Below are 45826 nucleotides of genomic sequence, written 5' to 3' on the forward strand. Positions count from 1 at the left end.
TTGTGGTTTGATGCTTCCGTCTTTGAGTTGGGTAGCTAGGGTTAGTAGTTGTTCTATTTCTTGATTAGTTAAATCAGCGATACTCAGTAAGTCTCTACCCCGAAAGTTATCTATTGTTTCCATATTTTTATCTCGATTAGGCTAAATAATGCTTAATTTTAGCATCTAGATTACTTTCTACCTGGTGTCCATTTTAAACCCCAATTAAAGGCTCGATCCATTTCAGGATGACCTGAAAAATATTGCACGACTTTCTGAACACTAAAAGTGTTACCCACGTTTTCTAATAAGGCGATCGCGCACATACTGATATTATTACGATGTTCGTCAAGATTAACGATAATCTCGGGATTACCTGGTTGTTTGAGAGTAAAAACTCCATCGGCTTGAGACCAATTAGCGATACCTTCATAGATGAAAGCATAAATCAAGATACGTTTAATTTGGGCTATTTTTTCCCCATTAATCCGTAGGTTTTCTCCTTCTGACCATGAGCCTGTGCGATCGTCTCCACAATGTAAAATATAGGGAGGTTGATCAAAGTCTCCAAAACAATTACCTAAAGCTTGAATTGCTCCTTTTTCCCCTGTAGTTAGTTCGTACAAGCAACCTAAATCCAGGTCAATTCCTGTTTCATTGTTACCTGTACTAAACATTTTGCTCAGCAAACCTCCTTGCGGTTGTGAGGTAACTTTGGTTTGATGCCAATTAAGGTTAATTAACAATTCTCCCAAACTACCGCCTACTTTAGGTTTAAGTTGGACTGAGTCTCCTTTTTTGTTGAGGACTATTTTGGAAGAGAGTTTGAGGGTATTTGCACCGGGTATTTGATTCTGAAAACTATTTAAATCTAAGACCTGGTTTTCATTAATTAGTTTTGCACCCATAAAACCTGTATTATCAATCTTAGCGATTATAGCTACTGTACCTGGGGTAGTTGAGTCTAGGGGGACTGCTACTGATTCACCGCGATCGTCCACTAGTAAGACATGGGCATCGTATTCAGCGAAGGAATGGGGACGATTGGCGACCGCGTCGGTAAAATTGACGGCACAGATATATACTTGAGCCATGTCATCTAGTTTACTGATGCGGATAATTTCTTGGTTTTCTCCCGCTTGTGCACCTACTCCTGAGTCTTCGCTAAGTTGGATATAGGGGAAACTATTCAGACTCCCCATATTTCCTCCTGCGTAGTTACTAGAAAAAACTGCACCTTGTTTACCGTCTTTGGTTTGGTAAAAAGCCATTAAGTCTAAATCTATTGCAGCTGTCCATTTTAGAGAGACTACTAGTTGTTTGACGGATAAGTAGGCTTCTTCTCCCTTTTTTTTAAGGGTTACTTTTGCTTTAAGTTCTGCCATAATAATTTTTAACCTACAATTACGTGTGAACCTGGTATAGTCGCGGCAAAAGTATCTAGACTAATTATTCTGTTTTCGTTGCTTAATTTTGCCCCAATGGGACTGGTATTGTCTATTTTAGCGATTACTGCTACGTGACCTGGTTCGTCTGAATTGAGGGGAATCGCTATACTATCGCCTTTTTCATCAATAACGATTACTCCTCCGTCGTATTGACTAAAGGATGACTCTTTTTTTTCTATAGCGTCGGTATAGTTAATGGTGCAAATATAAACAGTGGCGAGATCATCAAGACGACTAATTCTGATTACTTCTTCGTTATCTCCTCCTTGGGCCCCTACTCCTTCGTCTCCACTAAGCTGCATATAGGGAAATTCGTTTAAGTTACCTAAAGTGCCCCCAGGGTAATTGTCAGAAATTACTCCACCTGTGCGACCATCTTTAGCTTCATAAAAAGCCATTAAGTCTAAATCTACACTAGCTGTCCAGGTTAATTTAACTAGTAATTGTTTAATGGAGATAAAGGCTTGTTCCCCTTTTTGGTCTAGAGTAATTTTAGCTTTTAGTTCTACCATTTTTAGATCCTTATCTAATAATTCTGTTATTCTTAGTTTAGCTCATTTTTTGCTTTCATATTTTTATGTAAACAAAAGTAAAAAAAATATTAATTTTTAAGAGCTAATCATTCTCGTTACTTTAATCTCAAGATTGGGGAAAGCGATCGGGGAAATTGTTCCTTCAGTAACCCTATACTGGTTTTTATAATCATCTTCTGAAGGTTCTCTAAACACAATGACTATTTTTGTAATTAAATTAATTAGCCAATATTCCTTAATACCTGCATTAGCATAGATTTTTTTCTTTCTCCCTAAATCTTGTTCAAGAGTAGTATTAGCTATTTCTATTAACCAGTAAATATCCTCGGGGTAGGGATGTCGAGTCAAATAATTGCTATTAGGAAGACGAACTATACTTAGGTCAGGTTCAGGTTCAGAGTAATTAAGTGTAATTGTCTGAGCTTCAAAAACTTTGGCTTGACCCCGTAATAATTCTCGCAAATATTCCGCTATTTGATCGTTAATAAACCGATGTAATGGGCTTTCAGGACTCATTTCCCTTATTTCCCCTTCTAGTAATTCTACTCGCCGATTGTTGAAAATTCCACTGTCTATCATCAGGTGATAATCTTGAATCGACCATTTACTTAGATCTTGCATCTTTATCACAAGTTACTGGTTAAGGTAGGGTGTGGGGGATTTTTTCAGTATTTATACTTCTATAGCGATCGCCCTGAGCAACCGCTATTAAATACTATTTAAGTATTTCACTTGGTTCTTGATCACCGAAACGAATAATGTCATCATCACCAAGATATTCACCATTTTGTACCTCAATCATCACCACGGGAATTACTCCAGGATTTTCCACCCGATGGGGTGTATTCATGGGAACATAGGTAGATTGTTTTTGCATTAATAAGGTTTCTTGCTGGTTACAAATAACTTTAGCTGTACCCGCTACAACAATCCAATGTTCACTACGATGATAGTGCATTTGAGTACTAATGTGGTGACCAGGGTTAATAACAATACGATTAATCCGATAATTTGGTCCTTCTTCTAACAGAGTGACTGTTCCCCAAGGAGGAGTTCTCGTCGGGTTTTCTGGGGTTTCGGTTAACTCACTCATAGAGATTCTCTCAACTAGATTTAATTCAATTCTAACTAAAGTTTTTCATGATTATAAGTATAAAATTGTTGCAAAAATCCTACTGTTTGAAAACGATAGCTAGGTAAAGGATCAAAAAGCGAGATATTAGTTTCATAGATACTAAAGAGGAAAAAATTACTTCTTTCGGTTTTAGTAGCGATAAATTCGTCTAGTTGAGGACGAGCTATATCTACTAAAGATTTGCATTGTGTTACTAAAAAGTCTCCCCCTTGACCATTGGCTTTTTGACAAAAATCTTGTTTCAGATAAGTACTTAAGCTAGTAGCTGCATAATCTTCATAGTTTTTTTGTCCAGGATTGGTCACTAGTAACAATCCCCCTAAGATTCCTAGAGTAATCACACCACCTTTAAAAATTAATTGTGAACCTTGCATAATTTTATATTCTGTGCTAATCTAGTTTAATGAATGGCGAGCGTAGCCAAGTGGTTAAGGCAGTGGATTGTGGTTCCACCATTCGTGGGTTCGATTCCCATCGTTCGCCCTAAAACCCATATAGATACATTGTAACTTAGATAAACTATCCTTAGCGAACTAACTCAAGACTGTTGATTTCTCTAATATCAAAGTCAATCTCACAATCATGAGGATCACTAGTAAAATCACAAGTATAAAAAGCTAAACATTTCTGTTGTTGATTGATTAATCTGAGATTATATTGATATTCTCTAGCGATCGCCCCCATATGATTGACTAAACGATAACGATTGATATAGTCTAAAAGCGTCCAGAGTTGACGGTTAATAATTAAATCGATCGAGTTATTCTCGGTATTAATTACCCAACCTTGGATTAGTTGACCATTAAAGGGATCAAATTGTTCCCTACCCCACCATAGCTTAGCAAAACTATACTCTGTTTCTGTAACTGTGGTAAGAGAAGGTAGAGTACAGATATTTTCTGTAGTTTCTGCTATCACAACTTGATTCGGAAAACTAACTATGATAGTGAGTATGAATAATAGTTTTTTGACCATACTTAATTCAATCTTCCCAGAGACGACGACGATTAGGACCATTTAAACGGTTGTGAGTATCTAATAACAGTTTAGGAATATCGAGTTTTTCTGGACAACGAGGGAGACAATCTCCACAACTTGTACAACGATTCCCTTTTTGACCTGGAAACCAGTGACCTGCGTTTTCTAACATAGCATAACGATATTGACCGTAGTCTGTCATGTCATAACCAATAGCCAGATTGCGTAACCGCAGAATTTCTGGGATATTAATTGTTTCTGGACAAGGGAGACATTGATAACATTGAGAACAATAATCTGTAGCTAATTCTTGTCTTAAATGAGTGTCTAGCTTTGCTAATATCTCTTTTTCCCCAGGAGTAAGAGGATAATCCTGATTAGCGACAGTTAAGGGATTATCTAACTCACTAGGGTTAGCAGGTCCTACACTTAAAGTAGTAATAGCAGGATTACTGAGTAAGAAGCGATAACTTAATTCTAGGGGGGTAAATGGTTTACAGAGATTAACGAGAGTTGAAGAGGGTTGATAGAGACGTCCTCCTTTATCCCCTGGTGAAATAATAAATATTCCTAAGTCTTTACTTTTAGCTAGTTCGATGATTGCTTGATTACGTTGCCAAAAATAATAGTAATGTAAATTAACGAATGCAAACAGATTGGTATTGATGGTAGCGGTGATTAACTCTACACTTCCATGGGTAGAAAAACCCAAATGTCTAATTTTACCTGCGGCGATCGCCTGTTGAATCGGTTTTAAACAACCATCCCTAGAAGTTATTAATTCTAGATGTTCTTGAGTATTGACTCCATGAATTGCTAGACAATCTATATAGTCTAACTGCAATCGCTGTAATGACTCTGCGATCGCTGTTGCCATTTCTGGGGCAGGAATCGGAGGTATTTTAGTAGTAATGTATATTTTATCTCTAGGTAAAGTTTTCAGAGTTTTACCTAAATACTCCTCACTTTTACCATAACCTCTAGCGGTTTCAATGTGGTTAATTCCCTTAGCAATTGCTGCGTTAACGGTTTGTTGGAATTGAGTTTCTGAAGCTAAACAACGCATTGTTCCCAGGGAAAACACCGATAAAACCAGATTGGTACGTCCAAAACGTCTATATTTCATTTAACTAGCTATCGTTATTTGGTTCAACCCCCCTATTTTTAATTAAATCTTCGGGACTCAAATTAGAGAGAAACTCTTTAAATGCTTTTCTCTCTTCCTCATCTGCATCTCTATCTACTGGTATAGACGCATCAGCGACAACCTCTTCCATTACCCAAATTGGACTATCTGTACGTAAAGCTATGGCGATCGCATCACTGGGACGACAATCGATTTCTTTTTTAACCTCTCCTTGTTGGAGACAGAGAACCGCGTAAAACGTATTATCTTGTAAAGAATGAATAATAATTTTAGAGAGTTCTAGAGACCAAGCTTCAAAGATATTATTCATTAAATCATGAGTCAAGGGACGTGGTGGTTTTTGTCCCTCTAAAGCAGCGATAATCGCCTTAGCTTGTTCTTGTCCTATATATATAGGTAAAGCGCGACGATCTAAGCTATCTTTTAATAGTACAATGGGACTACGGGTAACAGCATCTAAGGCAATTCCAGCAACTTTCATCTCAATCATAGTTTACTTTCCCACATTTACTAACCTTAGCTGTAGCAAGCAATAGTTTCTTGATTACCTTTAAACTAGTATATTCTAACTATTATATTCTCTCAAAAAATAGCCGTGTTTACAGGATTAGTGGAAAGTTTAGGTCAAATCGTGTTTTTAGACTCGGATCATCTACAAATAACCATAGATAATCATCAAGGAAACATAATCTCTGACCTAGTTTTAGGGGATAGTGTCGCCGTAGATGGTATTTGTTTAACAGCAGAAAAAATCCTTAGTAATGGTTTTATTGCTAGCGTCTCACCAGAAACTACTAAACGCAGTATTTTAGGATATAGAGAAAATAGCGCTAAATATAGTAATTTAGAAACTTCTTTACGTGTAGGTGGTAAACTCGGGGGACATTTTGTTACAGGTCATGTGGATGGTGTAGGTTGTTTAGCAGAGGTTACCAACACATCTAACGCTTGGGAAATGACCTTTACCTCAACCGAGAGTTTACGGGATATGTGGTTAAGTGCGATCGCTCCTTATTTAGTCAGTAAAGGCAGTATAGCGGTCAATGGTATCAGTTTGACTATAGCCGATTGTGATGCTGATGGCAATTGGTTTACTGTAGCGGTGATTCCCCATACATATCAACAAACTAATCTTTATTACCTTCAACCTGGTAATTGGGTAAATCTTGAGAGTGATATTCTTGGTAAATACGTTAATCGTTTTTTACAGCATCGTTTAGCGATAACTCCTACAGTTGATGATCTTGATCTCTCTTTTTTAGCTGAACATGGTTACTTAGCTTAGTAGTCAAAAAAAATCCACTCTTGAGAAAGAGTGGACAACTGAAGACCTAGATATTTTCTAAGACTTTTTCTGAAGAGGGTAGTTTTAGTGCTGAAGCTATACCCATTACTTGCAGCAATCTGATAAATTGATAGGTAGGATCAAAAAGATATTTAATTTGACCATCTTTAACAGTTATACCTTGATTAGCTGACCAGGGTAAAGCGTGATGAAGATTATGCCAACCTTCCCCTAAAGTCAGAACAGCTACCCACCAATTATTCTTACTATAGTCATCAGTTTTAAAAGGTGTTGAACCAAATTTATGACAGACAGAATTAACTAAAGCAACACCATGAAATAAAATGGTTGTACTTAAGAAAAAAGCCCCTAAATACTCTAATCCCCCGATCATAAATGAGATTAACCCTAAACCAAGTAAGGGTAGAAAATGAAGACGATCCATTATTTTTAGCACAGGATCTTGTTCAACATCAGCAGGTAATTTAGAGGGGATAAAATTATTAGATAATAACCAACCCATGTGAGACCAAATAAATCCTTGAACCGATGAATGAGGATCACCAACTTGATCTACGTAATTATGGTGATCTTCATGATGTCCTTTCCACCAACTAGGTCCCATTTGTCCCGCTGATGAAGCTATTAAGCAACCTATCCATTTTACCCAAGCTGGTGTTTTATAGGCTTTATGAGTTAAGAGTCTATGATAGCAAGCTGTAATAGCCAACATCCTAATTAAGTATAAGAAAAAAACCCATAACCATGCTCCTAGTGAAAGTCCAGTAAATATGGGTATAATCGCCCCCAGATGACAAATAATGATGAATACAGGACCCAGCCAATAGCCAATTAAAACTGGTAGAGAATATTGTTGTTTCTGGGTTGATGCAAAATGTAACGTCATTAGAATTATTAGCCGAAAATGGTAATTAACATAAGTATATATTACTATATTAATTAAGATAATTTCCAGCAGCTAAACCAGATAAGACTGCATCTTCTAGGTGAGAACCAAGAAAACCATCTCCTGCTAAAATCAATGTACCTGGTTTAGTAATCTCTAGATAGGGTTCTCCATAGACTTGATCAGCTTGACTATAACGCCAACGGTGTACTTGATAAGTTAGTATCTCAGAGTTTAACCAAGTTGCAGCACTAGCTAACAAGTCTTGCACAATGCTATGATCATCTTTATCCCAATTAGTTTGACTATATTCTGAACTAGCGTAGAGAGTCACTCCATAACCAGAAGGAGAAATTCCCTTTTGATGATTGCAACTAATCCACTTGAGGGGGTTTCCCTCTAACCATAATCCCCCTGGTGAAGGAATCAGGTTAGGTTGGGAAAATAAAGCTAATATAGCGATACAGGGATGATAGCTGACTTGATTTAATTTTTCTCTAATTTCTGGTTCTAGTAAGATTTGAGAATCATCTAATATTGCTAGAGTTTGCGGTACAGGAGGAGTTAATAATAACTTTTGACCTGTAAAGATTTTACCTGTTTCTGTATATACTTGCCAATGAGTATCTCGCCATTCTAGATGGGTAACTCTAGTACTTGTGTGTACGTCTAAATCAAGAGCTAGATATTTAGCGATCGCCCGATTACTTTCTACTCCACAATAATAAGTTTGGTTGTCCATATTAAAACCAGTTGACCAGATTTTAACTAAACCAATTTCTAACCATTCTTGTACTATATTCTGAAAGGTGGCTGATTGAGCAGTAAAATGAGGTGCGCCATAGTCGATTACACCTATCAGGGAATTATCATAATTTAATCTACGTGTAGCTAGACGTCCACCAATACCTCTACCTTTATCGAGGATAGTTACTGTCTTTCCTTGATTGTGTAGGGTTTTAGCTGCTATTAGTCCACTAATTCCACCACCAATAATCAGATAATCTCTGTACATTTATTTTTTATAATTTTGTCAAAGGACAGGGTACAGATTTTTGACCATCCCAATCTGTAAAAGTATGACTATCTTGATAATGACGAGGAGTAGTTAACATCAATCGCCAGACTTCCCCTACGTCGATTACGTTGATTCTATCTGGGTAGTGGGTTTGAATCAACTCTTGCAGCATTGGGTAATAGTCAGAGTTCATGAAGGGGAAAATGTGGTGTTCTGTGTGGTAGGAAAAATTGACGTGTAATAAATCAAAGAACTTGGGCATTTTTAAAGACACACTGTTAATCAGGGGGTCATTGATTTCGGTCATTTGACAAAGCATATGATTGGTGTAGATATAGAACATTTTGATAGTATCACCTAACCAGAGGGGTAAGAAATAGCCCAAAAACAATTTAAGGGGATGAAAATCTAAATAAGTGATAATCGCTCCATGGATTGCTATAACTATCAATAATTCCCAAATGACCTTACGACGTTCCCTAGGAGTCAGAGTAAAAGGAGCAGGAGAGTGAACAGCTGAACCATCTGTATAAAAAAAGGCTGAAATAAAGTTACGTAGATTATGAGCAGTCCACACAAAACCCATACCCAAAATTAACCGTAAACGATTAACTTCAGCAGAAGGGATAAACTGATTTTGGATAAATTTTGCCCAACTAGGAGGTTGAGAAGCTAAATAATTGCGATCAGGATCATTCAAGGAGTTAGTCTTGTTATGATGTTCTCGATTATGTACCGCTTTCCAGAAGGTAGGAGTCACCCACTGCATCGATACGCCTAAAAAAGCGATGATTTGTTTTAATGGGGATTTTTTAATCGTTTTGCTGTGTAAAATTTCGTGTGTAGTAAATGCTATTACTGGTATAGCATTAGCCATGATTAGGATTATAGGTAGATAAAGCCACAGCCAATACCATGACCATTGGTCTAGTTTATCAGCGATTCCCCAACCTAAGAGTAAAATTAGCCCGTTGATCAGTAAAATAATGATGCTATTGTTGCTAGGCTCGAAAGCTTCAGCTGGCATCAAAGGACGTAGTTTTTTGGCGTATTGTGCCCTAGAAATCAGCTTTTGATCGAGAATTGAAACCATAAGAATATTTGGCTAGATAATTAGCAAATTATGTCAATCTTCTTGGTTATTCTAGCCTATATTCAGCATTTATCTTAATTCAGCCACAATTTGATTAGATAAGAGTACCGCTTCGGTGAGTAAATCTTCTACAGTAATCCGTAGATAGCGTTGTTCATCAACCCAGAATAAGACTTTCAGGCGATCGCTGCCTGGATTACCGGGAGGTTCTAAACGTGCGATTGTTTTTGCTCCCTCTTGGTCATTGAGAGGTTGTACCTGAGTTTGACCTGGAGTTAGAGAACGAGTAACCAGGCGATCGCCTTGGAAATATACTTCAGTAGCGCCAATTTCACTCCCTAATTCCCCGATGACCAATTCTACACTAGGTTGATTGTCCCAAGAAGCACCCAGGAGTAATTCTAAGGGTTGATCCATAGGGTAGGGTTGTCCACTATTAATTAAAGCATGCCAATTATGAGCTTGTTTACGACGATCCCAATAACGGATACCATAACTATGATAGAGAAAATCGCGCAATTCTCTGCCTTGGGTTAATTGTAAAGCACCTAGGGCAATAGCTTCTAGAGGGCGATCGCAGCGAATTTGTGCGGGTGTAAAATACTGTGCAATCCAGTTTTGCACTGCGGGTATTTTTACTGTTCCTCCTACCAATAAAACCGCACCAATATTGTCTTTGTCAATACCATTACGTTTTCCCTGTTGTAAAACCTGAGTCAACAACTCATCAAGCTGACTAAAAAATTCTCGTTCTTGCAGAATATGATTAAAAGTACCTTGATCTAAACTCAGTTCATAAGTTGTGAAACTCTGGTCATCAAAATAAACCTCAGTAGCGTTTTCCTGAGTAGAGAGTTGTATCTTTAACCTTTCACAGAGACGATTAACTAGAGAAGAAGAGGTTAATCCTTGTTTTTCGACAAAGTAATCAACCAACCAATTATCTAGGTCGATTCCCCCGAGATTTTTACCAGCTTTTGCCAAAACCTTAGCTAGTTTGGCTTTTTTCGGAGTATTTTGACTAATCAGTTGACTTCCCCATTTAAGTAATAAACCTTGATTAGTTTGGGGATTATCCAACTTAACTAAGGAAAAATCAACAGTTCCCCCCCCAAAGTCAATAACTAAGACCAGATCTTCTGTGGTTGCTCCGTAACCTAAAGCCGCTGCGGTAGGTTCATCAATAATTTTAATTTGTTCTACCGACCAAGTTTGACAAACACCCGACAACCAACGACGGTAACTCTCAAAACTATCCACAGGTACGGTTAATACCAAACAAGAGGGGTTTTCTGGGGTTTGTTGTTGTAAATTAGCGAGAATCCCTTGGAGATACCATTGACCTAACTTTTCAAAGCTAATGGGTATCGAGTCAAGTTCAGGTAAAAACCCCTGGATACTCGCACCAATACCCCGTTTAAAACCAGCAAAATAGCGAGGTGAATGACGCAAGTCCAACCCTTGATCTTTAACCTGTTGTCCTAGGAACAATTGGGGTGTTTGAGCGTCTTGTACATAGACTAGACTAGGAATAATGGGCGGATTATCAGCTAATTTCCCAGACAATCCCGGTAAAGTAATTATTTCTGGTTGCTGGTTAACCGAATTCCAGCGGGAAATAACCGTATTACTAGTACCAAAATCAATAGCGTAAGATAGAGTCAGATTGTCTAATTTATCCATGAATAGGAATATGAAGGATCGTAAGTTTTGGCGTCCAACCAGTAGTCATATAGTAGCCTTAATCGCAGGTTGTGCGATCTCATTGAGTGGGGTCAGAGTTTTAGCATCTCTGGCTGATCCAGTACCTAATTCTACGTTTTTAGTACCTACTGAGTCAACTACTCAAGTGGCGGTAGCGCCTATTTCGGCTAATAGTTTTGTTGCTGATGCAGTTGCTCAAACAGGTCCTGCGGTAGTGCGTATAGATACAGAAAAGCTAGTAACTAGAGGTTTAAATCCTCTATTTGAAGACCCCTTTTTCCGAGATTTTTTCGGTGGACAATTTGCCGCACCTCCCCAACAAGAGAAAATAGTGGGTCAGGGTTCTGGTTTTATTATCAGCAATGATGGTATTATTTTAACCAATGCTCACGTAGTTAGCGATGCCGAAAAAGTTACCGTTACTCTTAAAGATGGTCGAAGCTTTGAAGGAACGGTTAAAGGTACTGATGAGGTTACAGATTTAGCGGTAGTACAAATTGCTCCTGCAGGAGATGATTTACCCATCGCTCCTTTGGGTGATTCTGATCAAGTTAGGGTAGGAGACTGGGCGATCGCCGTTGGTAATCCTGTGGGTTTAAATAACACCGTTACTTTAGGGATTATTAGTACTTTATCTCGTTCTAGTGCTCAAGTAGGTATTCCTGATAAACGTATCGACTTTTTACAAACCGATGCGGCGATTAACCCTGGTAATTCTGGTGGTCCACTGTTAAACGATCAAGGAGAGGTTATCGGTATTAATACAGCGATTCGTGCTGATGCTATGGGTATTGGCTTTGCTATACCTATTAATAAGGCTAAAGAGTTACAAGAGATTTTAGCCACAGGTCAAGAAGTACCTCATCCCTATATCGGTGTACAGATGATTACTCTCACTCCTGAATTAGCTAGAGAAAATAATAATGATCCTAATTCTCCTTTATTTATGCCTGAAGTGCCAGGAGTGTTAGTAGTAAGAGTTCTTCCCTCAACTCCGGCGCAAACTGCAGGTATTCGGATGGGTGATGTGATTACTAAGGTTAATGGTCAACCTGTTACCGATGGTAGTCAATTACAGTCTTTGGTAGAAGCTGCAGGAGTTAATCAAAACCTGAAACTGTCGGTGATTCGAGGCGATCGCACTTTAGAAATAACCGTTAAAACAGCTCAACTAGGTAGTCAAACTTAAGTTATACTGAGACTATCACCCCTAACTATAGCTACGACTAAAGCTAGGAGTAAACAACCGACAAAAGTCGATACCAAGAGAAACAGAGCAAAAATTTCCCCAGCTGATAAAGGACGATCGCTAGGTCCGGTATAGACAGAGTGATTATCCTGATTATAGCTAGGGGGTGCTTGAATCACGTTCAAACGGGAATAACCAATCTGCAGGTCATAGAGAGAGCGTTTGTCAGGGTTGCTTAAGGTTGCGTAAGCTTGATTAAGTTCTTGAAATTTAGTTTTAGCGATCGCTTTAGGTAAGGTGGTGGTATCTGGGTGAAACTGTTTACTTAATTCGCGGTATTGACGACGAACTTCTAGATTAGAAGCAGAGGGATGAAGTCCCAAAATTTGATAATAGTTATTCCCAGGATTAGTCACTTTCTACTCTCCAAACGTAGGAATATTTCTGCTTATTCTAGCAAGACTATCTACCGGGATAACTGGTAAAGAAATTTTTTCTACCCGAGGAGTAAAACCCAACCATTGTTTAGATAACATAGCGAATTGTTTCGGACAACCACTAACACAGAAACGAGTGGGCTCAGGAATGCGATAATTTTTTAAACCCAACATTTTTAATTCTCGCATCGCTGCTGTAACTACATAAGTAGCAGGATCGACTAGTTGAATATGTGGGGGAATAATATCAAGGATCACGTTTTCTAAATGGCGATAATGGGTACAACCATAAATCAGAGTATCGATTTCTGCTGCTAATAAAGGTTGTAGATAATGTTTTACCACTCTGTGGGAATGGGGGTGATAAACTCGGTTTTGTTCGATTAAGGGGACAAAAGGGGGACAACCCACTTCTAATACAGTAGCATGAGGTTTGATTTCTTGTATAGCTTGACTATAAGCACCACTATTAGCTGTAGCAGGAGTAGCGATCACCCCTATTTTTTCTCCTATGTTTACCGCGGCACGAGCACCTGGTAAAATAATCCCGAGAATGGGTATATCAAACTCAGAGCGTACCGTTTCTAAAGCTAAAGCCGAACTGGTATTACAAGCCATGATCACCATTTTGACTCGTTCTGCACTCATCCAAGTGAGAATTTCACGCACAAATTGTAAAATTTCTGCTTGGGAACGATTACCATAGGGAAGTCTCGCTGTATCAGCAAAATAGAGAATAGATTCTTGGGGAAGTTGTTGATAAAGTTGTCTTAAAACAGTCAATCCACCCACACCACTATCAAAAACGCCAATTTTCTGGCTCATCTTTTGTAACATAAATTTATTAACAAAATATTTACTTTTTACTACGAACATAACTTAAAATACCTGCGGCGATGGATTCTGCCATTTGTTGACGATAGGCTGCATTAGCTAATTTAGCTGCATCTTCCTTACCAGTTAAGAAGCCTATTTCCACCAAAACCGCGGGCATTTGAGTATGTCGTAATACATAAAAGCGAGCGCGTCTCACCCCACGATTGCGCACATCGACGTTTTTGAGAATAGTATTATGGATAGACTCAGCCAATCGTAAACCATCCTGTAAATAATAAGTCTCTAATCCATTCACATCAGGACGATTCATCCCCATAGAATTAGCGTGAATACTAATAAACAAGTCAGCGTTAGCACGATTAGCCATTCTCGCTCGATCTTGGAGACTCACGTATTGGTCATTATTGCGAGTCATAATTACTTGTATCCCTTGTTGTTCCAAGATTCTGGCTACTTCCTGAGAAATAGGTAAAATGAGATCTTTTTCTCTAACACCATTAATCCCGATCGCTCCTGGATCTTTCCCACCATGTCCTGGATCGATAACCACTACGATTTTCTCATTAGGTGTCTGACGACCATTATTAACCCTTTCCCAAGCTCTCCCTAAAGGAGGGTCATTACTAGGTGGAGTGGGTACAGGATCAATCGCTCTAGTAACTCTACTAAATTCCCTGAGTCTGAGTATTAACATTTGCTCAGAAGGTTGTTCAATATTACCATCTAGATGCACTCCTAGTGCAGGATGTACTAAAACTACTACTGTATCATCGCTTTCTTGCCAAACTCGTAAACGGGAGATAGGACTATTAGCGGTCATCTGCGGATTAATAAAATCAGAAGCTAATTGAGCATTGCGTAAGCGAACTTCATAGACTCCATTAGCGCGCCAAGTCCCCTGTGCTTCAACTTTTTGGTCGCTATTAATCATCAATTCCGAGTTATTAGCAGCGAGAGTCACTCCTTGGACTATTGCTCTGGTTTGAGTTTGAGTCTGGGTTGGCGTTGGGGGTGTATAATTATTTCTGGTTGGATTAGTTCTCGCGGTAACGACACTTTCTCTAGATCTAGCAGTTCTCGACCTCGGTAACAAGACTAATCCACCTTCTCCTAATCTACTGTAAGAAGCGAGCCAATCTGGACTATCTTCGGAAACCTTGAGAATTAAACGAGCTGTTGTCTCGGAGGTTTGCACAAACTCGATTTGATTAACATCATATTCATTCAGCTCAATTACTCTATTAGCTAAATCTTGGGGTAAAGTAGCTCCAGTTAAGTCTATAGTGATTTCACGGCGATCTCTACTACGATTAACCGTAATTTGACTTCCTTCTCTTTTCTCAAAACGCACAAACAATCCATTTTGCGTAACCTGAAAATCTCTAGACTCAAAATCTACAGGAGCAGGATTTACCGTTAAACTTGTCTCTGTTGTCTCTTCTTGATTAGTTACAGTAGGGGTTGACTCTGTAATTTGCACGGGTTGAGGTACATCGAGAACCCACTGACTAGAGGATAACCCACGTATTTTTACTTCTTCGGGATTAATGGTATAACCTTCCTCCAATTCAATCACCAAACGGGCTATATTGACTTCAAATTGTCCTACCCTAACGGATTTAATCGCTCCTCCTACCATTTGATTAGCTTGGGAGAGATCTGCTACTGTTCCAGGTAAATCGATAACGAGACGAGTTGGATTTTGAATCAATTTAACAACGGGTTGTACTCCTGTATCCGTTTTAATCGTCAATTGATTTTGATTAGTATCAAAACGCCATGAGAGCAATTTAGCTGCATCAGCGGGAGCGTAACCTAAAAAAATACCGAACAAACTCAGTAATAACCAACGAGATTTCACAATTTTTACTCCTCACACCATTAGATTCTTGATTATAAAATTAACTTTATTGAAAATACTATAGTTTAAATTTACCCGAACTTTCCCAAAGGTTATCAAACTTGGGAAAGACGGAGTAGATTAGTTATTAAACTTTACTCATCAGTTGAGGTTGATAAGACTTCTTTGCTTTCGGAACTAGATTTATTAAACACCACTCTTAACAAAGGAGGTGCGACAAAAGTGGTGACAATCACCATGACAATAATCGCTGTATCTACCGCGGGTGAAAGTGCTCCACTCGCTGCTCCTACTCCTGCGAATACTAACCCTACTTCTCCTCTCGGGACCATTCCGACACCAATAGCTAGTTTATTAATTTTCTCTTGACCAAAAATAGCAAACCCTGCGATCACTTTACCGATAATCGCCACAATAATTAAAAAAGCAGCGATAATTAAACCTTCACGGTTACTTGGAATTACTGGATTTAAGACACTGAGATTGGTTTTAGCTCCCACACAAACAAAGAAAATTGGTACAAAAAAATCAGCGATGGGGATGATTTGCTCTTCTAATTCTTCTCGTTTTTCGGTTTCTGCTAAAACTAAACCCGCTGCAAATGCTCCTAGAATCGCTTCTAGTTGAATAACGTTGGCGATATAAGATAGTAAAAACCCAAAAATTAAGCTCGTAATCAGTAATTGACCACGAGTTTTCATTTCACTTACTAAACCCACAAAAAACGGAGTTAACAACCGACCTAGTAAAATTGCTCCTACTAAAAAGGTTGCAGCACTAACAATCAGATAAATGATATTAGTCACTTGTATTTCTCCCGTTTTGGCTAAACTCGCTACTACCGCTAAGACTATAATACCTAGAATATCATCTAGTACCGCAGCACCGATGATTATCTGTCCTTCTTGGGAACTGAGATAACCTATTTCTGCTAGCACTTTGGCTGTAATCCCTATACTAGTAGCTGTTAAAGCAGCACCTGCAAAAATAGCGGGTATCGCTGGTAGATGGAATATATAGATTAATCCTGCAGTACCTGCAGCAAAGGGAGCAACTACCCCGACAACAGCTACTATAGCTGCTTGTGGTCCTACTCTGATTAATTCTTTCAGGTCTGATTCTAATCCTATTTCAAATAGTAGTATAATTACCCCTAGTTCTGAGAGTATGGTAATGGCTTCGCTTTGAGTTGCAAATACTGACTCAGCTGCTTCGGGTGACAAATCTGCTGTTAACGACAGTATGCGCATCAGTACAGATGTTTCAGGGTTACCTCCTGTTTCGGGAAAAACCACCAGGTGTAACAATGATACACCTATTACTACCCCTCCTACTAATTCTCCTAAAACGGGAGGAAGGTTTATTCTGGCGCAGATTTCTCCACCTATTTTACTCGCTAGGTAGATAAATACTAAACTTAACAAGACCGCAGCGATAACTAAAGCACCATTTTCTGATGCTTCTCCTTCTGCTGCTGTTGCTAGTAATGGCGTCTTAGTGAAAAAATCAATTGCAACAATCAAGTTATCCATGTTTGAGTCAGAAATTATTTTATCTTAGTTTACACCTATCCTTTATCAGTTGAGGTAGATAAGCTTTCTTTGTTTTGAGAACTTGATTGATTAAATACCACTCTTAACAAAGGAGGTGCGATAAAAGTTGTGACGATTACCATGATAATAATTGCTGTCTCTACAGTAGGTGAAAGTGCTCCACTCGCTGCTCCTACTCCTGCGAATACTAACCCTACTTCTCCTCTCGGTACAATTCCTACCCCAATAGCTAGTTTATTGAGCTTCTCTTGACCAAAAACGGCAAACCCTGCTACCACTTTACCGATAATCGCTACGATAACTAAAAAAGCAGCCATAATTAAACCTTCACGGTTACTTGGAATCCCTGGATTTAAGACACTGAGATTGGTTTTTGCTCCTACACAAACAAAGAAAATTGGTACGAAAAAATCAGCGATGGGTATGATTTGCTCTTCTAATTCTTCTCGTTTTTCGGTTTCTGCTAAGACTAAACCTGCTGCAAATGCTCCTAGAATCGCTTCTAGTTGAATAACGTTGGCGATATAAGATAGTAAAAACCCAAAAATTAAGCTCGTAATCAGTAGTTGACCACGAGTTTTCATCTCACTTACTAAACCCACAAAAAATGGAGTTAACAACCGACCTAGCAAAATTGCCCCTATTAAAAATACTGCAGCACTAACAATCAGATAGATGATATTGCTTGCTTGTATCTCTCCTGTTTTGGCTAAACTTGCTACTATGGCTAGTAATATTATCCCTAGAATATCATCTAGTACCGCAGCACCAATAATTATTTGTCCTTCTTTAGAATTGAGATAACCTATTTCTGCTAAAACTTTGGCTGTAATGCCTATACTAGTAGCTGTTAAAGCAGTACCTGCAAAAATAGCGGGTATCGCTGGTAAATTAAAGATATACAATAACCCTATAGTACCTAAAGCAAAGGGAGCAACTAAACCGACGATCGCTACTATTATTGCTTGTGGTCCTACTTTGAGTAATTCTTTTAGGTCTGATTCTAATCCTATTTCAAATAGTAGTATAATTACCCCTAGTTCTGAGAGTATAGTAATAGCTTCGCTTTGGGTTGCCAATACTGACTCAGCTGCTTCGGGTGATAAATCTGCCGTTAACGACAGTATGCGCATCAGTACAGATGTTTCAGGGGTAGCACCTGTTTCGGGGAAAACCAGCAAGTTTAAGAGGGAAACACCGATGACTACCCCTCCTGCTAATTCTCCTAAAACAGGAGGAAGATTGATTCTGGCGCAGATTTCTCCACCTATTTTACTCCCTAGGTAGATAAATACTAAACTTAACAAGACCGCAGCGATAACTAAAGCACCATTTTCTGATGCTTCTCCTTCTGCTGCTGTTGCTAGTAATGGCGTCTTAGTGAAAAAATCAATTGCAACAATCAAGTTATCCATGTTTGAGTCAGAAATTATTTTATCTTAGTTTACACCTATCCTTTATCAGTTGAGGTAGATAAGCTTTCTTGGCTTGCGAAACTTGATTAAATCCTACATTCCGCACGTCTAATTGTAATAAGCGAGAAAGTAGTCAGGAGGGGTAGTAATTAATACTTAGTGTGCTTTAATTACACTTTAATTCATTTGGCAATCAATATAGAGTTTAGAAAAAATTTTAAGTACTTCTACTGAAAAAACAGGAAAAAACTATGTATTTAAAAAAATATTCAGCACTTCTGAATTGCTGCAATTCTGACTCCTCTTCATACTACTGCTTGAACTGCGGAAAGTGAGTTAAATAATACTCTTTCCCGAATGGCGATCGCATTGACATACAATCTCTAAAAACTAAAGTTATTTCTATAATATACGTAAATGACAAAGCTAATGGTAATCAAGATGGGTCTTCTTGGCGTCACGCTTTTATAGTAGGGGTATTAACCGAGATAGCTATTTTACCAAGATTACCTACCTTAGAAGTTAGTAATATTTAGATTGTTTAAATATTCTCAAAAGCGCTTAAATCTAATAACTCATAAGACTCAAAAAACCCTTTAAGTTTAGTAGCGATTTTTGCTACTCCTCCAGATACATTGGTTTCAATATTAAGAGGAATTACTGGATCATGAAGAGATAAACGTAATAAAAACCAACCTTGTTCAGAAGGAGATTGACAAGCTACGCGCACACCTTCATAATTATTAGGAACTATTTGCCAATTGGTTTGGTTTTCGGCGAATTCTTGCAGTTTTTCTATAACCATATTCCCATAGTTTTTAAAGTCTTCGGTATTAATTTTAAGACGAAATTCTTCACTTTCTACGGGTTCTTGTAAAGTAGAGATTAAATCCTCTAAAGCTTTATCTTCTAACTTTAATTGAGCGAGTTTAATTAATACTTTGGTCATTAAATAAGCTCCATCATCGAGAAAATAATTCTCGCGCATTGCTCCATGACCTGATGTTTCTATAGCTAACCAAGATTCTTGACCTTGTTGATTTAATCTAATCGCTTCATTGATGACGTTTTTATAACCTCTTTTAAAGCGATGGTGGATACCACCTAAATCGGTAATAAACTGAGTCAACCCATCAGAGCTGATAGAATCTGTAACGATAGTAGAGTTAGGATGTTCCCTTAAAACGATCGCCCCTATCAAAGCTATTAAACGGTTTCTATTGATTTCTTTCCCCTGAGAATCTACAGCACCTGCTCTATCTACATCGGTATCAAAAATAATGCCCAAATCTGCTTGATTGTTAGTTACTGCAGCACAAATAGAAGCCATGGCTTCTTTATCTTCGGGATTAGGGATATGGTTAGGGAAATTCCCGTCAGGTTCGAGAAATTGACTTCCTGTGGTATCAGCTCCTAAAGGTTGTAAAACTTTATCTACATAAAAACCACCTGCACCATTACCCGCATCTACGATAATTTTTAATCCTGTGAGAGGTTGGTTATAGTTGGTGGGATGGTTAACTGAGGCGCGAATTTTGTCAACAAATTGTTGAGCATAAACGGAGATAAAGTCTTTTACTGTCACAACTCCTGGGGTATCAGAGTTATTAAATTGATTAGTAGCAGCCAAAGACAGAATAGCGGTGATATCGGCTTTGTCTAATCCTCCTGAAGAGGTAAAGAATTTTAAGCCGTTACGGTTAAAGGGTAGATGACTAGCGGTGAGCATGATTGCTCCATCACAGTTAAAACCTGCGGTAATGGTGCTCATAAACATCGCGGGAGTAGAAGCTATCCCAAAGTCAAGGACATTTGCTCCTGTACTAGTGATACCTTCGGTAACTGCTTCGGTGAGTTGAGGTCCTGACAGACGACTATCTCTACCTAGAGAAATGGTTAAAGCGGTGGTAGGTTGAGATAGGGTTTGACTTAACCAGGTGCTAAAGGCTTGACCTAGGGTTTTGGCTACTGTAGGGGTAAGATTGACTGACTCGTTGGGTATTCCTGGTAAAGCCACACCACGAATATCAGAGCCATTTTGTAGTTTAGTCCAGTTGAAATTTTCCATGGTTTTTTAGTCGTCCATTTGCCAGGGTTCGATGAGATTATTTTCATCGAGGATCTTTTTGGGGCGTAAAATCAAGATAACTTGACCGAGTATGATTAGGTCAGGTTCTGTTTCTGACCATTGTACCTCTACAGTCTCGCCCTTGGAGAGGAGAAAATAACTCTGATTATTCCAGGTGGTGAGATGGCGATCGATAACGATTAAGACGGTTTCTGGTTTAGGGGAAACCACTTGAGGTAATAAGTCGCTTTGCGCAAAAATGCCTACGGGGTCTTTAGCTTTAAGAATGGCTTGCCAACCTGGAATAGGTACTACATAAGTATTTGCGGTAATTTGTACCGAAGCGAAGGTATTCTCAAGAGTGAGAGTGGGTGCTTGAGTTACTGCAGTTGGGGTTAAGGGTAAAGTTCCTGCTAAGGGAATCAGACGGGGTAATTCTTCTTCTGCTTCTAAACGATAGAGAGGTAAAAGGGGAGCAGTGACTCTAGGTGATATCGTAAAATCACTGAGTAGCTGTTCAATAGCGCTTCTAGCACTAGCAGAATGGGCGAATTTTAACCCTAGGGCGATTAGTCTAGAGCGTTCTTGCAGGTCTTTTTTTTGCCGAGCACGCTTCCAATACTGATAGGCGATCGCGTCTCCTGGATGATTAGAGAAACCAGGGGGTAATTCTGATAAGCGAGACATTTCTTGTACAGCTTTGGCTACTTCTTTAGTGCTGTCAGCTGTTAATTTTTTGCTCATTGCCAATTCAGCTACTTCCCGTCTTTGTTTCTGGTTAAGAATACGCAATTCATATAAAACATCGCTGCAAGGTCCTTGACAATACTTAAGTAAATCTTCGGATGCTCCCTCAGTATAAATACTGTCATAAACCTGTGCAGCCACAATAACTAAATTCTGTTGACTACTTTGAAAGCCTGTAGCTTCAAAAATAGTTTGAGAATTATAACCAGCCTTTTGGAGGCGTTGACAGGTTTTACCCCAGTCAACCCAGTTGCCTTCCTTATGTAATAGCGATCGCATTAATTCAGTGGCTACCGCTTCTGATAGTTGTTCTTCGCTCATTCTAACCGTTGAAAGTTAACATTATATAGCAATACGCATTAATGTTAGTACATTTTTAAGTTGTGAAACCCATATAAAGAGTTCGGGGTTCTGGGTTTGCTTTTAGGTATTAGGTGTTAGGTGCTAGGAGGTATTATTTATATATAAAATACTACTCTTGCCTCTTGCCTGAATGCCTGAGTGCCTATTCCCTATTCCCTATTCCCTATTCCCTTGTCAAGTAGCGCTATAGAGCTTGAGCCCGTAACCAAGAGATAGGTAAATAGAGCATCTTTTGGGGTGTAGGCACAAAAGCTCGTTTATTAAATACATCATAACCATTAGCCTCGATCACGTCTAAGATTCCCTGATAAAGCATCAGTGCTGACCAAACCGGCCAACGAGAATCCCGAGATAGGGCGCGGATACCTCTTTCTGCTTGTTGATAATATTGACGTGCTCGGTCAATTTCAAAGCTCATTAAGGCTTGCCAGCGCTCATCAATAACGTGATTATAGAGGTCTTCTTCAGTATAATTAAATAATTCCAAGTCTTCTAGAGGTAAATAAATCCTTCCCCTAGAGATATCCTCACCCACATCCCGCAGAATGTTAGTCAACTGGTTAGCGATTCCTAAAGCTAGGGCTTCTTCTTTGGGGATGTAATTAAGCTCATTGGTTGTCCAGGGGGTTTGAGAGTCTTGTTTTTCTACACCGAGTACAGAGCTAGACATCAAACCTACTGTTCCGGCGACGCGATAACAATAGAGATACAGTTCATCAAAAGTCTCGTAACGACTGCGATAGAGGTCCATTCTTTGTCCTGCGATCATATCCCGAAAGGGGGCTATATCTATTTCAGGAAAACGGGCGATCGCATCTACTAGGGCTACATCGGGGTCAGCTAAGGGATGACCTGCGAAAATAGACTCTAAATTATGTTCCCAGACTTCTAGGGTTTCTAAAGTAGTTTGACTAGCTTCAGGACCATCCACTAATTCATCGGTTCTTCTACACCAGACGTATATCGCCCAGATTGCTTCTCGTTTGTGTTTGGGCATTAAGAGAGTGCCCAAGTAAAAGGTTTTGGAATACTTCGCGGTAATTTGACGACAGTATTCGTAGGCTTCTGTAACAGAAGCTAGGTTTTTAGGGGTTTTTTGTTTAGGTTTAGGTAATTGCAGCATTCATCGGCAGGAGAAAAACTGTCATTCAATTCAATTCAATTCAGACTAAATTTTAATCTTAGTCTAGTAAGCATTTTCCCATTGTCTGAGCTAATTTTAAACACCAACTTTAACAGATTCTGGGTTAGTTTCTGGTTGGGGACTAGTTTTAGGGACGGGAAAGTCGGCGGCGATCGCGTTTGCTGTTAGTTTGCCAGAAAGTACCGCGCCTTCCATGCTTCCTAGATATTGTTGCATAGTATAGTCTCCCGCCAGATAAAAGTTACTAATAGCTGTTTTCTGAGAGGGGCGATAGGCTTGACGTCCTGGTGTTGCTTTATAAACAGAGCGAGGCGTTTTGACTACGTGATATTTTAGCAGTTGTGCTGGTGTTTCTCCCTGGAAATGTTGGGGGAATAACTGCACTAGTTCCGCCATAGTAGCGTCGATAATCTCTTGATCTGATTTAGTAATCCATTCCTGAGCAGGAGCTAAGACTAACTCTAACATCGATTTATCGGGGTTAGCGTATTCTTTACAGGTATTACTCATATCTGCATAGACACTGAGTAAATCCGAACGCGAGAATAATAAATGGTCAATGTCGGTTAGTTTGCGATCGAACCATAGATGTAGATTAATTACGGGGACTCCTTCTAAACCTTCTAGTTTTTTAAAGCAGTCGTATTCTCGCCAAGGTTGGGGTAACATTACTTTAAGAGGATCAACTGGCATTGCTGAAACGTATAAATCAGCGGTAAATACCTCGTCAGGATTGCCATTTAAGCCTCTGAGTAGAAATCCTCTGACGCTATTATCTTCGTTGAGTAAAATTTCTTTGAGGGGAGCGTTTAATCTTACTTCTCCTCCTCTAGAGGTAATATACTCTACCAAGGGTTGACAAAGTCTCTCTGTGGGTGAGCCGTCTAAAAATGCCATTTTTGAGCCGTTTTTCTCTTGTAAAAAGCGATTTAAAGCTGTTAACAAGATTGTCGCTGAGATTTCATTAGGATTAATGAAGTTTAAGGCTTTTGACATGGCGATAAAGACTTCTTTTTCTACTCTTGGGGGGATGTTTTGTTTTTCCATCCATTCTGACCAAGAATATTGATCCATTTTTTCTACGTATTTTTGTCCTCGCAACATCGCCGGAATTAAACCGAGACCGAAGCGGATTTTTTCTCCCCAAGTTAAGAGGTCATTATTACGTAAAATCGCGATGACTCCGTTGATGGGTGCGGGAAGATCGGGAAAGTCAAACCGAGAGTATGTCCCTGGTTTCTCGGGTTGATTAAAAATCATGGTGTGTTCTTTCCATTGCAGTCTGTCTTCTATATCTAATTCTTTGAACAACTGCAACATATTGGGATATGCTCCAAAGAAGATGTGTAACCCTGTTTCGTACCAGTCTCCATCTTCATCTTTCCACGCTGCTATTTTCCCTCCTAGTACGTCTCTTCTTTCTAAGACTATGGGGGTATGTCCCGCATCTACTAGATATTTAGCACAAGATAGTCCTGCTAGACCTGCTCCGGCGATTGCTACTCGCATTGGTTTTCTTAGTTTTCTGTATTTACTAATTTTTTTTCATTATACTTTGCATTTCGTTACATTTCTCATTATTTAGTAAAATTTGTGGAAGTCACTACACGTTTGCGCAAAGATTCTACACGACGTTTGGCTATTTTGTTTTCTGGATCATATTGCAATGTCTGTTCATAGGTTGCTAATGCTTGTGCGGTGAGTTGTTTTTTCTCATAAGCGTTACCTAGATTATTGAGGGCGATCGTGTACTCGGGATACAATTTAATAGCGTCTTTGTAATTGCGGATAGCTATATCATATTGTTCCTGAGCAAAATAAGCATAACCCATGGCGTTATAAATCAGGGCTAGGTTTTCTGATTCTATTTGACTCCCTTTAATGGCTTTTTGAAATAGGTTAATTGACTGTACATAAAGTTTTTTGTCTAGATATAGACTCCCTAGTTCATAGTATTCTTGGGGTGTTCCTTTGCCTTCTTTGAGTTTTTGCTGTAGTTTGCTAAAGGTGCTTTCTACTCTTCTGGTTCGCCAAATCTGAGTTAATAAAAAATAAGCGATCGCTCCTAAAATAGCGAGTAACACTCCTAGGTAAATCACTGGTAAAATTTCTGCTGAGTTTTCCATCTTTATCAATCTTGAGTTAATGTTAAGTTTAGGGTAATCCCCAATAATTAGCTCTTTCTCTCAACCAACCCGAGTCTCGCCACTTGGCGATCGCCTTGTTGATTTGATTGTGCAAGCTAACATATTGTAAGCCTTTGGGTATGGCTATGGCTAGAGGTTCTCCTGAGAGACTTTGTGCTATTAGTCTATATTCTGGGTATTCTTGTACCCATCCCGTTAAAATACTTTGATCTGCTCCGAAGGCGATCGCTTCTGAAGCTTCTAGTAACTCATATGCTTCTTGATAGGAATCTACCCCCACTAATTCTGCTGTAGGTAATCTACTCCTAATGATCTCAATACTATCAGAGCCTGATAAAACTGCTATTCTAGCTGTGCTTAAATCCTGTATGCTATTGATTGAGGGGTCTTTCGTAATTACTCCTGTTCCGTCTAGATAATAATATGTACTAAAGTTGACTAATTGGGAACGTGCCGCATTGGCTGTTAATCGAGCTATTACTATATCTACTTGATTATTCAGTAATGCGTCTAAACGTTCTTGATTAGTAACTGGTACAAAAGTGACAGCTGTTTCGTCTTGCAGTAATTCTTTAGCCAGGTTTTTGGCGATATCAATTTCTAGTCCTTGTAATTCTCCTGACTCATCTAAAAAAGCTAGAGGTCGGGAGTTGTTTTTGACCCCTACTCTGATTTCTCCTTTAATTACGGGAGTAGAAGCATTAAGAGGTATTGTACTAACTCTGAGCAATATTATAACCAACAAGATGAGCAAAAATAATTTGGCTAGTTTCATATAATAAAAACTTTAAATCATGAAAGAAAATCTACAGATGAGTACTACTCATCGAGTTAAACCATTTTTAAAATGGGCAGGGGGAAAAAAACAATTATTGGGTATTTTTAATCAATTATACCCAGAATCTCTTAAAAAAGGTGAATGTACTTGTTATCTAGAACCTTTTCTAGGTGGAGGTGCTGTTTATTTTGATCTAGTGCAAAAATATCCTCTCAAATCTGCTTATTTAGCGGATATTAATCCAGAAATTATCATAGCTTATAAAGTAATTCAGAAATCAGTAGAATCTCTCATAGAACAACTTGCTGATTTAGCTATTAAATATCAGTCTCTACCTCTAGAGAAACGCCAAGAATTATATTATCAAATCCGAGAAAATTACAACCAACAGAGAATAGACTTTAATTACTTAGACTTTTCTGAGTCTTGGGTTAAACGTTCAGCTATGTTAATCTTTCTGAATAAAACTTGTTTTAATGGTTTATTTAGACTCAACAAAAGTGGAGAGTTTAATGTACCTTATGGACGATATAAAAATCCAACTATTCTCAATCAAGACAACCTGATTGCTATCTCAATTATTTTACAAAATGTTGATATTGAATTAGCCAACTTTACAGAAAGTATCAAATTTATTAAAGATAAATCTTTTATGTATTTAGATCCGCCTTATCGTCCTTTAAATAAGACGTCTAACTTTACTTCTTACTCAAAATTTGTGTTTGATGATACTCAGCAAATACGCTTAGCTAATTTTTATAAGCAGCTTAACGCTGAGTATAATATTAATTTGATGCTTAGTAATTCAGATCCTCATAATGAAGATCCTTGGGATAATTTTTTCGATGAACTTTACCAAGAATTTAATATTCACAGGATACCAGCTACTAGAATGATTAACAGTAAAGCCCATAAACGTGGTACTGTGACTGAATTAGTTATTACGAATTATTAGTATCTAATGGAACGTTTAGAAGCAAAAAAACTGATTGAGAAATTAATCGGACAGGATTTAAGGTTATTAGCTGACCAATTAGGAGTTACAGTAAGAGCCAAAAATGGCAATATCAACAAGGGTTGGGTAGGTCATGTAATTGAAACTTATTTAGGACTTGCTGCTAACTCTTCTCAGTCACCTGATTTTGGTTCATGGGAATTAAAAGTATGTTCTCTTAAATATCTCAAAAACGGTTTATTAACTGTCAAAGAAACAATGGCTATTACCATGATTGAACCAGAAAATATAAAAAATAATCCTTTTGAAAATAGTCATTTATTAAATAAAATGAGCAGAATATTAATACCCGCACGTATTTGGTTCAGTCAAGATGAAAAACAGTCAATACTTGATTCTGTTACAGAGTTTGATCTTGATGACCCTGTTATATACAATCAAATAAAAGCAGACTATGAATTAGTCAGAGAAATAATAATTAATCAAGGGTTTTCTAGTCTGAGTGGAACTATAGGAAAATATGTACAACCTAGAACAAAAGGTAAAGGACATGGTTCAACTTCTAGGGCTTTTTATGTGAGAAAAGATTTACTAAATAAAATGATTAATAAGAGAGTTAGTCACGGGAATTAGGTACAATTTAGCTGCTACCAATGATTATCGGGTTAAGGTATCAAGTTTAGCTAAAATTTTCAATCCTTCTTCGGGATTTCCCTGAGCTTTCATGGTTAAAAACCGATTTGGAGTATCAAATTCAGCTAAAGCAATTGTTGAAAGTTCTTCCCTAAGCTTATTAACACTAATTCGGCTTTAGCTAGTTACTTTGGTAAAGGAATAGTTAAAGTTGCCATTTTTAGATTAACTCCTGATTATTTGTTCTGGTTTGATAAGCAATAAGAGACGTATTGACGGGGATTAAGGAGAATTTAACTGCAACAATAATCACCCGTTACTATCTCTGATTAAAAGCTCCCTAATTGGTTAAGCTTGTTTAGCTATTTCGACAATTTTAGTAAAAGCTTCGGGATTAAGTACAGCGAGTTGAGCTAACATTTTACGATTAATTTCGATATTAGCTTTTTTCAATTTACCAGTTAATTGACTATAGCTGATATCATGTTGTCTAGCTGCTGCGTTAATGCGGACAATCCACAGACGACGAAAGTCGCGTTTACGTTTACGACGATCGCGATAGGAATTGCGCAAAGCTTTCATTACTTGCTGATTAGCTGTGCGAAATAGCTTAGAATGAGATCCTCTAAACCCTTTAGCGAGTTTGAGGATTTTTTTACGACGTTTACGGGCTACATTGCCTCTTTTGACTCTAGTCATGGTACTTACTTTAGCAAAAACTACAAATTTTAGGAAGAATATGGAAGCATTAGACGAACGTTTTCTTCGTCATTTTCGTGTACTTGGGTTAATTTCCATAAACGACGTTTCCGCTCTGCACTTTTATGCTGTAATAAGTGATTACGGTTAGCGCTACGGCGAAGTATCTTACCCGTGGCTGTCATCCGAAATCTTTTCGCTGCTGCTTTACGAGTTTTTAGTTTAGGCATTTTAACTGTTTAGTTTTACACAATTGACTAGTATAACATTTTTTAAGGATAATAAACAAGTTATGCAATTAATTACAGGAAAAACGAAGTTATTAGGGGTAATTGGAGACCCCATCGAACATAGTCTCTCACCAGTGATGCACAACGCAGGGATTAAAGCGTTAGGAGTAGATTATGTTTATATACCCTTAGCTATCAAAACTGAGGATTTAGAAGGAGCGATCGCTGCTTTTCGGGGAATGAATCTAGAGGGTTTTAACGTAACTATACCCCATAAACAAAGGGTGATGGAGTTTCTCGATGAGGTTTCCCCCCTAGCTAAAAAAGTGGGTGCAACTAACACGGTTTGGGCTAATCAAGAAGGTTGGAGTGGTACTAATACCGATGTAGCGGGGTTTTTAGCGCCTTTAAAACTATTAGAGCGCAATTGGGGTGAAATTAAACCCTTAGTATTGGGTTATGGTGGAGCAGCTAGAGCAGTTGTGGAAGCTTTAAGTGGTTTAGGTTGTCGCCAGATTCGGGTAGTCGGTCGTAATCTTGAGAAATTAGCCCAATTTCAGAAGGGGTGGTTACAGGTAGAGATTTATCAGTGGTCAGAGTTGTCTGAGTTGATTGCTGATAGTGAATTATTGGTTAACACTACTCCGATTGGGATGTATCCTTATGGACAAGAATCCCCCCTAGAGGGTGATTTAGTTAAATTGGTTCAACCAGGAGCGATCGTCTATGATTTAATTTATACACCACGTCCTACTAAGTTATTAAGGGAAAGTCAACAACAAGGAGCGGTTATTATTGATGGTTTAGAGATGTTGATTAACCAAGGAGCGATCGCTCTAGAAATCTGGTTACAACGTTCTGTACCTGTAGAGGTTATGCGTCAAGCTTTATTGAACCACTTACACATTCTAGAGTAACATGATTGCTCAAGTAGTTGTATATCTTTAGCAGACACTAGGTATGCGCAATTTCTTCTGGAGTTTTGCATGGTTTCAATACCAATCCTAGTTCCTTTTACTCGAAGATCATCCGCGGCTAAAAACGTGAAGTAATCTTCTAAAAGCATGGTTATTTAAAGTCAAAAATAAAGATATAAGCTCTTCTTAACGAGCCATCGCTAAAACCTTAATTAAACACTTTCCCTAGTTGATTCAGGAGTTAAAAATTCTGGTAAACTTGGCTGGTAGTTATAGTTATTCTTGAGTGTAATTAATAGTGATAAAATAAAAGTAGCCACTATCAAAACGTTAATCAAAATATTACTACGTTTTTTAGGAATAAAGGTAATTAAAGACTTTTTCTTGGCTCGTAATGCTTGTTTTTTCCATTCTCTCTCTCTTAATTCTCTTTCGGTGGTCATGGAATTAACTTAGAAATCTTCTTTTCTAGTATAGCATTACAAAATAATTTTGACAGAAATGAGGGAACAATGATTTGTATGTAATGTTACAGAAAATCCAGGTTAAGACAAGATAATATCAAATTTTCAAAGCCAAATAAGATAGAATGTTTAGTCTAATCAATGTTTTATTCGCGTTTATAACGATAGCGATTTTAATCCTAGTAGGTAGATTCCTGAAACAAAAAATCAAGTTATTTCAGAAACTATATTTACCAGAATCCATTATAGCAGGGACGATCGCCTTATTATTAGGACCAGGGGTAGCAGGAGCGATCGCTGTTGGATTAGGAGTAGCTACAGATGACTATTTAGCGGGGGGATTATTTCCCGAAGCGACACGCACTGTGTGGTCTCAATCTCCTGGGGTATTTATTAATATAGTCTTTGCAGCTTTATTTCTCGGGGAAATCATCCCAAAACCTAAAGAAATTTGGCGCAAAACTTCTCCCCAGGTGGCTTTTGGTCAGACCTTAGCTTGGGGACAATACGCTTTACCTATACTAGTAACCCTAGTGATTTTGATTCCCATTTTCGATGTAGATCCCATAGTAGCTTCTTTAGTAGAGATTAGCTTTGAAGGGGGACATGGAACAGCTGCGGGAATGGCGGATACTTTTACGAGATTAGATTTTCCCGACGGTGGAGATTTATCCCTAGGATTAGCCACAGTAGGTATCGTCACAGGGGTAATCGCGGGAACAATGTTAGCTGATTGGGGAAGACGTAACAATTATATAGCAGAAACACCAACAGAAGTCACCACAGGAGACGCGCAATTTCAACCCACCGCACATCCAGAAAGCGATCGCGTTTTAACCAGAAGATACCGTTTAATGCGTAACCTCTTAATCGATCCTCTCTCTTTAAACTTTGGGTTTACAGCTTTAGCGGTGCTGATTGGTTGGCTACTCTTAGAACTACTCAGAATAGTAGAATCCTTAACTTGGGGACAAACTGGGTTTGAATTAGCCGAAGCGATTCCCTTATTTCCTATGGCTTTAATCGGGGGGATTATTGTACAATTAGTCACGAAAAGACTGGATTTAGACTCCTTGATTATCAGAAACCTACAGGAAAGAATAGCAGGAGTTGCTCTAGACATAGTAGTAGTAACCGCTTTAGCATCGATTAGGTTAGAAGTTTTAGGGGCTAATTTACCAGTTTTTCTGATTCTCTCTGTCGTAGGGATTGTCTGGAACATTCTCGCTTTTATTTACCTAGCACCTAGAATTTTACCTAGTTATTGGTTTGAAAGAGGTATCGGTGATATGGGTCAATCTATGGGGGTTACAGCTACAGGGATTTTATTGATTAAAATGGTAGATCCTCATAATCGTACAGGTGCATTTGAAAGTTTTGCTTATAAACAGTTATTTTTTGAACCAATCGTAGGTGGGGGTTTATTTACCGCAGCTGCACCTACTTTGATTCGTCAGTTTGGTTTAATTCCTGTGTTGTTATTAACCACGGGTTTGTTAGCTTTTTGGTTAATCTTTGGTTTTTGGAACTATAAAGTAATTAAAAAGCAAATGATAGCTGAATTAGACGAGGACAGAGAAAGAGAACCATTATTGTAATGATCCTATTTCCCGATACAAAAACGACTGAAAATACGGTCTAAAACCGATTCTGTGACCTCTTCACCCGTAATCTCTCCCAAAGCTTGTACCGCTGTCCTTAAATCAATCGTCCAGAAGTCTAGGGGGAGTTCTGCTTCTATGGTTTCTAGTACATGAGCTAAGGAAATTTTAGCCCGGGTAAGGACTTCTGCTTGTCTTTGATTGAGAGCAAATTCTAAATTAGCTGCTTTGATTTGGTTTTCTTGAGCTAGTTTAACGATAATATTCTCTAAATCCTCGATACCCTGATTCTGAGTAGCTGCAGTAGCGATGGTATAATTAATTGACTCAGGATAGACTACTGTATGAGCAGGAACTAGATCACTTTTATTAATTACTAAAATCAGGGGACGATGTTTAACTTGGGTGTAAATCTCCTCATCTTCAGTAGTCCAACCATCAGATCCATCAATAGTTAATAAGATTAAATCAGCGGTAGCTGCAGCTAAACGCGATCGCTCTACCCCTATTCGTTCTACTGTATCACTAGTATCCCTGATTCCCGCGGTATCTAAAACTTGTACTGGTATTCCTTGTACTACTAATTGTGACTCTATAACATCTCGTGTTGTTCCAGGTAAATCAGTAACGATGGCGCGATCGCAACGACTCCAAGCATTGAGTAAACTTGATTTTCCCACATTAGGACGTCCAACAATAGCTACTTTCAAACCATTGCGTAATAACTCTCCCTTATCTGCGGTACTAAGAATTTCCTTAACTTCTGTGTAAACCTGATCGAGTTGTTGTTTAATTCCTTCTATTTCTAAGGGGGGTAAATCCTCTTCAAAATCGATTCTAGCTTCTATTTCGGCGAGAATATCTAAACAAGTCGAACGTAAATGAGCAATTGGTTTACCTAACTTACCCTGTAACCCTGCTAAAGCGATTTGAGCAGCTTCTGTCGAACCCGCGCTCACTAATTCGGCGACACTTTCAGCTTGGGTTAAATCTATTCTACCATTGAGAAAAGCTCTGAGGGTAAATTCTCCTGGTTGAGCGATTTTTGCACCCAATGTAACGGTTAACTGTAAAACTCTTTGTACGGGAATAATTCCCCCATGACAGTGAAACTCCACTAAATCTTCTTTAGTATAAGACCGAGGAGCTTTCATAATCAATAATAAAGCTTCGTCGATGACTTCTTCAGTCTCGGGGTGACGTATATAACCATAGAGAATGCGATGACTTGACCAGATTTGTTTACCTGGAGTGTAGAATAGTTGTTGAGCTATTTCTAGAGCTTTTTCTCCCGAGACTCTGACAATACTAATACTTCCTTGTTGGGGAACTACAGCAGTAGCGATCGCCGTGATTGTGTGCATTTTAAGCTAACCCTTTAAAAATTCCTTGAGGACGTATAAATAAAATTAGAATCATTAGTATAATTGCTACTGCTAGTTTATATTCTGAACCCAACCAGGGTACACTTACTTCTTGAGCTACACCTATAACTAATGCACCGGCGATCGCTCCATAGGGGTTACCAATCCCTCCTAAAATTACCGACGCAAAGATAGGAAGAATCAAAAACCAACCTAAATTAGGACGAATTCCGTAGAGTAGTCCATACATTGATCCTGATAAAGCGACGAGAATTGCTGTAATTACCCAAGTACATAAAACAATAAATTCGACGTTGATTCCCGCTACTCTGGCTAAATCTACGTTATCAGCAACCGCGCGCATTCCTTTGCCAATTTTAGTTTTTCTGAGTAGAAAGTGTACCCCAATAATGGCTAAAATCGCCAAGACCATTACTATCACTCTTTCAAATACATAAAAGGGTAGATCAAAACCGAGAACATTAATCCTTTGCATAATGGGTATATTATAACTTTGGTTATTACTTCCCCAAATTAATAAAACACTACTACGTAAAAATAAAGCTAATCCAATAGAGATAATAATCAAAGAAGTAGGAGTTGCGCGACGATTGCGCATCGGTTTCCAGAGTATTTGTTCTGAGATTAACATAGCGATGATTGTCCCTACTATACCGATTAACAAAGCTAATCCGAGATTAACTCCCTTACTATTAGCAAACCAAGTAAAATAAGCTCCTAGAGTCATAAAATCTCCATGAGCAAAATTAGATAATTTCAAGATTCCATAGGTTAGGGTTAACCCAATCGCTGTTAAAGCAATGACACTCCCCACAGAAACACCATTAAATACTAATTGACCTATATTAAGATTGGCTGATGTCTGCGCTATAGTTACAATCATAATTATTAACTAAATGAATTTGTCGGACTATTTTTGCTGCTCAATAACTTTAGCATACTCTAAAGCTTCTCTTGCTGTGGTAATTTTTCCCTCAATTTGGGCTAGTTGAATTGCGGTTAATAATTCCCCGATTTGAGGACCTGGTTTAAGTTGTAAATGCTTAATTAAATCATTTCCTGTTACTAAGTTTCGAGGATGAGCAACTAAATCATCAGGGTTAGAATAGCGATTTAGTAAAAGAGTAATTAATTCTGTGTTGATTCCTTGAGTTAAAGCATAAGCAGCTAAAATAGGTAGATTTTTACCGATACCTAAGAAGAAAAAATATTGTTGAGCTAGGCTAAAATTATCTTGATTATTTTCTAAGTCAGCAAAGTGTGTTAATACTGATTTTATCCCTGTAAATACATCCCGAGAATATTTCAGCTTAATTAACTCTGTTTCTGCATCTAAGGGATTATCAGCAACTAAACAAGTTAATCTAGTTAAGGGAATAATAGCAGTTTCCCACTCTAGAGATGACCAAGTTGAGGTTAACCAATTTGCCTCTATTTTTTTTAATAACTCTAACTTAGTCATAGTTACATTCTTTAACCAGATAGTTAAAATACCATCGAGATAAGCTTGAGTTAACCAATAACTTCCTTGAGGATTAGCGAAGAGATAATCTAATTCAGATCTTACTCTTTCGGGAGCAACTTGAGCTAGTAAAGGTGCTAAATTGGTGATTTGTTTACGAGTATTAGTTTCAATGGTAAAATTAAGTTGCGCAGCTTGACGATAAGCACGCAATAAACGCAGAGGATCATCTTTAAGGTTAGCAACACTGATCATTTTTAGTTGTTTTTGCTCTAAATCCGCTAATCCACCTAAAGTATCTAATAAAATATCCCTATGTGGATTATAGGCGATCGCGTTGATGGTAAAATCTCGTCTAGCTAAATCACTCTCTAGGGTATCTCCTTCTTGAAGTGCAAAATCTACTGTACCTTCGGGAAAGACTACCCTAGCTATTTGACGTTGTTGATCGAGAATAACAAAACCCGCGCGATAATGTCTAGCTATCTTTTGGGCTAGGGCGATCGCGTCGGTTGGTATGATAAAATCTAGATCTAGATAATCCCTTTGTATATTTAGTAAAGCATCACGTACCGCACCTCCAACTAAATAACTACCAGGAGGTAACCAGTCTAAATTAAAGGGACATTTTTCTAGTGACAATAAAAGCATATTTATTAATCTAAAATAAAGAAACTGTGGAGTATTTAATTTGAGCTAAGTTGCACTTTATATGGTTTAGGAGAAAAAGAATAATAAGTTCGGTTGCTTTTTTGTTCTTGCTGTTTGAGATCTTCATATAAACTAACAAGGTTATTGTTACATTCTTCTAAATAAGCTTGACGTGCTTTTCGGGTTTCTTCAACAATAGGATCTTTCATGTTATTCCTCTATTAATTCTTCAGGTGTACAAATAACTGATGGTTCATAACCATTTTGACGACAAATTTGTTCTACTTTTTTTCTAATTATCGCATTAGCAATGTGTTGACAATTCCAAGTAAGTAAATAATCAATCCCGTTAACAACACTAATAGCAATATGGAGAGAGTCTGCTTCTGCTTTTTGGGGTATAGCTGCCTCTCTTAAAAGTATTTGGGCAAGTTGTAATGCTGCGGAGGAGACTCTTAATGCTGCTATTGGTTGAAGTAATGTTAATCTTTCTTGAGCGGCTTTAGCATCTCCTCTACGAGCTTCTTGAATAACTAATTGGGAAATGTAAATTTCAAATTTATGACCCTGAGTTTCCCACCACTCATTGGTGATTTGTTGGTGTCCTGCAATGATAAGATCACGACTAGGACGAGCGCTAAGATAACTAATCACTGAGGTTTCTAGGTAAACACTAGGCATGATTTAAGTTTTTCTCCTAATACCCTATCATACGGTTTTGGGTACATGATATGCTAAATTCTTGATAACCATTGCTGACACTTTTCACTTTTTAGCTTTCTAGTCTTTTAAAACTATTATCTACATTATAGAGTATTATAGAAAATATCAGCCATGGAGATTGAGCAATGCAAGCCACAGAAACTAAGCTACAACAAATTATCGAAGGAACAAAACAATATTTAGTACCCTTGTTTCAAAGGGCTTACAGTTGGCAAAAACAAGAATGGCAAATCCTCTGGGATGACTTACTAGAACTTTATAATACCACTAATCCTCGTCCTCATTTTATGGGAACTATCGTGACCATGTCAACTAATTCCCAGCCTGAAGGAGTCAGTAAATATCTTTTAATCGATGGACAACAACGTTTAACAACTGTTTTTATTTTACTATGTGCTTTACGAGATATAGCCACAGCCAAAAAAGAAACAGAATTAGCCGCAGAAATTACACATACCTTATTAATTAATACCTACAAAAAAGGTAGTGATAAATATAAATTAATACCCACTCAAGTAGATAGAGATAAATTTCAGCATCTTATTGATAGCAAACCTAAAGAAAACAAAAATATTCTTAATGAATGTTATTCATTTTTTCAGAAGAAAATTAACCAAAAGAAATGTGATTTAATTCAGCTTAAAAAAGTAATTTGTTATAATTTTTCTCTAGTTAGTTTAGTGTTAAGTGGAGAAGATGATCCTTATTTAGTTTTTGAAAGTCTTAACGCTAAAGGAAGACCTTTAACACAAGCTGATTTGATTCGTAATTATTTCTTTATGAAAATTAATCCAGATGAACAAGAGGATATTTATCAAAAATATTGGAAAATAATGGAAGATAATTTAGGCGACAATCTCACAGAATTTATTCGTCACTTTTTAACGAAGGATGGCAAAGAAGTTAGAAAAAATGATGTTTATTTTGAAATAAAAGAACAGATTAATAATAGAGATACCATAGAATATTTAAAAACATTATCTTTATTTTCGCGATATTACGCTAAATTCCTTGACCCATCTTCAGAATCTCAAGAAAATATTCGCTTTCATCTTAAGCGTCTCAATCAATTAGAAGTCTTAACTATTTATCCATTTCTGTTAAATTGCTATCATGATTGGGCTAGTCATAAAATAACAGAAACAGATTTTATTACTATTTTGCAAATTTGCGAAAATTTTGTATTGCGTTATATTGTTTGCTATTTTCAAAGTACAGGATTAAATAGAATCTTTTCCTCTCTTTATGCCCAAGTCAGCAAAGAAAGTAGTTTAGGTTCAGAAACTTTTATCAATAAATTAAAATTAGTACTGCAAAATCAAAACTATCCTAAAGATGCTGAATTTAAAGCTAAGTTAAAAGAAGCTAAATTATATGGTAATAATCGCTCTAAAAAAGGTAGATTAATTTTAGAATCAATAGAGCAGTTTTTCAATCATAAAGAAAAAATCCAACTAGAGTCACTCTCTCTTGAACATATTATGCCTCAAAAACTAAGCCTATGGTGGAGAGAACATCTTGGAGAGGATTGTGCTATTACTCATGAATTATTGCTTCATTCTTTAGGAAACTTAACCTTAACGGGTTATAATACCGAGCTTTCTAATGATAATTTTTATAGAAAACAGGAGTATTTTAAACATAGTAATCTAGAATTAAACAAATACTTTATCAATCAACAAGCTTGGTGTCGAGAAGATATAGAAGCAAGAGCAGATTATTTAGCTGATATTGCTCTGAAAATCTGGAGTTATTTTGGTGATGAAAACGCGGTTTACCAAAGAGAGTCAAATGGGATGACAGGAATGAAACCACTATCATTAACTATTTTTGGTGAAAAATACTCTGTTAAAAGTTGGCGAGATGTCTTAGAGACAACTTTAAATCAAATAGCAGCCTTAGATGAGGATGCTTTTGAGAGGATTACACAACAAATTCCAAGTTTTGTGAGCTGGGAAAAACAAAAATTTACTCAGACTCGTCAACTCAAAAATGGAGCATTTATGGAATTGCATTTATCAGCTAAAGATGTTTATAGGGTTTGTAAGAGAGCTTTAGAAATTGCCGAAATATCTCTAGATGACTGGGAGTTAGAATATGTTTAAAAAAAATCTTAAATTACTTGGGTTCATGACCTAGGTAATGTAACAATTAAGATTAGAGGTTTATAAAAAGGGAAATTTTGATCATGATTAGATATTGGGTCATGGGTTGGCGTCGGGTATTAACCTATAGTCAGGTTAACCCTTTTGGTTTTATAGAGGTATTGATGTTATCCCTAGCTATACTGTTGTTATTGCTGTGGGGGTTAACGATACAATGGCCCTATTTAGTCTTGAGTTTGAGTTATGGTATTGGTGCTGCATTATCTGTATTAATCCGTAGTTTTTATTGGGTATCTCCCCAAAGAAGATTAAATCAAATGACAGCCATGGGAATTATTCTGTTTAGCCTCTGGGGTTTTACCGATTTATGGCATCATCATTGAACTATAGTCTAAAAATACTGGTGCAAAGTCAAATATCAAGCTATGATGGGCGCGGGACAATTTATTCATCTTAAGATAAATGTTTGATTGGCGATTAAAACCAGGTTATCTCAATGAAGGCGGATCGGAATTTGAAGCTATCCATATTCTTTTTGGTCAATTTATAGCTGATCATCATTCTAGTGATCCTCTGATTCATCGTTCCCTGTTTGCAGAAAATGCTAATTTTGAATGGGGAAAGGGTAAACCTTTAGAAAAAGTGATTGATTCTCAAGGGGCTTTTGAATATCTGATGATCAATCCTCAATTATTTCGTAATGCGATCGCCATTATTGAGCCTTGGGAACACGTAGGTTACAATCCCCTGGGAGAACACGTCAGAGCATCTATAAATGTTGCTTATTTAGCACAAAAAATAGCTGACTGTGACTCAATTTTATTTCCTCTCTGGTCTTCAGGACTCTTTGATCTTGACAAGTTAGTACCGATCCTCGCCTCTAGCTTAGCCATTGTAGTGGAAGGAGGTGATCCTACGGTGCGCGATCCTTCTAGTTTTGAAGGATCTAATTGTTCTCATGGGGAAATGATCCAACTAACCGAGCAAATCCTTCTCTCTCGCACTCCTATGAGTGCTTTAGCACTATTTATTTGTTTAGGACATCAATTAGCAGCACAAGGTCATATTAGTTTAATTAGACGAACAGTTAAAGCGGTTTTAGAATTAGATTCCTTAGAAAATGATCCACAAGGAAAAGCATTAAGAATGCTACAACGAGTTTGTCAAAAAATCCAAGAAATTGGTAGTTCTTTACAAGTTAAGAAAAACGATGGTCGAATTGTTGCTGAATCCTGGGAAGATCCTGAATTTGCTGTGAGTAAAAATGAGTTTCTAGAAGTAGGACATAGAGAATTAGTACATTACACATCTCCCGATCATGAAACTTCGGGTATTCCTGAAGAAATAATTCTCTACCATGAGGTTGCCGCAGATGAACACGAAGGGGTTATAGATACATCTATTGAATATGAGCAAAAATTAAATATTTCTATGTTCCATACCGATGAAGTCAACGAAGAAGCGATTTTATTTGCCAATTGGGCTTATCGCTTAATTCATAATGCTCTTATTCCTTGTCGCTCTATCATCGCTAATAGTCCTTTATCTTGGCTGATTAAACTTCCCGATGCTGTAGAAATTTTGTGTTCAACTACTGATAATGGTGAAGTTGTTACAGAATGTTCCGCTACTTGCATTAATTATAGAGACTTTGAAAGTAAAAAAGTTCGGCGCTCTTTCACTTGTCAGTTTCATCCAGAGTTGCTGTCTGATTTACGAGTAGTTGGTGTACGTGAGCCTTTTTCTTATGAAGAATTAAAATTAGATGATGGAGCGAGATTATTTATGAGATTATTATACGAGGGAATGCAAGAATAACATACTTAAATTTGGCTCTCGGTGTATCTGTTTAGAGGGAAATTAAGAATTAAGAATTAAGCACTCATGCAAGAGTTAATTAACTCCTAACTCCTAACTCGTTAAGATTACTTGTGACGAATATTTTCGTAAACTTCTACGTATTCTTTACCTGGGTTATTCCAGGAATAATCGTATTCCATACCTTGTAAAGCCAATTGAGTAAACTCATCAGGTGAATTGTACCATAGTTTTAAAGCCCTTTCTAAGCCTGTTTCTAGAGCATAATCATCCCGTTGATAGAACATATAGCCGTTACGTTTTTCTGGGGGTACTTCGTTGTTATAATCGCGATCAAAGACGGTATTAACTAACCCACCTACTCCCCTAACTACGGGTACTGTACCATATTTAAAGGCGATCATTTGCGTTAATCCACAGGGTTCGTAATTACTAGGTACAATGATAATATCAGCACCTGCATAAATTAAATGGGATAATTCCTCATTGAAACCCAATTCTAGATGACAGTCAGGATTATCATTTAAGAAAGATTTTTCATGACAAAAATGAGCATTAATACTAGGCTCTGTAGCTGAACCTAACAACACAAATTGGGCGCTATTATCTAGAGAATAATAGATAGCGTGGTGGACTAAATGTACGCCTTTTTGTTCATCAAGACGACCAATATAAGCGATGATGGGTTTATTAACGTTTTGTAATAATAGGCGATCGCGTAGGGCTTGTTTATTTTTACTTTTGCCTTCGCTAAGGTTTTTACTAGTATAATTACAAGGGATATAACGATCTATTTCAGGATTCCAAAAATCATAATCAACACCATTGAGAATACCGCGGAATTTATCCTGATATAAATGTAAAGTATGACCCAATCCATAACCTTCGTCGAGACAACGCGCTTCCCAAGCGTGATGAGGTGAAACTGTAGTAACCGCGTTAGAATAGACGATACCTCCCTTCATCATATTAATAGCAAAGGGGTTAAAATTATCTCTGAGTCTAGAGTAATCAAAATAATAATCTGCTCGTTTTAATCCTGTAGCCAGAAGTTGTTCATTTCCACAGATACCTTGGTGTTTAAAATTATGAATGGTATAACAAACCCGTTGATTAACCATACCATGATATTTATAAATTTCATATAACATTACAGGGACTAAACCTGTTTGCCAATCGTGACAATGAATAACATCAGGACGTTTATTACTTTTGAGGATAAATTCTAAAGCAGCTTTACTAAAAAAAGCAAAGCGCATATTATCATCATCACAACCATAATAACAACCACGATTGAAGAAGTTATCTTCACTATGGGGTTCAATAAAAAAGCATAACCTTCCGTGAACTCTACCGCAATAAACGGAACAATGTATATAAGCATCGTACCAGGGTACGAACAAATCGCGATAGGCGTCGTGTAGTCCCCATACATGGTCATAACGCATACAATCATACTTAGGTAGGATTAACTCTACACAGTGACCACGGGTTTCTAATTCTCGACTCAATCCATAGACGACGTCTCCCAATCCTCCAGCTTTGATGACAGGGGCGCATTCTGAAGCAATCTGAATTATATACATCCTAATCTGTTAAATCAATTTATCAAATAATAAATCTCAGTATAGCGGATTAGGTAGAACGGTAGAACGGTAGAACGGTGGAACGGTGTTATTATTCCTATATATCACACTCCTTTTGTCATTATCAGGACTGTCCTCTACAGATGTAGAGTCGCCTAGTATTACGCCAAAACTATGGCGCAATCAGGGGCGTTGAACTACTTAGACTAGAGAATAACCTGTTTGAGTTTTTGCTTGTCTAGCTTTAGCTAAGTAATCATACCAAGCTGACATACCCGTATCTTTACGAGCTGAAACAGCTAAAATTAGAGCATTTGGAGCTATTTTTTGGATATTCTCTCTAGCTAAGTCTTCTTGCCATTCTAAGACTTCTGCTAAGTCGATTTTGTTAATAATTACTACATCAGCACCTTTAAACATGGTGGGATATTTGAGGGGTTTATCTTCTCCTTCGGTGGTAGAAAGTAAAACCACTCGTATATCTTCTCCTAAATCGTAAGCTGCAGGACAAACTAAGTTACCCACATTCTCAATAATTAAGATATCTAGTCCATCTAATCCTAATTCATCACTAGCATTTTTGATCATACTAGCTTCTAAGTGACATATATCACCTGTAGTAATTTGAATCACTGGTGCTTTGGTGCTTCTTAATCTTTGGGCGTCGTTATCTGTAGCTAAATCCCCGACAATCACGCCATAATTAAACTGTTGTTCGGTTGTTTTCAGGGTTTTTTCAATAAAGGTGGTTTTTCCTGAACCTGGACTAGATAGAATATTTAAAACCAATAGATTTCTCTGGGTAAATTCTTGTCTATTTCCTTGGGCGAGAGTATGGTTTTTGTGTAAGACTGATTGTTGAATATCTACTAAACGATGATTATGCCTATGATGATGATGGTGTTCGTGTTCGTGTTCGTGTTTGAGGGTTTCTGTTGTATCGCAGCCACATTGTCCACACATAATTATGATATCTCCAATGATACTATTTCTATTTCTTTGCCCTGAATAATTTTGTTATTTAAAGAACCGCATTCACATTGATAAATTATATCAATTGGGGCAAATTTTCGGTTACATTCGGTACAATGACACAAGGTGGGAACTAATTCTATGTTTAATTGGGCGTCTGCTGCTATTGTTCCTTGGGTAGTTACGTCAAAAGCAAATTGTAAAGCTTCGGGAACTACCCCTGAAACGGCACCAATGCGCATATTTAAACGATGGATTTTGACAGCATTTTCTTTTTGAGCAGTTTCTAAAATAATTGTTAAGGTTTCCTCCATTAGGCTAATTTCGTGCATAAGCTGCCTTGACCTTTTTAGTTCTTTTTCTATTATATAAATTCTGCAAAACCAATGAGTCAATTACGCGACGCTTTTACTATTTTTTTGAGTTTACTAGTTGAGGCTTTCCCTTTTTTGTTACTAGGAGTTATACTCTCTAGTCTATTGTTATCATTTATTAATGAGGAACAATTGATTAAAATAATGCCACGTAATCCTATTTTAGGTTCTCTCGCTGGTAGTATCTTTGGTTTTGTCTTCCCTGTCTGTGAATGTGGTAATGTTCCTGTGGCGCGACGTTTTCTACTCCAGGGTTTACCTACTTCGGTAGCTATAGGTTTTCTTCTCGCTGCACCTACTCTTAATCCTATAGTTATTTGGTCAACCTGGATAGTATTTAGAGACCAACCCGAGATTATTTGGTTACGGTTACTTTTCTCTTGGTTAATCGCGACGATTATTGCTTGTGTATTCAGTGTCCAAAAAGATAGTCGCCCCATGTTGCATCATCTTTTGGCTAAACGGATGAAGATTAGAAGTAATTATACCCGTTCTTCTGTTAAGGGAAAACGTGCTAATTCTCCTTTACTGAAAGGGGGCAATTTTTTAGTAGGTGAGTCGGGAAAAGTAGAAAAGTTAGATCAGGGTTTGTTGCGTAAAAAAAGTACCCCTAATCTGATTTTTGGCTTTTTAGAAAACATTAATCAGGAATTAAGGGAACTTGGGGGTGTTTTAGTTATAGGAAGCGCGATCGCCGCGGCTATTCAAGTATTTGTACCTAGAGATTTTATTCTTAATTTAGGTCAAGATACTATTACTTCTATTCTAGCAATGATGCTGTTAGCTGCTGTAGTTTCTATTTGTTCTACAGTTGATTCTTTTTTTGCTCTTTCTTTCGCGGGAACTTTCACTAGTAGTTCTTTACTAGCTTTTTTGGTGTTTGGTCCAATGATTGACCTTAAAGCGGTTGGCTTAATGTTATCAGTTTTTAAACCAAGAGTTATCTTTTATCTGTTTGCTTTAGCAGGACAACTTACTTTTATCCTAACTTTAACCTATGGTTATTTTTTCTAGTTTTGTATAAATATAGTAGGTTGGGGAGTCTGGGCGATTTCTTTGTTACTGTTGTTGAATAGTCCTAAATCCACTAAAAAGAGTAAAACTATCACAAAAGTACTGGCAATCGCTAGGGATAATTGGTGTAGTTGCTTGTCCATGATTAGGTAAGGTGGAATTTTAACTCTACTTTAGTTGATCATACTCAAAATGTAAAGAGTTTTTGCAACTTTTTCTTTAAGTTGCGTATTTATACGGTAGATATTGTATTTTTACTGAGATTTGACATTTTTATAAATATTTGTTAAGTTGTTAGGGTAGAGTTACATGACTATGCTATGCCAAAGCGCAAGACCAAAACAACCAACATCTTATCTCTACTCTTTTTCAGCATAGGGGCAGTGCATATATATAGTAAAATACAGAAAAAATCTTTATCTAGCGAAAATACCGCTAGTTGGCAACTCAATAACTATTATCTAATTGGCTTGATGGCTGCTTTAGTAGCAGGATTAATGGAAGTCATGACTATGGTAGAGTTTTGATAACTCGACTTTGACCTACAAAAGAAAGACCTTGCTGAGAATCAGTACCAATCATTACAGCTTCTATGAATGGTTCTGAGATTTCAGACTCAGCAATCCATTCTACAATAAAATTAGCACCAGAGCCGCCTGTTGTATCATTTCTAGTCACAAAAAAGTCTGTTGAAGCTAATTGATTCAGTTGAATAGGTGATTCTAAATATTCTTTAACTAAATTCCCTTCTGAGTCATAATAACGTACAGAAGTAATAATCAGCGGTTGATTTAAGTCTGTATTGCGGATACTGAGAGTAACGGAAAGAGGAAAAATACTCTGACGATTTTGATGATAAATATGAGAATAGACGGGGACATAAATAGTTTGTCCCATAACTATCTGAGTATTTTCATCAACGGTTACTTGTTGTTGTGGAGGAGAGATAACCGTCTGAGGTTGTGAGTTAACAGCTGTCTCTGTTGAGTTACAAGATACCAGCAAAATTAAGGCAATAATTACTAAAAAATTAGCAGAGAATCTGATCATATCTAACCTTTAAAACCTTTCCTAAATAGCGAATACCCTCTGGAGTGATCTCAAAAGGACAGGGTAAGATCATTAAACCACGTTGTTGGGCTTGTTGTAACAGTTGAGCATAAGTGCGATCGCATTGTACAGCGGGAGCAAATTCGCTACAATCATTACGATTAACAAAATAAAACATTACCGCTTTAGCTGTAGGTAACAGTGACATTAACTCTTGGAGGTGTTTTTGTCCCCTGGTAGTGATAGTATCGGGAAATAAAGCTAAATTACCTTCAGCGAGGGTGGTATTTTTCACTTCTAGATAAACTAAGGGATCCTTTTCCCCTTTAGATAAGAGAAAATCTACTCTACTTTTATTATTCACACCATAGGGAACTTCAGAGCGAATGTGTTCATAATAGGGGTTTAACTCAGGAAAAATTCTCTCTCTCAGAGCTATTTTCATCACTCGATTAGGTAGACCCGTATTAACTCCTACCCAAGTATCTGGTTTAACCTGAACCATTTCCCAAGTGTAAGCTAATTTCCGTTGAGGATTATCACTCATAGAGACTTGTACTAAGCTTCCTGGTTGACATAATCCTGTCATAGAGCCAGTATTAGGACAATGAGCGGTTATTACCTCTTGGTTAGACAATTCTATTTCAGCGAAAAAACGTTTATAACGTCTAATCAGAATTCCTGGGAGTAATTGGGGGTATCGGTAGATAAAATCAGTCATTAGTTACACTGCTCTAGTCTTTGGACTATACCAGTAATAATAGGAGCTATTACAAAATTACTACCAGGTTCTAAAATCATACCCTGTGTCAAATCATCAGGGGGAGAGCCACAGGGGAGGTGTCCTGAAGGAGCATTTGCTCCAAAGACTATCTCAGAATAGTTTAACCATTTATTGTCAACTCGCCAACCTACCTGGTCACAAAAACTCAACCACAGTTTTTTCGGGTGTTTAATTTCCTTTTCTAAGCTTTGATAAATACGTTTTTGAATACTAAAGCCAAACTTGCGTCTGCTCAATTCTACCCATAACTGGTCAATAGTTTGAAGATCTCTGCAGGGAAAAGTGATGATATCTTGGTTACGCAACCATCCCTCTGGTTGACGATGACAGATTTCGAGCATTAAACGATAGGTTTCTTCGTCTGCTTCTTTATACTTACGGGAGGTTAATAGTGTTTTAAGTTGACTATAGTCAATACCGATATCACTAGCTAAAGTAATATTCTGACTAGGATTATGATAACTCACTCGGCTACGTCGATAACTAGTAGTTGAGGGAGGGCTTGAATCCTTATCCCTACCCTGACTACGATTAGATGGTGTAGAATCCCTAGAAATTTCCTCTTTTCTCGGTTGATATTGAGGTTGAGGTTGGGGTTGATATTGAGGTTGGGGTTGATTTTGAGGTTGGGGTTGGG

Annotated in this window: 48 protein-coding genes, 1 tRNA gene and 1 pseudogene (1 of these 50 running past the window's edge); 11 read left to right on the plus strand and 39 right to left on the minus strand. The window is 37.7% G+C overall.

Annotated elements, in window-relative coordinates:
• The 6 genes from argF to EA365_01945 all read right to left on the minus strand — a co-directional run.
• On the minus strand, positions 1-123 hold the 5' portion of the coding sequence (gene argF, locus EA365_01920; protein TVQ48177.1) for an ornithine carbamoyltransferase. The gene continues 807 nt to the left of window position 1, outside the view; only the first 123 of its 930 coding nucleotides appear in the window; its start codon is at positions 121-123; its stop codon lies beyond the left edge, outside the window.
• 47 nt (positions 124-170) lie between these two features.
• Positions 171-1364: a stress response protein gene (locus EA365_01925; protein ID TVQ48178.1), complete on the minus strand. Its 1194-nt coding sequence runs from the start codon at positions 1362-1364 to the stop codon at positions 171-173.
• A gap of 8 nt (positions 1365-1372) precedes the next feature.
• Entirely contained in the window at positions 1373-1939 is a 567-nt protein-coding gene (locus EA365_01930; GenBank protein TVQ48179.1) for a stress response protein, read from the minus strand.
• A 96-nt stretch (positions 1940-2035) separates the two neighbouring features.
• Entirely contained in the window at positions 2036-2581 is a 546-nt protein-coding gene (locus tag EA365_01935) for a Uma2 family endonuclease (GenBank protein TVQ48180.1), read from the minus strand.
• A 94-nt stretch (positions 2582-2675) separates the two neighbouring features.
• On the minus strand, positions 2676-3053 hold the full coding sequence (locus EA365_01940) for a cupin domain-containing protein (protein TVQ48181.1): 378 nt from the start codon (positions 3051-3053) through the stop codon (positions 2676-2678).
• A gap of 35 nt (positions 3054-3088) precedes the next feature.
• Positions 3089-3469: a DUF4359 domain-containing protein gene (locus tag EA365_01945; GenBank protein TVQ48182.1), complete on the minus strand. Its 381-nt coding sequence runs from the start codon at positions 3467-3469 to the stop codon at positions 3089-3091.
• A 36-nt stretch (positions 3470-3505) separates the two neighbouring features.
• Between EA365_01945 and EA365_01950 the strand changes: the two genes are divergently transcribed.
• A tRNA-His gene (locus EA365_01950) sits at positions 3506-3581 on the plus strand.
• 39 nt (positions 3582-3620) lie between these two features.
• Here the strand turns inward: EA365_01950 and EA365_01955 are convergent.
• From EA365_01955 to EA365_01965, 3 genes are read right to left on the minus strand one after another with little or no spacing between them, the layout of a single operon-like run.
• The gene (locus EA365_01955; protein ID TVQ48183.1) at positions 3621-4070 is read right to left on the minus strand and encodes a hypothetical protein; all 450 of its coding nucleotides are present in this window, start codon (positions 4068-4070) and stop codon (positions 3621-3623) included.
• Positions 4071-4077: 7 nt separating this feature from the next.
• The gene (locus EA365_01960) at positions 4078-5199 is read right to left on the minus strand and encodes an aldo/keto reductase (protein TVQ48184.1); all 1122 of its coding nucleotides are present in this window, start codon (positions 5197-5199) and stop codon (positions 4078-4080) included.
• A 4-nt stretch (positions 5200-5203) separates the two neighbouring features.
• Positions 5204-5710, minus strand: coding sequence for a bifunctional nuclease family protein (locus EA365_01965; GenBank protein TVQ48185.1), 507 nt, complete (start codon positions 5708-5710; stop codon positions 5204-5206).
• A 105-nt stretch (positions 5711-5815) separates the two neighbouring features.
• On the opposite strand from EA365_01965, the gene ribE reads away from it, so the two are divergent.
• Positions 5816-6505 (plus strand): riboflavin synthase, encoded by a 690-nt coding sequence (gene ribE, locus EA365_01970; GenBank protein ID TVQ48186.1) that lies wholly within the window; start codon positions 5816-5818, stop codon positions 6503-6505.
• 46 nt (positions 6506-6551) lie between these two features.
• On the opposite strand, the gene EA365_01975 is transcribed toward ribE, so the two are convergent.
• The 4 genes from EA365_01975 to EA365_01990 form a co-directional block, all read right to left on the minus strand.
• The gene (locus tag EA365_01975; protein ID TVQ48187.1) at positions 6552-7412 is read right to left on the minus strand and encodes an acyl-CoA desaturase; all 861 of its coding nucleotides are present in this window, start codon (positions 7410-7412) and stop codon (positions 6552-6554) included.
• Between the two features lie 49 nt (positions 7413-7461).
• Complete coding sequence (locus EA365_01980) at positions 7462-8427, minus strand: FAD-binding protein (GenBank protein ID TVQ48188.1); 966 nt, start codon at positions 8425-8427, stop codon at positions 7462-7464.
• A gap of 7 nt (positions 8428-8434) precedes the next feature.
• Complete coding sequence (locus tag EA365_01985; GenBank protein TVQ48189.1) at positions 8435-9523, minus strand: fatty acid desaturase; 1089 nt, start codon at positions 9521-9523, stop codon at positions 8435-8437.
• Between the two features lie 69 nt (positions 9524-9592).
• Positions 9593-11206 (minus strand): Hsp70 family protein, encoded by a 1614-nt coding sequence (locus EA365_01990; GenBank protein ID TVQ48190.1) that lies wholly within the window; start codon positions 11204-11206, stop codon positions 9593-9595.
• A 10-nt stretch (positions 11207-11216) separates the two neighbouring features.
• Here EA365_01990 and EA365_01995 point away from each other — a divergent pair, with 10 nt between their 5' ends.
• Entirely contained in the window at positions 11217-12416 is a 1200-nt protein-coding gene (locus EA365_01995) for a PDZ domain-containing protein (protein ID TVQ48191.1), read from the plus strand.
• Here the strand turns inward: EA365_01995 and EA365_02000 are convergent.
• The 11 genes from EA365_02000 to EA365_02050 all read right to left on the minus strand — a co-directional run bounded on the left by EA365_02000 (position 12413) and on the right by EA365_02050 (position 25763).
• The gene (locus EA365_02000; GenBank protein TVQ48192.1) at positions 12413-12832 is read right to left on the minus strand and encodes a J domain-containing protein; all 420 of its coding nucleotides are present in this window, start codon (positions 12830-12832) and stop codon (positions 12413-12415) included. The two genes, EA365_01995 and EA365_02000, sit on opposite strands and share 4 nt — an antisense overlap.
• Before the next feature lie 3 nt (positions 12833-12835).
• Complete coding sequence (locus tag EA365_02005; GenBank protein TVQ48225.1) at positions 12836-13690, minus strand: glutamate racemase; 855 nt, start codon at positions 13688-13690, stop codon at positions 12836-12838.
• Positions 13691-13709: 19 nt separating this feature from the next.
• The gene (locus tag EA365_02010; protein TVQ48193.1) at positions 13710-15551 is read right to left on the minus strand and encodes an N-acetylmuramoyl-L-alanine amidase; all 1842 of its coding nucleotides are present in this window, start codon (positions 15549-15551) and stop codon (positions 13710-13712) included.
• A gap of 134 nt (positions 15552-15685) precedes the next feature.
• Positions 15686-17083, minus strand: coding sequence for a cation:proton antiporter (locus EA365_02015; GenBank protein ID TVQ48194.1), 1398 nt, complete (start codon positions 17081-17083; stop codon positions 15686-15688).
• 35 nt (positions 17084-17118) lie between these two features.
• On the minus strand, positions 17119-18519 hold the full coding sequence (locus tag EA365_02020) for a cation:proton antiporter (GenBank protein TVQ48195.1): 1401 nt from the start codon (positions 18517-18519) through the stop codon (positions 17119-17121).
• Positions 18520-19060: 541 nt separating this feature from the next.
• The gene (locus EA365_02025) at positions 19061-20587 is read right to left on the minus strand and encodes a phosphomannomutase/phosphoglucomutase (GenBank protein TVQ48196.1); all 1527 of its coding nucleotides are present in this window, start codon (positions 20585-20587) and stop codon (positions 19061-19063) included.
• 6 nt (positions 20588-20593) lie between these two features.
• On the minus strand, positions 20594-21655 hold the full coding sequence (locus EA365_02030) for a hypothetical protein (protein TVQ48197.1): 1062 nt from the start codon (positions 21653-21655) through the stop codon (positions 20594-20596).
• A gap of 226 nt (positions 21656-21881) precedes the next feature.
• Positions 21882-22820 (minus strand): phytoene synthase, encoded by a 939-nt coding sequence (locus tag EA365_02035; GenBank protein TVQ48198.1) that lies wholly within the window; start codon positions 22818-22820, stop codon positions 21882-21884.
• 96 nt (positions 22821-22916) lie between these two features.
• A complete protein-coding gene (gene pds, locus EA365_02040; protein ID TVQ48199.1) occupies positions 22917-24350 on the minus strand; it encodes a 15-cis-phytoene desaturase in 1434 nt (477 codons plus the stop codon).
• A 68-nt stretch (positions 24351-24418) separates the two neighbouring features.
• A complete protein-coding gene (locus tag EA365_02045) occupies positions 24419-24967 on the minus strand; it encodes a tetratricopeptide repeat protein (GenBank protein TVQ48200.1) in 549 nt (182 codons plus the stop codon).
• Between the two features lie 28 nt (positions 24968-24995).
• Positions 24996-25763 (minus strand): ABC transporter substrate-binding protein, encoded by a 768-nt coding sequence (locus EA365_02050; protein TVQ48201.1) that lies wholly within the window; start codon positions 25761-25763, stop codon positions 24996-24998.
• A gap of 19 nt (positions 25764-25782) precedes the next feature.
• Between EA365_02050 and EA365_02055 the strand changes: the two genes are divergently transcribed.
• Both EA365_02055 and EA365_02060 read left to right on the plus strand, forming a co-directional pair.
• The gene (locus tag EA365_02055; GenBank protein ID TVQ48202.1) at positions 25783-26721 is read left to right on the plus strand and encodes a DNA adenine methylase; all 939 of its coding nucleotides are present in this window, start codon (positions 25783-25785) and stop codon (positions 26719-26721) included.
• A 6-nt stretch (positions 26722-26727) separates the two neighbouring features.
• Entirely contained in the window at positions 26728-27354 is a 627-nt protein-coding gene (locus tag EA365_02060) for a hypothetical protein (protein TVQ48203.1), read from the plus strand.
• 24 nt (positions 27355-27378) lie between these two features.
• On the opposite strand, the pseudogene EA365_02065 reads toward EA365_02060, so the two are convergent.
• The 3 genes and pseudogenes from EA365_02065 to rpmI all read right to left on the minus strand — a co-directional run bounded on the left by EA365_02065 (position 27379) and on the right by rpmI (position 28283).
• Positions 27379-27572, minus strand: a pseudogene (locus tag EA365_02065) (toxin-antitoxin system HicB family antitoxin).
• Positions 27573-27702: 130 nt separating this feature from the next.
• The gene (locus EA365_02070) at positions 27703-28053 is read right to left on the minus strand and encodes a 50S ribosomal protein L20 (GenBank protein TVQ48204.1); all 351 of its coding nucleotides are present in this window, start codon (positions 28051-28053) and stop codon (positions 27703-27705) included.
• A 29-nt stretch (positions 28054-28082) separates the two neighbouring features.
• On the minus strand, positions 28083-28283 hold the full coding sequence (gene rpmI / locus EA365_02075; protein ID TVQ48205.1) for a 50S ribosomal protein L35: 201 nt from the start codon (positions 28281-28283) through the stop codon (positions 28083-28085).
• Positions 28284-28345: 62 nt separating this feature from the next.
• Between rpmI and EA365_02080 the strand changes: the two genes are divergently transcribed.
• On the plus strand, positions 28346-29200 hold the full coding sequence (locus EA365_02080) for a shikimate dehydrogenase (protein ID TVQ48206.1): 855 nt from the start codon (positions 28346-28348) through the stop codon (positions 29198-29200).
• On the opposite strand, the gene EA365_02085 is transcribed toward EA365_02080, so the two are convergent.
• A complete protein-coding gene (locus tag EA365_02085; protein TVQ48207.1) occupies positions 29164-29349 on the minus strand; it encodes a hypothetical protein in 186 nt (61 codons plus the stop codon). The two genes, EA365_02080 and EA365_02085, sit on opposite strands and share 37 nt — an antisense overlap.
• 63 nt (positions 29350-29412) lie before the next feature.
• Positions 29413-29643, minus strand: a complete 231-nt coding sequence (locus EA365_02090) for a hypothetical protein (protein ID TVQ48208.1) — start codon at positions 29641-29643, stop codon at positions 29413-29415.
• 146 nt (positions 29644-29789) lie between these two features.
• Between EA365_02090 and EA365_02095 the strand changes: the two genes are divergently transcribed.
• The gene (locus tag EA365_02095) at positions 29790-31262 is read left to right on the plus strand and encodes a sodium:glutamate symporter (protein TVQ48209.1); all 1473 of its coding nucleotides are present in this window, start codon (positions 29790-29792) and stop codon (positions 31260-31262) included.
• Positions 31263-31267: 5 nt separating this feature from the next.
• Here the strand turns inward: EA365_02095 and mnmE are convergent, their stop codons facing one another.
• The 4 genes from mnmE to EA365_02115 all read right to left on the minus strand — a co-directional run bounded on the left by mnmE (position 31268) and on the right by EA365_02115 (position 35447).
• Positions 31268-32629, minus strand: a complete 1362-nt coding sequence (gene mnmE / locus EA365_02100; protein TVQ48210.1) for a tRNA uridine-5-carboxymethylaminomethyl(34) synthesis GTPase MnmE — start codon at positions 32627-32629, stop codon at positions 31268-31270.
• Between the two features lies 1 nt (position 32630).
• Positions 32631-33533 carry a branched-chain amino acid ABC transporter permease gene (locus EA365_02105; protein TVQ48211.1) on the minus strand — a complete coding sequence of 301 codons (903 nt, stop codon included), beginning with the start codon at positions 33531-33533 and terminating at the stop codon, positions 32631-32633.
• Between the two features lie 27 nt (positions 33534-33560).
• Positions 33561-34763 (minus strand): CCA tRNA nucleotidyltransferase, encoded by a 1203-nt coding sequence (locus tag EA365_02110; GenBank protein ID TVQ48212.1) that lies wholly within the window; start codon positions 34761-34763, stop codon positions 33561-33563.
• Between the two features lie 210 nt (positions 34764-34973).
• Complete coding sequence (locus EA365_02115; protein ID TVQ48213.1) at positions 34974-35447, minus strand: PIN domain-containing protein; 474 nt, start codon at positions 35445-35447, stop codon at positions 34974-34976.
• A gap of 164 nt (positions 35448-35611) precedes the next feature.
• Here EA365_02115 and EA365_02120 point away from each other — a divergent pair, with 164 nt between their 5' ends.
• The 3 genes from EA365_02120 (at position 35612) to EA365_02130 (ending at position 39409) form a co-directional block, all read left to right on the plus strand.
• A complete protein-coding gene (locus EA365_02120; protein ID TVQ48214.1) occupies positions 35612-37591 on the plus strand; it encodes a DUF262 domain-containing protein in 1980 nt (659 codons plus the stop codon).
• A gap of 101 nt (positions 37592-37692) precedes the next feature.
• Entirely contained in the window at positions 37693-37974 is a 282-nt protein-coding gene (locus EA365_02125; protein TVQ48226.1) for a hypothetical protein, read from the plus strand.
• A 79-nt stretch (positions 37975-38053) separates the two neighbouring features.
• The gene (locus EA365_02130; GenBank protein ID TVQ48215.1) at positions 38054-39409 is read left to right on the plus strand and encodes a hypothetical protein; all 1356 of its coding nucleotides are present in this window, start codon (positions 38054-38056) and stop codon (positions 39407-39409) included.
• Positions 39410-39516: 107 nt separating this feature from the next.
• On the opposite strand, the gene glgA is transcribed toward EA365_02130, so the two are convergent.
• From glgA to hypA, 3 genes are all read right to left on the minus strand, one after another.
• Positions 39517-40995, minus strand: a complete 1479-nt coding sequence (glgA, locus tag EA365_02135) for a glycogen synthase GlgA (GenBank protein TVQ48216.1) — start codon at positions 40993-40995, stop codon at positions 39517-39519.
• Between the two features lie 201 nt (positions 40996-41196).
• Positions 41197-41958, minus strand: a complete 762-nt coding sequence (gene hypB, locus EA365_02140; GenBank protein ID TVQ48217.1) for a hydrogenase accessory protein HypB — start codon at positions 41956-41958, stop codon at positions 41197-41199.
• 2 nt (positions 41959-41960) lie between these two features.
• Positions 41961-42299, minus strand: a complete 339-nt coding sequence (hypA, locus tag EA365_02145; protein ID TVQ48218.1) for a hydrogenase maturation nickel metallochaperone HypA — start codon at positions 42297-42299, stop codon at positions 41961-41963.
• A gap of 54 nt (positions 42300-42353) precedes the next feature.
• On the opposite strand from hypA, the gene EA365_02150 reads away from it, so the two are divergent.
• On the plus strand, positions 42354-43355 hold the full coding sequence (locus EA365_02150; GenBank protein ID TVQ48219.1) for a permease: 1002 nt from the start codon (positions 42354-42356) through the stop codon (positions 43353-43355).
• Positions 43356-43865: 510 nt separating this feature from the next.
• On the opposite strand, the gene EA365_02155 is transcribed toward EA365_02150, so the two are convergent.
• The 3 genes from EA365_02155 to EA365_02165 are packed head-to-tail and all read right to left on the minus strand — an operon-like array spanning position 43866 to position 45656.
• The gene (locus tag EA365_02155) at positions 43866-44402 is read right to left on the minus strand and encodes a DUF3124 domain-containing protein (GenBank protein TVQ48227.1); all 537 of its coding nucleotides are present in this window, start codon (positions 44400-44402) and stop codon (positions 43866-43868) included.
• Entirely contained in the window at positions 44386-45126 is a 741-nt protein-coding gene (sfsA, locus tag EA365_02160) for a DNA/RNA nuclease SfsA (protein ID TVQ48220.1), read from the minus strand. Before sfsA ends, EA365_02155 begins: the two co-directional genes overlap by 17 nt.
• Complete coding sequence (locus EA365_02165) at positions 45126-45656, minus strand: serine/threonine kinase (protein ID TVQ48228.1); 531 nt, start codon at positions 45654-45656, stop codon at positions 45126-45128. The genes sfsA and EA365_02165 overlap by 1 nt, the downstream gene beginning before the upstream one ends.
• Positions 45657-45826: the final 170 nt, after the last annotated feature.

It is taken from the genome of Gloeocapsa sp. DLM2.Bin57 (genome assembly GCA_007693955.1).
GTDB lineage: Bacteria > Cyanobacteriota > Cyanobacteriia > Cyanobacteriales > Gloeocapsaceae > Gloeocapsa.

Bases quoted from the DNA above. Each gene is read 5' to 3' on its own strand.
- EA365_01925 (TVQ48178.1), bottom strand. From the start codon at position 1,364: ATGGCAGAACTTAAAGCAAAAGTAACCCTTAAAAAAAAGGGAGAAGAA.
- EA365_01930 (TVQ48179.1), bottom strand. From the start codon at position 1,939: ATGGTAGAACTAAAAGCTAAAATTACTCTAGACCAAAAAGGGGAACAA.
- EA365_01935 (TVQ48180.1), bottom strand. From the start codon at position 2,581: ATGCAAGATCTAAGTAAATGGTCGATTCAAGATTATCACCTGATGATA.
- EA365_01940 (TVQ48181.1), bottom strand. From the start codon at position 3,053: ATGAGTGAGTTAACCGAAACCCCAGAAAACCCGACGAGAACTCCTCCT.
- EA365_01945 (TVQ48182.1), bottom strand. From the start codon at position 3,469: ATGCAAGGTTCACAATTAATTTTTAAAGGTGGTGTGATTACTCTAGGA.
- EA365_01955 (TVQ48183.1), bottom strand. From the start codon at position 4,070: ATGGTCAAAAAACTATTATTCATACTCACTATCATAGTTAGTTTTCCG.
- EA365_01960 (TVQ48184.1), bottom strand. From the start codon at position 5,199: ATGAAATATAGACGTTTTGGACGTACCAATCTGGTTTTATCGGTGTTT.
- EA365_01965 (TVQ48185.1), bottom strand. From the start codon at position 5,710: ATGATTGAGATGAAAGTTGCTGGAATTGCCTTAGATGCTGTTACCCGT.
- EA365_01975 (TVQ48187.1), bottom strand. From the start codon at position 7,412: ATGACGTTACATTTTGCATCAACCCAGAAACAACAATATTCTCTACCA.
- EA365_01980 (TVQ48188.1), bottom strand. From the start codon at position 8,427: ATGTACAGAGATTATCTGATTATTGGTGGTGGAATTAGTGGACTAATA.
- EA365_01985 (TVQ48189.1), bottom strand. From the start codon at position 9,523: ATGGTTTCAATTCTCGATCAAAAGCTGATTTCTAGGGCACAATACGCC.
- EA365_01990 (TVQ48190.1), bottom strand. From the start codon at position 11,206: ATGGATAAATTAGACAATCTGACTCTATCTTACGCTATTGATTTTGGT.
- EA365_01995 (TVQ48191.1), top strand. From the start codon at position 11,217: ATGAAGGATCGTAAGTTTTGGCGTCCAACCAGTAGTCATATAGTAGCC.
- EA365_02005 (TVQ48225.1), bottom strand. From the start codon at position 13,690: ATGTTACAAAAGATGAGCCAGAAAATTGGCGTTTTTGATAGTGGTGTG.
- EA365_02015 (TVQ48194.1), bottom strand. From the start codon at position 17,083: ATGGATAACTTGATTGTTGCAATTGATTTTTTCACTAAGACGCCATTA.
- EA365_02020 (TVQ48195.1), bottom strand. From the start codon at position 18,519: ATGGATAACTTGATTGTTGCAATTGATTTTTTCACTAAGACGCCATTA.
- EA365_02025 (TVQ48196.1), bottom strand. From the start codon at position 20,587: ATGGAAAATTTCAACTGGACTAAACTACAAAATGGCTCTGATATTCGT.
- EA365_02030 (TVQ48197.1), bottom strand. From the start codon at position 21,655: ATGAGCGAAGAACAACTATCAGAAGCGGTAGCCACTGAATTAATGCGA.
- EA365_02035 (TVQ48198.1), bottom strand. From the start codon at position 22,820: ATGCTGCAATTACCTAAACCTAAACAAAAAACCCCTAAAAACCTAGCT.
- pds (TVQ48199.1), bottom strand. From the start codon at position 24,350: ATGCGAGTAGCAATCGCCGGAGCAGGTCTAGCAGGACTATCTTGTGCT.
- EA365_02045 (TVQ48200.1), bottom strand. From the start codon at position 24,967: ATGGAAAACTCAGCAGAAATTTTACCAGTGATTTACCTAGGAGTGTTA.
- EA365_02050 (TVQ48201.1), bottom strand. From the start codon at position 25,763: ATGAAACTAGCCAAATTATTTTTGCTCATCTTGTTGGTTATAATATTG.
- EA365_02055 (TVQ48202.1), top strand. From the start codon at position 25,783: ATGAAAGAAAATCTACAGATGAGTACTACTCATCGAGTTAAACCATTT.
- EA365_02060 (TVQ48203.1), top strand. From the start codon at position 26,728: ATGGAACGTTTAGAAGCAAAAAAACTGATTGAGAAATTAATCGGACAG.
- EA365_02070 (TVQ48204.1), bottom strand. From the start codon at position 28,053: ATGACTAGAGTCAAAAGAGGCAATGTAGCCCGTAAACGTCGTAAAAAA.
- rpmI (TVQ48205.1), bottom strand. From the start codon at position 28,283: ATGCCTAAACTAAAAACTCGTAAAGCAGCAGCGAAAAGATTTCGGATG.
- EA365_02080 (TVQ48206.1), top strand. From the start codon at position 28,346: ATGCAATTAATTACAGGAAAAACGAAGTTATTAGGGGTAATTGGAGAC.
- EA365_02085 (TVQ48207.1), bottom strand. From the start codon at position 29,349: ATGCTTTTAGAAGATTACTTCACGTTTTTAGCCGCGGATGATCTTCGA.
- EA365_02090 (TVQ48208.1), bottom strand. From the start codon at position 29,643: ATGACCACCGAAAGAGAATTAAGAGAGAGAGAATGGAAAAAACAAGCA.
- EA365_02095 (TVQ48209.1), top strand. From the start codon at position 29,790: ATGTTTAGTCTAATCAATGTTTTATTCGCGTTTATAACGATAGCGATT.
- mnmE (TVQ48210.1), bottom strand. From the start codon at position 32,629: ATGCACACAATCACGGCGATCGCTACTGCTGTAGTTCCCCAACAAGGA.
- EA365_02105 (TVQ48211.1), bottom strand. From the start codon at position 33,533: ATGATTGTAACTATAGCGCAGACATCAGCCAATCTTAATATAGGTCAA.
- EA365_02110 (TVQ48212.1), bottom strand. From the start codon at position 34,763: ATGCTTTTATTGTCACTAGAAAAATGTCCCTTTAATTTAGACTGGTTA.
- EA365_02120 (TVQ48214.1), top strand. From the start codon at position 35,612: ATGCAAGCCACAGAAACTAAGCTACAACAAATTATCGAAGGAACAAAA.
- EA365_02125 (TVQ48226.1), top strand. From the start codon at position 37,693: ATGGGTTGGCGTCGGGTATTAACCTATAGTCAGGTTAACCCTTTTGGT.
- EA365_02130 (TVQ48215.1), top strand. From the start codon at position 38,054: ATGTTTGATTGGCGATTAAAACCAGGTTATCTCAATGAAGGCGGATCG.
- glgA (TVQ48216.1), bottom strand. From the start codon at position 40,995: ATGTATATAATTCAGATTGCTTCAGAATGCGCCCCTGTCATCAAAGCT.
- hypB (TVQ48217.1), bottom strand. From the start codon at position 41,958: ATGTGTGGACAATGTGGCTGCGATACAACAGAAACCCTCAAACACGAA.
- hypA (TVQ48218.1), bottom strand. From the start codon at position 42,299: ATGCACGAAATTAGCCTAATGGAGGAAACCTTAACAATTATTTTAGAA.
- EA365_02150 (TVQ48219.1), top strand. From the start codon at position 42,354: ATGAGTCAATTACGCGACGCTTTTACTATTTTTTTGAGTTTACTAGTT.
- sfsA (TVQ48220.1), bottom strand. From the start codon at position 45,126: ATGACTGATTTTATCTACCGATACCCCCAATTACTCCCAGGAATTCTG.